Below are 57,165 nucleotides of genomic sequence, written 5' to 3'. Positions count from 1 at the left end.
GCCAATAACAACGAGAAAAATAAAGATATTATGGAAATTACACTCAACACAAAATTCTAACATTGCTATTGCTCTAGATCTTTTGCCTCTAATCAGATGGTTGTAGAGCGATGATATAAATGGCTGATTCATGAGAAATATATTATTTTGGGGCTTGGCATTATCGTCTGCCCTCTATTACAGTAGCACTTCCTTTGCAAAAGAGTTGGCGGTTTCACCACAAATTGTAAACGGTAACGATGCCTCAATTGCTAACTATCCATCTTATGCACGACTTGTAGCTTGGATAGATAAAAATGACAATAGCTATACTTACAGGAAGTATTGTGGGGCATCTATTATAGATGCACAGTACATTCTAACTGCTGCTCATTGTGTGTATATTAAAAATACCGTGGGTGAGATTGATATCTTGTTTACATATGTGTATCCGCAATTATTGAATGAGTCTGAAAGTAACCTGCAAAGCACTTCTACCTCAAAAATTCGAGTATCTGAAGTTTTCATTCATAGTGGGTATGACAGTTCTACCTTTCTGAACGACGTTGCAGTATTGAAGTTAGACTCTCCCTTAACATACTTCCCTTTAGTTGGTAACTATATTGCTAATTTTCCAGCAATTAATGATGATGCGGCATCCAGTGGTGGGTACCGTGAAACGGGACATAAGAATAACTTTACTGCTGTAGGTCACGGAAATTCTTCTACAGGCATCGATGACACCGACACGCTTCAATTTGCAAATCTCACTTATGTACCCAATTACCTTTGTAATTATAAAGACAGAACGGATAAGAACCTTTGTATGGAGGGAGATATCTCATTCAGTGCCTCTGCGATGGAGAGTTTAGAAGCAGGCACTTGCCAAGGAGATTCTGGAGGGCCATTATATTGGGATGATTCAGGGACGCAGAAGCTTGTAGGTGTCACTAGTTTTGGCCCTGCAACTAAATGTGGTGAGCCTAGCATAAGTCATGGTGCTACATCAGTCTTCTCTGAAGTTCTTGATTTTACATCATGGATAAACGATGCGGTGAATGGCTCAGTTCCAGCAACGTATGTATTTACAGAAGCAGAAAGACAAAGTTACAGAGATGGAAATTATACCTATAAGTACACGTCACCAAATCATATTCAAAGCAGCAGCACTAGTGGCGGCGGAACGACGCCATTATGGGCATTAATTTCGCTTGCTGGTTTAGTATTTGTACGCAAAAAAAATTAGGCGTTACTCGGTCCACTTTTAGGCTTAAGTTAAACCTCCCGTTTGTTTATTCGCTCATGAAATATTAAGTTTTTTTAAACCGAAAAGTCTAAAATTGGCGTTTTTAAGCTATGTTTCTCGCCTTTCATCTATGAGAGGTGTGCATAGTCAGTAGACAGCATAAGGGTTAGTAAGTTCGTAACTTACTAACCTGATATGGAGTGCCAAGTCATCAGTTTTTCTTGACGTTAAGCCATGAAATAGGCTTTAATCTGTACCAGACAGACCAACAAATTGATTTTCTAGAAACCTAGATAACTAATTGTAAAAAAAGCGAATTTAATTTTTAGGCGTAGCGTTCAAATCCCTATCTCTCCGCCACATTAAAAAGCCCGCTGAGTAATCAGCGGGCTTTTTTACATCTTGAGAAACGCTGATCTTTCGTTTCATCATTAACTCTGTCAAAGTAAGAGTCCGTTTTATGGCAGCCAACCTAGGAAGTCTACTTTGATATTATCTGACTTTACGGTCACTCCAACCCTTCGAGAAGTTATTGGTAATGAGGCTCAGGTTTTCTCCTGTGAGCTTATTCAGACTCTATGGAGTGGCTATGGGCATTTAATTAGACTTGAGCTCGCACAATCCCATTTATCTAGTGTTATTGTCAAAGCGATTCAATTACCTGATGAAGTACCAGCTAGCCACCCTAAAGGGTGGAATACTCAACTTTCACATCAAAGAAAGCTCCAGTCCTATCAAGTAGAGTTTTCTTGGTATCAGGAGTTCGTATCGACAATGCCCTCAGGCTGGGCTCCACAGTGTTTCTCTGCTCATAAGTATCAATCTCACCTTGAGCTCATTCTTGAGGATCTGAAGTTATTAGAGCGCGCTAGAGTTGTGAAAACCGCAACAGAGATGGAGATAAAAAGCGTTCTAAAGTGGCTTGCTCAGTTTCATGCTTTTTGGCTTGGAGCGAATACGAATGGGCTTTGGAAACAAGGTACTTACTGGCACTTAGCGACTCGTCCTGACGAATGGCAAGCAATGCAAGATGAACGCTTTAAACAAGCTGCGCACATCATTGATGAAAAGTTAAACGAGTGTCCATACCAAACGCTGGTACATGGGGATGCAAAGTTGGCTAACTTCTGCTTCAATAAACAAGGTAGTGCTGTATCTGCGGTAGATTTTCAATACGTAGGGGGTGGTGTAGGAGTTAAAGATGTCGCTTTGTTCTTTACCACGACATTAGACTTTTCAACGGCTGACTTAAACGTAGCGGGTTACCTTGACTATTACTTCATACAGCTGCACTCAGCGATAGAACATTTTAAACCGGAAATTAATGCTAACCGTGTTTGCAAGGAGTGGCGCGCACTATTTGGATTGGCCTGGGCTGACTATCAACGTTTCTTGCTAGGCTGGAGTCCAGACCACAATAGAATTAATGCATTTACCAGCAAGTTTACTCAACAAGCATTAGATGATTTTCAGTTATAAAAAAAGCTCCGTCAGGAGCTTTTTTAACAGTAATAGTGCCTACTTACTCTCAATAAGTGTCAACGCTTTTCTCGACACTTCACTTGCTGCTTTAGATAAATTCTGTTTTTCTAGAGTATCAGCTAGATAGGCATAGTCAGAAACATCAGGACGAAGCGATAGGGCACGCTCGAAATGACGTTGCGCCTCTGGCCACTTTTCTTCTCGGAAGTAGAATTGCGCTAGTGCACTTTGTGCTTCAGGTGTATCCGGTTGCTTTTTAACAACATCTTCAAGTAGCACAACAACAGGGTGTGTATCTGCAAGGTTTAGTTCTGGTAATACCTTATACAAGTCATCATGACCCTGTTTTTTCAACGTTTCTTTAATTACAGTAAACGCTTCTGCATCAGCCTTTCGAGCGATAAGCTGTTTACTAAAACAGCCCACTAAGTGGGTGCTTTGGCGTGTTTTACGTGGCAACTTATTCCAATGATTGATTAAACCTTCACTGCCTTGCTGACTAGCAATATCTTCTAGCAATCCACATTGAGCGCGTTCGTTCAGTTCATTTTGCTCTAGTTCATCGATGAGCTTTGCCTTATGGAGTTTAGGCAGTAAATCAATTAAGGCTTGCCACTCGCCAAGTTCTCGATAGGTTGTTTTTTGCAAGCTCAAAACAATGGAGTTGTTTGGGTGTTCTGCTTTGAGAGTTTCTAAAGTACTCGCGGCAACTTCCCATTCCTCTTCTCGAACCGCTTGTTTCGCTCTAGTTAGCTGAACGGCAAGATCGGAGTTTTCCTGTTTAGCGGCCAGCGCTAGATAATGGTCACGCTTCGCTTTGTCACCTTGCCCTAAGGCAGCTTCAGAAGCGACGAGATAACATAAAAGCGGCATATCGTGATAGTTAGCCCAACGTGTTACCTTTTTCTCTGCAAGCTTCCAATCACCTTCTAGCAGCTTAACGATACCCTCATTGGTATAGCGGCGTGAACGACGCATTTTACGAACGCTGAAGTAATTAAATGTCGTGACGCTGGTGTAAAGCACTTTCTTGATGATGTATTCGAGCAGAAACAGCCCCGCCAAAGCTGCAATAACAAACACGACTAGGGTCGTAACGCTCATCTCGATGGTTTTATTGGCAATTGAGATCAGTACATAACCTTGCTGGCCCGAAAACTGGGTACCAACAAATAGACCCGCACCAAGTACGACGAAGAGAAAGATTAATCGAATCATTATTTCTCCTCCGTGATGATGGTGGTGACTTCACGGCGCAGACGTTCGTTGATGACATCGGATAATTGAGCTTGAGTTTCCAATTTGACTGGATAGTTAACTTGAATATTTTGTTGGCTCAGTTTGCCTAGCGCAGCGTTAAACTCTTTAACGCTATTGTTGTCCATATCAAAAAACGATTCTGACCATTTCTCTGCGGTTTCTAACGACATCTTATAGATCTCGCCTTGTTCTTTGTATACCGCACGAATCGCAGTTTCTATCTTAGATTTGATGTTTTCTTTGAGATAGAAGTGCTGCTCAGGTGAAAGCAGTGGGATTACATTGCCATCGCGAGTACGGAAAGTAATAAAGTTTTCTGAGAAGTCTTTTAACGACGTTATCAGGTTATCTTGCCAATCGTAGATGTCTTGTGAAACTTGGCGTTTCTCGACAGCAGGTGCATCAGGAAGGATGGCGTTGGCAAGAGGTAGCTTATCAACCTCTTGCTGTAGCGAAGTTAGTCGCAGTACGAGTCCGTCACGGTCAATAAGTGGAACAGTACGTAGCTTGGTGATGTCATTTGCCATTGACTGGCGCAGAGATACTAAGCTTGGATCGTTGAGTGCAGCGATACGCTGGTCAGCACTCTCCATCAAACGTGTCGCACTTACCACATCGTGCTCCAAGAACAGTTTGCGACCCGCGAGTTTAACCAAATAGTCGGCCTCAGCCAGAAGCCAATCATTAGGGCGACGACCTTTAACGTCGGCAACCGCAAGTTGAAGGCTTTCAATACTTTTTTGTTGCTGGCCTAACACGACTTCGGCTTTATGTGTCACTGTTTTTGCTTGTTTAAGTGTGTCCGACTGCACTTGCTGCATTTCGTTGCTTAAATTGCTTGTTGTCGCTTGTAGTTGTGACTCAAGCTTGGCGATGCGCGCTTCATAATCGTTGGCCTGCTTTTGCATTTGGTAGCTGAGACCACCACCAAAAATAACTGCTAAAACAATAGCTACCGCACCAAGCTTAACACCACGTTTGCCCTGCTTTTCTTCGAATTCCGGTGCAGTCGTTGGTGGTTTAGCTTGTTCGTGTTGAGAAGTTTCTTGTTCAGCTTTCGATGTATCAGCTTCTGGGGCTAAAGCCTTAACGTCTTGTTGTTCTTCAGACTGGATTTGCTCGTCTTTATTTTTGTTGGTCATTGTTAAGTCCTATTTCTAGACGCTGGAGAGCAGCAAATATTGTAGAGTTCGATGCACCTTGGGTATTGGTAACGTTATTAAATCCCTTTGTCATCGCTAAAGTAGCAATTCGTTCACTCGGAACCAATAGCTGTTGTTGTGTTAACCAGTTCAATTCTGGCTCTGATACTTGAGACAATAAAAACTCAAGTTGTTCACCACTGGTAACGACCAGAGTGTCGATACCCATTGAGCGCCATTGTTTTATTGCGTCTATTTTTAGTGGCAGATATCTGCGTTGGTAGGTTTCTAGGTATTGAACATCGGCACCAAGTGCACAGAGCTGATCATAAATGAGTTCTCGGCCGCCGTTGCCTCGAAGAATGATGACATGTTTTCCTGACACATTCGCCAACTCTGGTAATGCCAGTAGGTGTTCACTATCACTTACCGTCGGATAGTTTACGTTTTGTTGGCTGAGTTTGCTTAATTCATGTGCGGTTTTTTGACCAACCCCTAGATAAATACAGGAGTCAGGTAACGAGAGTTGCTGATGAGCAAGAATATGATGGAAGGCATAGACGGCGTATTGGCTGACGGCAATGATGATATCCGAACGTTGCAGTTGGTCGTCATCTAAACAAAGCTGCAGATTGTCCTGAATATCAATAAGTGGTTGATGGAGGGCAATGCCCCCCATTTTTTCTATGAGATTGCAAAGTTCTGCGCCTTGATTTTCAGGGCGTGTAACCAATACTCTCATCAGTCATTACTCGTGCTCTTGATAGAGCTTTTCTAGGATTTCTTTTGCGCCATCATCGAGCAGTTGATTCGCTAATTGTACGCCTAAGGCTTCCGCATCCGCTCGTTTACCACGAATTTCACCACGAACGATTTTTGAACCATCTGGTTCACCGACAAGAGCTCGTAACCAAATCTCGTCGCCATCGATCAGTGAGTAGCTACCAATCGGCACTTGGCAGCCGCCTTCTAACGTTAAGTTCATGGCTCGCTCACACAGAACACGATCAGCCGTGTTAGCGTGATTAAGAGGTTCGAGTAATTTAATCAATCGTTCATCATCAAGGCGACACTCAATGCCAACCGCACCTTGACCAACTGCAGGCAAGGATTCTTCAGGTTCGATAAAGCTGCGAATACGTGATTCAAGTTCTAGACGTTTCAGGCCTGCGGCAGCAAGGATAATTGCGTCATACTCACCGTTATCAAGTTTTCCTAAACGAGTCCCTACATTACCTCGAAGCTCTTTAATGACTAAGTCAGGGCGTTGTTCTTTTAACTGACATTGTCTGCGAAGACTACAAGTACCTACCACAGCGCCTTGAGGCAGTTCGCTAATGTTAGTGTAAGTATTGGAAACGAAAGCGTCACGAGAGTCTTCACGTTCGCAAATGGTGACAAGGCCTAGGCCTTCTGGAAAGTCTACAGGAACGTCTTTCATTGAGTGCACCGCAAGATCGGCGCGCCCTTCAAGCATGGCGACTTCCAGCTCCTTAACAAATAAGCCTTTACCGCCCACTTTCGCCAACGGGGTATCTAAAATGATATCGCCTTTGGTGACCATAGTGACTAACTCAACTTCCAGTCCTGGGTGCGCCGCAATAAGGGCATCTTTGACATAATGAGCCTGCCACAGGGCAAGAGGACTTTTTCGGGTAGCGATTCGGATTGGCTGAGTTTGCGTCATATCGTTCTCGTAAGCATTTCTTTGTTTTTGGTCATGCCACAATCCTAACACTGTCTCTATGAAATGCTTAGTGATTTCCCTAAGGCTCTCCTAAACGACAACTTTGCTTGTCACAAATATTGTTAATAGTGTGAGGTTAATCGCATTTGTTATTGCGACTACTGTTAGAATTGTCCGCTATGCCTTTGGAAGGCAAAACCAAATCCTCGATGTTGTGCTGTGAGGGGCTGTAGTGCCGAGTATTGCTTTACCGCCTATAATAAAAATGATACATTGATCACGTTTTGAACGCTTGTTTGTTTAAAACCTACGCAATATAGCAGTTAGATTAGACCTAGGAATCACCCTTGCAGGCATACACTCATACCCTTATCCAGAGACTTGATAATCTCAACCAGCAGCGAATCGAACGCGCGCTGGCGCTTATGGATATGCAAGGACAACGTGTTTTCCAACTGATTCCAGCGCTTTTCCACTTCAACCATCCTATTATTCCCGGCTTCTTTGAAACTGACAGCCCAAGTGGTCTTTACGGTTTTGAAGCAAATGACGTTCAACGTCAGTTCCTTGATGATATTGCATTAGCTTTGGGGCAACCGCTGCCAGAGCCGCGTCAACGCGATATTCTAGGCCTTTACACCATGGGCAGCACTTCGTCGATCGGCCAAAGTACATCAAGTGATTTGGATATTTGGGTTTGTATCTCTCCAGAGATGCCGACCGAAGCTCGTGAAAAGCTGAGCAATAAGTGCTTGTTGATCACCGATTGGGCCAAAGGCTTGGGTGTTGAAGCAAATTTCTTCCTAATGGATGAAGAGCGCTTTCGCAGCAATATTTCCGAAGAAATGACCGGTGATAACTGTGGTTCATCGCAGCACTTATTGTTGTTGGACGAGTTCTACCGTTCAGCCGTGCGTTTAGGTGGTCAAAGATTGTTGTGGCAAATCGTGCCACCGGAAATGGAAGAGTGCTACGAAGATTATGTCGAGCAGCTTTGCCAAAATGGATACATCAATTGTGATGAGTGGATTGATTTCGGTCGACTCAATCGAATTCCTGCAGAAGAGTACTTTGGCTCAAGCTTATGGCAGCTTTACAAAAGTATCGATTCGCCTTACAAATCGGTATTAAAAGCGATTCTGTTAGAGGCGTACTCGTGGGAATATCCACATACTCAGTTACTCAGTATCGATACTAAGCGACGTTTCTTTGCCGATGCGCCCGACCTCTATGGTATGGATGCGTATTACCTGATGCTTGAAAAGGTGACGCGTTATCTAGAACGTATTGGTGACACGACACGCCTAGATTTAGTGCGTCGTTGTTTCTACCTTAAAACCCATGAGAAGCTATCTCGTGAGCCTGGTATAGGCTCTGTGCCTTGGCGTCGTGAAGCGTTAAGTGAAATGACTGCTCAATGGCAGTGGTCACAAGAAGTACTGCAAGAACTAGACAGTCGTCGTAACTGGAAGGTAGAGCAAGTGATGGTAGTGCACAATGCATTGCTAGATGCTTTAATGCTCAGTTACCGTAATTTGATTCAGTTTGCTCGTCGTAACGACATTACCTCTGCCATCAGTCCTCAAGACATCAGTATTCTAGCGCGTAAGCTGTACGCCGCTTTTGAGGTTCTGCCTGGTAAGGTGACACTGCTCAATCCCCAGATTTCTCCTGATTTGCACGAACCAGATTTGACCTTTATCGAGGTTAAAGAGGGCAAGAGCTACAAGTCCGGCTGGTACCTTTATAAGCAACCACTCATTCCGCATCGAATCTTAGGGCAACCTGCTCTTGAGCATAATGAATACCTGAGTAAGTTGGTGGCGTGGGCGTTTTTCAACGGCTTGATTACCGAATCGACTCACCTCAACTCTGTGGTGCGTGAAGCGCATATCGACATCGATAAGTTCTATCAGATGGTGAGTGATCTGCGTAATACTTTCTCATTACGTAAACGTCGTCCAAGTATGCAAGCGCTTGGTAGTCCTTGTGAAATCAGCCAGTTGGCGATGTTTATCAACTTTGAAAATGACCCAACCTCTGAACTGTCCGCCAAAACGTCCAAAGTCGACCTGAAAAATGTTGATATATTGAGTTTTGGACAGGAAGGAAAAAGCCTTATCGGTTCGGTAGATCTGGTTTACCGTAATTCGTGGCATGAAGTTCGTACTCTTCATTTTGAAGGGGAAACGGCGATGCTTGACGCATTAAAAACAGTGTTAGGTAAGATGCACCAAGATGCGTTACCACCTGAGTCTGTGGATGTGTTCTGTTACAGCAAAAACTTACGTGGTGTCCTACGTAATACCGTCTATCAACTACTTGCAGAGTGTATTGAGCTACGCTTAAAACCTGTTGACCAAGAGAAACGTCGTCGTTTTAAAGCGATTAAAGTGGCGAACCAAATGTATGGCTTGTTCTTTGAACGTCGCGGCGTGTCAGTACAAAAACTGGAAAACTCAGTAGATTTCTATCGTAGTATCTCAACCAATAAATTGCAGGGCTCACCACTTCTTATGCTGGATCGTGAAGAAGAGTTCCAACTACCCGATGTAGTGGATGGCTTTGCGAGTGAGGGCTTGATTCAGTTCTTCTTTGAAGATACCGATAATGGTTTCAACATCTACGTGCTTGACGAATCTAACCAAGTAGAAGTGTATCATCAGATGCGTGGTAGCAAAGATGAGATGATTGCGAGTGTAAACAGCTTCTACACGTCTAACGTTGATAGTGAAATGTCATCGAAGTTAATTAACTTCAACTTACCGCAGTATTACCAACTGATTCATCCTGAAGAGGGAGAACCTTATATCATTCCTTATCGTAATGATGGCTCTCCAAACTCTAAAACGTCTAAAGCGGTGAACGCTTAAACCCAATCAATGTCTTCGCCGGCGTGTTTCACACACTCGGCTTTGACCATGTCCATAAGTTCAACATTGGTTTTTGAACAGGTCCAAGCGCCATCAATCAGTTTGAAATGAAATCCACCGGATTTAGACGCGAGCCAAATCTCGTGCATCGGCTCTTGGCGGTTAATGATGATCTGGCTACGGTCTTCAAATTCCAAAGTCATGACATTGCCAGACACTTCATAGTCGATATCTGCACCTGAATCATCAATTGCTTCTTCGATGTTTTGCATCTGCTCATCGACTAATTGGTGAAATTCCGTGTCGTTCATTTTGTAATCCTATTGCTTTTCTAATTCGTGGTGCGATTATAGGGGGCATTGATTCAATAATCACGATATGCAAAATGAAAAAGACGATTACCGCATTTTTTATGCTCGTCGTAGTGACATTAGCGGGATGTGGCCAAACGGGACCACTTTATCTTCCTGCTGATGACGCACCAGCAAACGAGCAAGCTCAATAATCACCGCCATCGATACAGTGTAAAGGGATACAGGATTTGGATTATTTCAACTATCAGGACGATGGCCAACTTTGGGCCGAGGAAACGTCACTTACGCAACTTGCCGAGCAATACGGCACTCCGCTATACGTCTATTCACGAGCGACGCTGGAACGTCACTGGAATGCGTTTGATAAATCGGTGGGCGACCACCCACATCTCGTGTGCTACGCGGTAAAAGCGAACTCCAATATAGGTGTGTTAAATACGCTAGCACGTCTTGGTTCTGGCTTTGATATCGTTTCTGGCGGTGAGCTAGAACGCGTTGTGGCAGCAGGTGGTGAGCCAAGCAAAGTAGTATTCTCTGGTGTGGGCAAAACGGCACAAGAGATGCGTCGCGCACTAGAGCTAGGCATTAAGTGTTTTAACGTTGAATCTGAACCTGAATTAGAACGACTTAATCAAGTCGCCGGTGAAATGGGTGTAGTTGCGCCGATTTCATTGCGAATAAACCCGGATGTAGATGCCAACACGCACCCTTATATCTCGACGGGTCTGCGTGACAATAAGTTTGGTATCGCATTTGATCGCGCTCCAACGGTGTACAAGTTTGCTCAAAGCCTGCCAAACCTTGCTGTCCATGGTATCGATTGTCATATCGGTTCACAGCTTACTGATATTGAACCGTTTATTGATGCGACAGATCGTCTGCTTGCTCTCATTGACCAGTTACGTGCTGATGGTGTCAATATTAAGCACCTTGATGTTGGTGGTGGTCTAGGCGTGGTTTATCGTGATGAATTACCGCCACAGCCTTCAGATTATGCGAAAGCGCTATTAGCTCGATTAGAGAATCACCCAGAGCTTGAGCTTATCTTCGAACCAGGTCGAGCTATTGCGGCGAATGCTGGTGTGCTGTTGACCAAAGTTGAGTTCCTAAAACATACCGAACATAAGAACTTTGCGATTGTTGATGCGGCGATGAATGACTTGATGCGACCTGCATTGTATCAAGCGTGGCAAGACATAATTCCGGTTTCACCACGAGAGGGTGAAGCGATAACGTACGACCTCGTTGGCCCTATTTGCGAAACGGGTGACTTTATCGGTAAAGACCGTTCTTTGGTCCTAGAGCAAAACGACTTACTCGCCGTTCGCTCAGCAGGTGCTTATGGCTTCGTTATGTCTTCGAACTACAACACGCGTCCACGTGTTGCAGAAATCATTGTCGATGGAGACAAGGCGCATGTCGTGCGTCAGCGCGAATCTCTGCAAAGTCTTTGGGAATTAGAAAGCATCTTACCGGAGTAATAGAACCACTATGCATTTCCACTTTTCTAAAATGCACGGTTTGGGTAACGACTTTATGGTTGTTGATTGTATTACCCAGAACGTATTTTTCTCACCCGATCTCATTCGTCGCTTGGCGGATAGGCATACTGGTGTGGGTTTCGATCAGCTTTTGATTGTTGAAGCGCCGTATGATCCAGAAACTGACTTCCACTATCGCATTTTTAATGCCGATGGCAGTGAAGTTGAGCAGTGTGGAAATGGTGCGCGTTGCTTTGCGCGTTTCGTGCAGATGAAGGGTTTGACCAATAAGTACAGCGTGAGTGTTAGCACCAAGAAAGGCAAAATGGTCTTGAAGTTGGAAGAGAACGACTTAGTGACTGTGAACATGGGACAACCTGAGTTTGAGCCAAACAAGATTCCTTTCAAAGCGAAGCAAAAAGAGAAAACCTATATCTTACGTGCTGGGGAGCATACGCTGTTCTGTGGTGCGGTGAGTATGGGTAATCCACATGTTGTAACGGTGGTCGATAGCACTGAAGAAGCTGATGTTGATAGACTCGGTCCATTACTTGAGGCGCATGAACGTTTCCCTGAACGCGTTAACGCAGGCTTCATGCAGGTGCTGAGCCGCCATGAAGTGAACCTTCGTGTGTACGAGCGTGGGGCGGGAGAAACTCAGGCTTGCGGTAGTGGCGCTTGTGGTGCTGTCGCAGTTGGTATTGTCCAAGGGTTACTGGATGAGAATGTCACAGTGCACCTGCCGGGTGGCGACTTAAAGATTAGCTGGAAAGGTGAAGGTCACCCGTTAACTATGACGGGACCTGCAACTCACGTGTTTGATGGGCAGATTTCTTGCTAGTCAATGCACCTTGAGGTCACTTGGGTATATACTAATGGCGGGTCCTAGAAATAGGCCCGCCATTTTTATCTACTGACAGGGAATAAAGGGAAACATTTTGTCTGAGTTTGAAGCGAACCACCTTACAGCAGAAGTGGTAGCACAATATCTTTCTGATCATCCAGATTTTTTTAAGGGTAGAGAGTCGCTAGTTGAATCCCTTTCCCTACCGCACCAACAGCAAGGTGCTGTTTCTCTCGTAGGTATCCAATTACAACGACAGCGCGAACGTATTGAAGCGCTGGAAGAAGAAATTACTGCCTTGATGTCTCTGGCCGCTCGCAATGACAAAACCTTTTATGAGTTTATGTCACTGCAAGAGAATCTACTCAAGTGCCGAGATCTGCAAAGTGTTGTAAATGCGATTAAGCAAACGGCTCAAGGGCTTAACCTTAATGGGTACTTGAAGCTAATTGATGAACAAAGTGCCGACCCGCTTTCTATGGAAAGTTGGCAGCGTTTTACTACCAATCATCTCAATGGAAAAGACGCTTATCTAGGTCGTCTTCGTCAAGCCGATAGAACCATGCTGTTTACTGAGCAGCAGATTGCCAACGGAAAAGTTCCTGAACTCGGTTCGTATGTAGTATTGCCATTAAAGCGTCAATTCGCCCAAGGTTTATTGATTTTTTCCAGCGAGGATGGCGGTCATTTTCAGCCGGAGATGGATACCTTATTTTTAAGACACTTAGCGCTGGTGGTCTCCTATCTTTGTGAAAGTTTAGAGTGGCAGGCGCAAGAGGAAGACGATGTCAGACCAAGTACTGCCTAGCGGGTTGCAAAAGCCGCTAGAGCGTTTCTACGAGTACCTTCGTAGTGAGAAAGGGCTAAGTCTCCACACGCAACGTAACTACCGTCAACAGTTAGAAACCATGGGCATGCACTTGCATGAAATGGGTATTGGTGCTTGGACGCAAGTCGATGCAGGCTGGGTAAGGCAGCTTGCGGGTAAAGGCATGCGTGAGGGCATGAAAGCTAGCAGCATCGCCACGAGGCTTTCATCGCTGCGAAGCTTCTTTGATTTTCTGATTTTACGTGGCGAGCTCACAGCAAACCCAGCGAAGGGTGTAAGTGCACCGCGTAAGCAACGTCCATTGCCGAAAAACCTCGATGTTGATGAAGTGAACCAACTGCTTGAGGTTGATGAAGATGATCCACTGGCGGTACGTGATCGCGCCATGATGGAAATGATGTACGGTGCTGGACTGCGTTTGGCAGAAATGGTCAGCATTGACGTTAAACATCTGAACTTATCCAGCGGCGAGCTTCGCGTTATTGGTAAGGGTAACAAAGAACGTAAGGTGCCATTTTCAGGCTACGCCACTGAGTGGGCGAAGAAATGGCTCAAAGTTCGTGGAGAACTAGCCAAGCCAGGTGAGGTAGCGTTATTTGTGTCTAAGCTTGGTACTCGGATCTCTCATCGCAGTGTGCAAAAGCGTATGGCGGAATGGGGGCAGAAGCAGTCTCTTGCTAGCCATGTTAGTCCACATAAACTGCGTCATTCATTTGCTACGCACATGCTCGAGTCGAGTAATAACCTGAGAGCAGTGCAAGAACTGCTTGGCCACGAAAATATCTCGACCACTCAGATTTATACTCATCTCGACTTTCAACATTTGGCTCAAGCTTATGATCAGGCACACCCTCGTGCCCATAAGAATGGTACGCCCAAAAAGAAAGAGGACGAGTAAATGCGTTTTTATCGTAGCTTTGCCCCTATCGAGGCCATGACCTTCGATCTTGATGATACGCTTTACGATAATTTCCCGGTGATAATCCGCGTAGAACAGCAAGCGGCACAATGGTTATATCAACAGCACCCAATTAGTCAGCGTTGGGATAAAAAGCAGTGGCATGAGTTTAAGATGGCATTGGTTAAAGCGGATCCTGCGTTAAAACACGACGTGACCCAATGGCGATATCAGCAGATTAAACAGGGTTTGGAGCATTTGGGTTACGATGATCTAAAAGCAACCAAGGCTGCACAAACGCTGATAGAAAAGGTATTGATTTGGCGTAGCGATTTCGATGTTCCACATGAAACACATGACGTGCTGTCCGCGTTGAGTAAACAGATCCCATTAGTAGCTATCACCAATGGTAATGTAGACGTGGAGAAGATAGGGCTCAGTCAGTATTTCGATCTGATCCTTAAAGCGGGTCCCGATGGACGAGCTAAGCCTTACCCCGATATGTTTGATAAAGCGGCACAACACCTAGCCATGCCACGTCGTCATATCCTGCATGTTGGAGATCATGTGATCACTGATGTTGCTGGAGCGATACGTAATGGCTTCAGTGCTTGCTGGTTTAACGACAAAGCAAAATCGCCAAGGCAGACGGTGCGTCTCAAGCAACTGCCTGATATTGAAATTAATCATATCCAACAGTTACTTGAGCTTAAGTTATAACGTGCTTTATTGAGAACAACTAGACAGAGCGTGCCCACTACGCTCTGCTTGAAACCACTGCAAATACTGTTCAAAGAACGTCAGCATTGCGTTGGCGTCATCACTGCTTTCTAGCTCTCTGACCATTTGTGTGCACACTTCAAACGTGCATAGATTACCCACTTCCTGATTACGTCTTAGTTGATATTGAGAGCTTTGCGTCGCTTCAAGATGAACTTTAGGTAAGTTTTGTAGCCACTGGCTGCGATTCAACATTTTCTTCGCTTCTTGCCACGTTCCGTCCAGTACGATGAATTTACTTGCTGAGGGATGCTGTGTTTGCCACTGTGTTAGTGGCATGCTGTCTTGACCAGGAAACACCAAGACTGGTGTTAGCACACTGCTTCCAGGCAGGCAGTATGGGTCAGGTTGCTTACGCTGCCATTCGCGGATATTGACCTGTTTGATTACCCGCGCAACAAGCTTGCCGGTATTAGTTTCTCGCTGAAATTCATTAGGATGAGTTAGTAGGGTGAAACAAAGATCTGAAGCGATCGTCGGGATCGCTTCACAGTAGCAATTGTGGATAAAACCACAAGTTGTGCACACTTGCGTCATGGTTAATTACTCTTGAACAATACCAAGCCGCCATTAGCGATCGGATAGAGTACATCACCAACTTTTTCTTGAGTTGCTGTTAACTGGTTATCTGACAGCGTGAAAATTCGCTGTGACACAAGGTACTGCTGTTGGTGGCGAGTCATGATGACTTGAACCTGTTGGTTGTTGAGTTGCTGCCAAAATCCGCGTTCTTCCGTTGCGGGTGAGTTGTCTGGGTATTCATAGCGGGTAATGGCTGTATGATCAGGAAGTAGCGTCATAGAGACTGTAAAACCGGCGGTCTCTGTGGATTGCGCAAGATACTCGCCTGTCCATTTAAGGGTGTTGTCACTGTTCGATAAGGTGCCACAGCCTTGTCTTGTCTGTTCACCCATGGTGAGCGCCGCACTCCATCCATAGATGGTGTCACTCATGGTATCGCTGCACGGCTTACTGCTCATTTGCAGATTAGCATTATCAAATTCATAGCGACGTGTGGTTTGAGTAATGGCGGTGTCTTTCAGCTTTAGGGTTTGCTTATCTTCACCTAATAAGGTGAAGCTGGCTTGTTGCGCATTATCAAACTTTAGTGACCAAAATGGTTCGTTCCCTAACACTTGCGTGGAACGAAGTGGCTGCTCGCAGCGTTTTGGGTTTTCTGCAGTGATCATATTGACCTGTTTCACGACAAAACGACCCGTGTAATCAGAATCAAACCCACGATGACTTGGTGGTTCTAAATAACCAATGACTTCAGCATAAACTGGTTGGTAGGGCCTTTGTGTGAGTTTTTCTGCTTGTTCTCGCACTTCTTTCGGTAATTGAAGCCAATATTGATGTTGGCTACCACACGGCTGAATAGTGCGAGTTTCGTGCCCGATAACCGCTTGGCCACGCATCACATAGGTTTGCGGTGTGATAGTTTCTGGGCGAGACAGTTCAGCTTGAGGAACCTGACTGTCCTTGCTTGAATCAGTAGTGTTGAAAGAAGAACACGCTTGAAGCAATATGAGTGGAGCAAATGCGAGCGGTAAACGCGACATTTTCATTAATCTCTTCCTTAGTCAGTCAAAGTTACAAGAAACACAGATACAAGGACCATTATGGCATATTGGTTATTTAAAACAGAGCCGGACGAATTTTCGATTGATACATTACGTGTCAAAGGTACAGCCTGTTGGGAGGGCGTTCGCAACTATCAAGCTCGAAACATGATTCGTGATGAGATGAAGGTGGGTGATTTGGTATTGATCTACCACTCTTCATGTAAGCAAATTGGTGTAGCTGGTTTAGCGACGATCACCAAAGAGGCTTATGTCGATCATTTTCAGTTTGATATTGAAAGCGATTATTACGATGCGAAGTCTGATCCCGAAAATCCTCGCTGGTTAATGGTAGACATTGAGTTTGGCGAAAAGTTTAAGCGCGTGTTGCCGTTGAGCGTACTTAAAACTATGCCGGAGTTAATGGAGATGCCTTTGGTGAAAAGAGGCAATCGACTTTCAGTGATGCCCGTTACTGAATCTGAATGGCAAGCTATCTTAAGCCGAGTCGCCAGATAACAAAACTCCCATTCTCGATAGCTAGGATATGCGCTACATAGGGACGAGAATGGGAGTATTTGACGGTTGAAATCGTCGCGTTAGATAAGGTTTTGTTTTAAAAACTCAGCGACGGCATCATCGGCGTTACTACCAATGACTTCATTGTTAGGTAGAGCACGTTTCACTTTGTCGTGCGCATTTTCCATAATGTAACCATGGCCTGCCATGGTTAGCATTTCCACATCGTTCATCCCATCACCAAAAGCGATGCAGTTTTCTAAGCCAAACCCAAGTTTTTCTGCCACGGCTTGCAGAGCGTCACCTTTCGACACCTCTTTTGCCATGACTTCTAAACACCAAGGTGTGGAGAACGCGATGTTTAGGGAATCACCAAACTTGGCGCGTAAAGCATCTTCAAATTCCACTAAATGTTCATGGTCTTGCTTTGGATGAGTAATGAAGATTTTTGCAATACCAGAAGTCGGTGCTTGGGTCGCATCGAATAGGTGGTAAGTAAATCCAGTTTCAGTATGGAATTTACGTAAGTATTCATCTTCCTGATTGAGTAGCCACTTTTCATCCTGATACATATGAACAAATAGTTCGCTGTCTGTACTTAGCACGTCAACAATCGGTTGTACCAGTTCCTCAGGCACGTTTTGGCTGTACAGCAATTGATCGTTTTGGTCGTGAACACGTGCACCATTTGATGTGATCATGTAAGCAGGAATACCCACTGATTCACGAATCCCAGCCACATCAACATGGTGACGACCAGTGGCAAAAATAAACGTATATCCCTTCGCGTGAAGTTCCTTAAGTGTTTGTTTGGAGTTATCACTAAGCTGGTGGTTCGTTGCCAGTAGTGTACCGTCTAAATCAGAAGCAACAATTTTAATGGAATCGCGGTTAAGGGTCATAGTTCTCTCTTTGTCATTGGAGGATAGGGTGAATTCGCAGCATTGTGGAATGGCTCTATTGTAGGGGATATTAAACCAGAAAAAGAGGGTAAATGGGTTACAGAAATATTTCCTCATTTACCCAAACTGTTACCAGTTGCGTTAGCACTTCTCGGCGCTAAAGAAATGGCAAATTGCATCCATTGCTTGATTGCGATACTCATCTTTTTCAAACAGTACTTCGTGTTTAGCCCCTTCAACCGTGATCATTTGAGCTTGGTGATTAGTACGTGAAAGCTTATTGATGAACTTGCTTTGGTCTTGATTGCTAACAATTTGGTCCGCGCCTGCTTGCACGAGGAGAAGCGGTATTTTCACTTGTCGAGTTTGTTGAATGCACTGTTTTGCAGCCATTAACCCCTGCCAAACCCAGCGAGTGCTTGGTCCACCAATTTTCAGCTCTGGCATTTTCTCGTACAGGTCTCGGAACCAGTGATAGCGTACTTCACTTTGTGAAAGAGGGTTGATATCGAAGGGTTTAGCGACATAACCTTGATACCCTGGTGCAAACGTTGGTTTCGGGTAGATAGCGGTCATAATCTGCGCAACTAGGGTCGCAATGGGCTTGAGGTACCATGGCACACTCACGCCATACATAGGAGCGCTAAGCGCTATTTTATCGAATGAATGATGAGGGCGAGTTTGAATAAAACGTGTGGCAATGTTTCCGCCCATTGAATGGGCAAGTAGGTGGCGTTGCTGATAGCGCTCAAGTTCGAACGTATCCAATATCATCTGCATATCGTCAAGATAGTCATCAAACTCATGGACGTGGCCCATTTCAGGGTTAGGCGCTAGGTGAGTTGAGAGTCCTTGTCCACGATGGTCAAAGGAATAGATGTCATAGCCTTGCTGAAAGAAGTCGTAGAACAGCTCCTGGTATTTCCAAGCGGATTCAATGCGGCCATTCACAACAACAAGTGCTTTTTGATGTTCCGGGCGAGTTAACTTACACCAAAAGAGCTTGGTGCCGTCTTTTGCTTTTAGCGTACCTTCTTGTCGATTCTCCCATAATTGAGCAATTTGTGAGTTTATAACTTGCTCAAATTGTGGCTCTTGAGTATAAGTGACATCGGTAGCGTTTAATTTGCTCATAAATTAGCCTATCTGGTGCATTATGTGTAATATGCTGTTTTTTTTCGATATTTTTGAATCGAATAGAATGCTTTTTGCCCACTATCCTCATTACTAGGATACGAGTAAATCAGTGGTAAGGAAATACAATGGATTATCATGTTTGGTTAGCGTACGTCGTAACTGCGATTGTTTTTAGTTTAGCGCCGGGTTCTGGCACGGTGAACTCGATTAGCAATGGTATCAGTTATGGGACGCGTAAATCGTTAGCCGCGATTGCTGGACTGCAGATAGGCTTAGCGATACATATCGTGCTCGTTGGTGCAGGTATTGGGGCTTTAGTGGCTCAATCGGCGATTGCTTTTAGCGTGATTAAATGGATTGGCGTGGTCTACTTGATTTGGTTGGGTATTCAAAAATGGCGTGATACATCGTCGGTTACCGCAATGGCGGAACAGGATAATCGCAGTGCATGGAACTTGATGCGCAGTGCGGTTTTTATCAACCTGACTAATCCCAAATCTATCGTGTTTCTGGTGGCGTTATTTCCTCAGTTTATTGATCCGAATGGCGATCAAGTAACACAGCTGGCCATTCTGGGTGTGACCACGGTGGCGATTGATGCAATGGTCATGCTTGGCTATACCACTCTAGCGTCGCAAATGGGACGCTTTATTCGTTCTGACCGTATCATGGCGAAGATAAACAAGGTGTTTGGTTCGATGTTTGTCGGTTGTGGTGCGCTGCTGGCCGCCGCAAAATCATAGCCTGATTGGCTTAGATATGTACGCTACTTACGTTGCTCGCCAACCCATTTTTAATGCTCGTCGTCATACACTAGGCTACGAGCTTCTTTTTCGAGACGGCGAAAAAAACGCGTTTCCTGCACACGTTGAAGCGAATAGGGCTACCTATCGATTGATAGCAGAGAACTATCTGTCATTAGGGACCAACCCTAGCATCACTGCGTCGCGATGTTTTATTAACTTTCCACACCAAAGCCTTATACGTCGCTTGCCGTTAATTTTGCCCAAGCAGAACGTGGTGATTGAGATCCTAGAGACTTGCCAGCCTAACGACGAGCTCTATCAGGTTGTCAAAGAACTTCATCAACTGGGCTATATGATAGCGCTTGATGATTTTGTCTACAGAGAGGCTTGGGAGCGATTCTTGCCGTTTGTGCAGATTGTAAAGCTAGACATTATGGCGATGGGTGTAGAGAAAGCGTGTGCTTTTGTTATACAACAAAAGGCGAAAGGAAGCCCTCGTCACTACCTTGCTGAACGTGTTGAGACTGAAGAAGAGTTTCTACTGACTAAACAAGCGGGCTTTAAGTTTTTCCAAGGTTTCTTTTTTAGTAAGCCTATTATGGAGAAGCAAGTTTACATCAGCTCTGAGCAGCTGGTGGCCATGGAGCTTTTCCAGCAAGTGTGTGTACCTGAAGTCGACTTTGATAAGGTTGAGCAAATTGTTTCCAAAGACGTGACGCTCTCTTATAAGCTGCTGCAATTTGTGAATACGCTCAGTCCTCGCTTAGATTCTGAAATTTCCTCTTTTCGCCAGGCACTTATTTATCTCGGTCAAGAGAAGCTTAAATTGTTTGTCTCTCTTACGGTTGCATCCTTTATTTCTAGTAATAAGCCGAAGGCACTGTATGAACTTTCATTGCAACGAGCTCAATTTTGCCGTTTGATGACCAAACATCCTCAATTCAAACAGCACCGGGATCAAGCCTTTATGATTGGTTTGTTTTCTATCTTAGATGCTTTGATGGACCTCTCCTTAGATAAGTTGCTGCATCAGCTTCCTCTCTCTAATGAGATTAAAGGCGCACTTCTGGAGCGTGAAGGTCCGTATGGCTGTTTATTGTCTCTAGGAGAGTGCTTTGAAATGGCAGATTGGCAAGGTGTGGAGCGTCATCGAGCGCATTTAGGTTTGTCGCAAAATGAGGTGTTCTCAGCGCTGGCAGATGCGCAGCGCTGGAGTCAAAAAATGCAATCGCTTAGCTAGCGAGTCTTGGGAAGTACGTCCAACATATTTTGGTAGGCCATTTTGTCTGCGATGTTCTTAGGCAGCGCTGACAAAATGGGATGCCAAGTGCTTAATGCGGTTTGCTGATAACCAAATGCTCCAACTACGTCGCTGCCAACCATAAATCGATCTGGGTAAGCCTCAATAAGTGCTAGCCAGCGTCGATCCAATTTGCCCTCAGGCATCATGACGTCGATCAGAGTCCACGACGCCAAAATATAGAGATTATCATGCTCGCTGAGTAAATCTGAGACGGTTTCATAGAGAAACTTCATTTTAATAGTGCGAGTAAGAGTGGACGTGGTACCTGCGTGAGCCCATAGAAAGCGGGTGTCTGGATTGGTGCTCAATGCTTGCTCGAGTTCTTGTAAATAAAGTGGATTATCTTCTCTTTGCGACGTGATATTGGTGTGCAACAGCACGGGCAAGTCGTATTGTGCGGCGAGCTGATACACTTTTTGCAACGCAGGGTGATTAGCGCGCGGTTTCTCGTCGGCAGTCAAAGCTGTTAAATGATCATGTCTAGTAATCACTTCGCCAATACCTTGCCAGAAACCAGATCGATACTTGAGTTCCTTTTCAATAAGCTCTGCGGCATTGAGATCGGTAGTATTAAAGCCGCTCAGGAAAGGATGTAATCTGGCTTGGCTTACCGCGGGTAACGCTTCAACTTCGCGGGCAATCAATTCGTCTGTGTGCGAATAATAGTAGACCGGGGTATCATCGCCATAGACAAAACGCGGTGCTTTAGGAGCAGAAGCATCCCACTTCTTAATAACAGGTAGCCCCATAACATAGGCGTGTTCGATATTTAGCTTATCCATGTTATCTATCAGAGCTTGAGCGCCTTCTGAACGCTGAAAGTAGTCGACAAGATGGACTTCAGCGTCGTTGACTCTTCCTTGATAGGCTGCGCTGCAACCAGCCGACAAAATGGTGATAAGCGCAACAGATAAATGCTGACCTAGCTTTACTCGCAGATCCATGAGTCACTTCCATGTTTAGTTAGATAATTAAAGCTAGCATGAGTCTTACTAGCAAAGCTAAATAAATTAGCGAGTTAGTGAGAAGTGTAGGAATTTGTCCCCTTGATAGGTTAACTCTCCTTTATCACCTGGGTTGAGGTGGTGATAGTAATGAACACCAATTTGAAATTCGCGTTTAGGACCAAATGTTCCTTTCTGGATGTAAATCCAATATTCATCTTCTTGGGTAGGATCTTCGGTAACGACGACTTGTTTATCTAAGATAGTGACTGCCGCTTTTCTCTCTGGAGCATTAACACCCACAGTGTGCTTTTTTTGTACATAAACAAAAAGATAGCCAGCAAGGATGATCAAAACGATGAGAATAATAACCAGTGATATAGGCATGTAAACCTCGTATGTCTAAGTGGCCTGGAACTAAGATCGCACATATTCAGAAGAAAATAATCTGCAACTCCCGACCATCGAGTCAATTTTAGGGTCATATCACACAAAAAATCGCATTTTTAGGCTTAAATCTTTACTTGAATTTACCTAACAATTGTCGAATTCTTAATACAGATAGTTAACAATGGAGTGAATGAAATCTTTGGATAGTAGCCAGCGCACCTATTTTCACATTTTTGCTGGTTGTGGGAGGGATGCTTATGTCTGACATTGAAAGTGTAGTGTTGCGAACGAGACGCTTAGAGAAGTTATTGAGGCAGCAATATCGTGCTGATGGAAAAGGTTTGCATCAACTTGTCTCAAGCTGCGAAGAACGGCTGCCGCATGATGTCATTAGCAAACTGAGATATATTGCCACTATCCGCAATAAAATAGTCCATGAAGATGATTATGAGCTAGACGATAAATCTGGTTTCATGAGAGCTTGTGATGAGTGTGAACAGGAGTTAACCCCGAGGAGCAGCCGATTCATTTGGCGCACAGCCATGTGGCTGATGGCACTGATCACATTGCTTGCGATGGGCTTTTACTATGTGCACTGGGAAAAAGTGCTTCATATCTTATCTAAGTAAATAGTTAAAATGAAAAAGGGACGCGAAAGCGTCCCTTTTTTTGTCTTTCTAGCGTTGGCTAGTAAAGAATCGGCAGTGTCATTAATCCAACCACGACGGCTATCATCACTAGACCCTGCTTCTGAGAAGATGAAATCATAACACTGCTCCTTTCTTGAATTCCTATCTTGTTAAACAGAATAGCACTGTTTTTTAATGTTTAGCAAGTTAGAAAGTGAATATCTTCTATTTTTTGCAGTTTTCTTTCCATTAACTAGCGATTAATGGTCAATAAAACAGTGTATTTTCGTAGCTTTAAATCTGTTCAATGTTGTGTTTTTGATGGTTTGTTGTTTTTAACTTAATGATATTAAAGAAAAAATATAGATCACAAAATTGATTATTATTAAAGCTTTGGATTATATTGTCTTCGATCGCTTTGTTTGGTCTAAGTGAGCTTTGTGTTGGTAAGTGGTCAGGATGTTGAAGAAAATCTTGTTCAGTGAGAGTGAGGGGCAAAAAATTCTTAGTATAAGAGAAGAAAAGTTGCAATTTGAACTATAGTCTAAGTACAGTGGACTCTTGGTTGTCATCTTTTAAGTATTGAAATATAAAGATATTAGTGACTTTTTGTTTCGTAGTTCTCTTCGCTGATTTTAGTTCATTAGTGGAAACTGACTTCCGATCTCTATGTTAAAGGGAAAACGTTTGCTTTTGTTTTTTAGCTAATGATTAACAAGAGTCAGTTCATTTTCGATGATCTGGCCCACTGTCAACGGCAATCTTATTTAATTTAAAGCAAGTCCAACTTTTCAACCTTACTACTGGACAGCAAAAGTGAGCTCCATACACTGGCGTGGATAACAAGAATTAGGTGTGTGTATGTGGAGTTGGCTGGCGATAGCTTTATCGTGTTTGCTGTTTATTTTTGCTGTCGAAAAAGGCGATAAGTCTCGAAGTGTGCTTTTTAGCGCTTTGACTCATAGTTTACTAATTGTGCTGTTGGCGACTTCAGGTTTAGAAACCAAGTATGAGCTTTTGGTGCTACTGGGGTTAGTTGTCTTCTTATTTAGTGATGCTTCTGGTCAATACACTCGGTTTGCCAAGCTTAGTTTTGTTGGGTATCTAATTGCTCAATCTCTCTATGGCTGGGCTATGTGGGGACAGGTGAATAGCCAATTTGTGCTGTGGTTGCCCGCTTTGATGCTATGTATCGCTATAGTCACCTTTTTTCTACTGTTACCTCGCCTTGACTCATTTCTGGTTCCAGTGACCGTGATGGGCATTTCTTTAGTGCATTTAGTGTGTGCAGCAGGTGAAGCCTGGTTAGCACAAAGTGGCATGTCATCTTTATTAGGCTTCTTGGGAGCGCTCACTATGGCCCTATCTGCCATGTTATTGGCGTTAGATAAATATCGTTTTCACTCGCGCCGTGCGCGCTATGCCATCTCTGGCAGCTATTATTTAGCTCATGCGTTAATCGTGGCTTCTGCGATTAGCTAGCACAAAAAAGTGTGCGATTGAGGTAGATCATCACGGAAGGGACCACTTTAACGTTAATATTCAATCGTTGATTTAATGAGGATTACCAAATGACCGCTGCTATCCATGCTCATAAAGTGCTTAATCTGTTACGTGAACAACCAATGACACGCGAACAGTTAGAACAAACCGTTATCGAGCAATTTGGAACTGAAGCTCGTTTCCGCACTTGCAGCCGTGAAGGCTTTGACCTTGATTCGCTGTTGGCCTTTTTTGTTGAAAAGCAGAAAGTGATTGAGAATCAGGGAGTATGGGAGCTAAACATAGAGAGAGTTTGTTCTCATTAGACGAGATTGTTTCGACTAAAAGACGACAACTAAGCCTGCTATACTTCACGAAAATCTATCGTTAGCAGGCTGTATTCATGGATATACTCTCCGCGGCGACCATGTTGTTCCTCATCATGGACCCGCTCGGCAATCTCCCTATTATTCTTTCCATCTTAAAACATCTAGATCCGAAACGAAGGCGGAAAGTTCTAGTACGCGAGTTATGCTTCGCTCTACTCATTCTGATGTTGTTCCTTTTTGCGGGGCAGAGCATACTGACTTTCCTTCATGTTAAACCAGAAACATTGAGTATCTCTGGTGGCATCATTCTATTTATCATTGCGATAAGAATGATCTTCCCACAGGCGGGCAGTGTGGCTGGCTTGGCGGCGGGTGACGAACCGTTTATTGTTCCTATGGCTATCCCGATGATTGCTGGGCCTTCAGTGATCGCCTCCATTCTGTTGTTATCAACACAAAACCCCGACAGTTTAACGGACCTGTCGTTTGCAGTTCTCATCGCTTGGGGCGCTACTTTCTTTATTTTGATGTTCTATAGCTTCTTCCATAAGTTGTTAGGAGAAAGAGGTCTGAAAGCGGTCGAGCGATTGATGGGCTTACTGCTCGTTATGATTTCGACACAGATGTTCTTAGATGGGATAAAGAGCTACTTGGGAAGTTAAAAAAGAAAAGCCGCATTCGCGGCTTTTCTCTTATTTATTTTCAGTATCTTCTGCTTTATCGGGAGCAGGCCCCATCATGTGTTTTTGTCTAATATCGAGCAGAGCGAAAATACCGAACGCTAGAATAGAGTATTTTTCCCATGTGCCTAGCTTGAGCTTGTCACCAAAGGCGCCAAGGAAAATGGCCATCTGCACACCATGCATTAAGAACAGAAAGGCTGTCATGATATACAGCGCTATCGCACCTTTTCCTGGGAATGGATGGAAAATATTTAGTATCAATACAAACCAAACAAATCCAAAGGCGATCTTCGCCAGCATTAACAGTGCTTTCATTTTGTTTCCCTCTCAAATAATCGATAACAAACCTGACCTGCCGTTTTTTCTTTTAATGGATCCCAGTGCTCAGGGATGACGTCGATTTGTAATTCTTTTTCCGTTTCAATATAGATTAACGCATTGTCGGCAAGCCAACCATTATCTTCAAGTTTTTGAATCACTTCTGGTAGCAAGCCTTGACGAAATGGAGGATCAATAAACACTACATCGTGTGGTTGTCCTGGTTGGTCTAAAAAGCTTAGTGCATTGCCGTGATGGGTGACGATATTGTCTGCCTTAACAAGTGCTACATTACTGATAATCTGTTGGTAAGCTTTGTCGTTGAGCTCAATCATAGTGACTTGCGCAGCTTGCCGAGAAGCCGCTTCAAATCCTAAGCTGCCTGAGCCAGCGAATAGATCTAATACCTTAGCGTGTGGAATATCTTGCGCTAACCAGTTAAACACCGTTTCTTTGACTCGATCGGTGGTTGGACGGAGTCCTTCTGCATCGTGAACCGGCAGTTTTCGTCCGCGCCACAGTCCGCTAATAATGCGCACACTCCCCATTGGTGCCTTACCCCCGCGAGTGGCGCCTGAACGAGATGTCGTCTTCTGGGACGGTTTTTGTGATGGAGTTTGCTTGCGACGTCTAACCATAGATTTTTTGACCGACAATTAAGTGTTACTATAACGGGCTCATTAAAGAGCTTAATTGGATAAGTGACGAAGTGTACCAATCTCTGACAAAAGTTTTCACTGCTTTGTCGCAATTATTTTTTGCATCGCTTGTCGTAAATAGATAGCGTTTTAAGCAAATCCGAATTTAAGACCATTTGAAAAGACAGTATTCAGGATAGTTTCAGATGACAGAAAAGAAAAAACGCGGGTTACTCTCGTGGCTTGGCTTTGGTGATGAAGAGCAAGCACCGCAAAAACAACAAGAGACATCTGCTGACGTTGAAGCCGAACAACCGCAGCAAGAAAGTAGTGATGTTGAGGTCACCGCAGAAACAGCACCTGAAACGGTAGAGCAGGAACCAACAACTGCGGAAGAGGTTGCAATACCTGAAGCGGAAATCAACACTGAAAGAGCAGAAGCAGAAGCAGAAGCAGAAGCAGAAGCAGAAGCAGAAGCAGAAGCAGAAGCAGAAGCAGAAGCAGAAGCAGAAGTGATTGCCCGAGTTCAAGAGCAAGAGAAGCCAACTGAGAGTTTCTTTGCGCGCCTAAAGCGTAGCCTAAGTCGTACAAAAGCCAATATTGGTGCAGGTTTCTTTGGCTTATTCAAAGGCAAAGAGATCGACGATGAGCTGTTTGAAGAGCTTGAAGAGCAGCTGTTAATTGCTGACGTTGGTATGAACACCACGGTTAAGATTATTGATAGCTTAACTGAAAAAGCCTCTCGCGCTGATCTTAAAGACGGTGAAGCTCTGTATGGTCTGCTTAAAGAGGAAATGGCAGAGATTCTAAGCCATGTTGAGAAGCCTTTGGAAGTTGATAGTACTAAGATGCCTTTCGTTATACTGATGGTAGGGGTTAATGGTGTTGGCAAAACAACCACCATTGGTAAGCTTGCTAAGCAGTATCAAGCCCAAGGTAAGAAAGTCATGCTGGCTGCGGGTGATACCTTCCGTGCTGCAGCTGTTGAGCAGCTTCAAGTATGGGGCGAACGCAATGACGTACCGGTTATTGCTCAGCATACTGGCGCAGATAGTGCGTCAGTTATTTATGATGCCATTGAAGCAGCAAAGGCGCGCGGCGTTGACGTTGTGATTGCTGACACCGCAGGTCGCTTACAAAACAAAGCCAACCTAATGGAAGAATTGCGCAAGATCGTCCGTGTTATGAAGAAGATTGACGAGTCGGCACCGCATGAAATCATGCTAACGCTAGATGCTGGCACCGGTCAAAATGCGATTAGCCAGGCGAAACTGTTTAGCGACGTAGCACCGCTGACGGGCATTACGCTGACGAAGCTAGACGGAACCGCGAAAGGTGGGGTTATCTTTGCCTTAGCTGACCAGTTCCAAATCCCAATCCGCTATATTGGTGTGGGCGAAGGTATTGACGATTTGAGACCATTTGAAACACAAGACTTTATCGACGCACTGTTTAGCCGAGAAGACTAAGTAAAACTCAAGGGATGCGCAGCATCCCTTGTCAAAAATAGGCATCCAATCAGGGGAATGATTCGGTGATCAAATTTGAGCAAGTGAGCAAGGCTTACCGCGGTGGTAGACAAGCGTTGCAAAAAGTGGATTTTCACCTTCGACGCGGCGAAATGGCGTTTTTAGGCGGCCACTCTGGCGCAGGTAAAAGTACGCTGTTAAAACTGATCTGTGCAATTGAACGACCAACCGATGGTCGTATCCTTTTTAACGATCACGACATCAGCCGTTTGCCATCAAAGGATATCCCTTTCCTTCGTCGTAACATTGGTATCGTATTTCAAGACCATCGATTACTAATGGATCGCAGTGTATTTGATAACGTGGCGCTGCCAATGCGTATCGAATCTATCTCTGAAAATGAAATCAAGCGTCGAGTTTCCGCAGCACTAGATAAAACGGGTTTACTGGATAAGGCCAAATGTCTACCGAGTCAGTTGTCTGGTGGTGAGCAGCAGCGCGTGGGTATTGCTCGAGCAGTTGTGAACCGACCTACTATGCTATTAGCAGATGAGCCTACCGGTAACTTAGACCCTGAATTGTCCAACAAAGTGTTAAAGCTGTTTGAAGAGTTTAACCGCGCAGGCGTATCCATTTTGTTGGCGACACACGATATCCATTTGGTTCGCTCTAGACCTCAATATCGTTACCTTGAACTGAACCAAGGATTCTTAAGTGAGGTCAGTGATGGTGTTTAAACGTAAAAATAGCAAGCCAAAAAAGCATCGTTTAAAGTCGGATAATTTCTTTACTGTGCATTGGAAGCAGGCAAAAGCGTCTTTAGTAGAGATGTGGCAGCGTCCATTGGGTAACATTCTAACTCTGGCGGTTATTTCTATGGCGCTAACCATGCCAGCTTGTCTTTACCTCCTAGGTAAGAACGTCGTGGCAGTGACCTCTAACGTGGCGAGCCAATCGCAAGTCACCGCGTTTATTTCCGTCGGTGTGCCGGATGCAAGGGTGTTGGTACTTAAAGACGCAATTGAAGGTTGGGAAGAGGTCAGTTCGGTTAAGTACATTACGCCGCAAGAAGGTTTAGCTGATCTCAGTGAACACTCTGGCCTGGATCAGGCTCTGAGTTTGCTTGACGGTTATGCGCTTCCTGGGGTGCTTACCATTATTCCAGTGAATGCCGACGTACAGACTGACCGAGACTTAGTGGCTAAGCTGCGTACTCAAGAAGAGATTACCGATATTCGCCGCGATGAAGACTGGTTGAGTCGATTTGATGCAATCAAAACCTTAGCCTCAACATTAGTCGTGACGTTATCGGTGCTGATGTTGGTTTCTGTATTCTTGATTGTGGGCAATACATTGCGTTTTAACGTATTAGCCAATAAAGAAGCCATTCAAACCATGAAATTGATTGGTGCGACCGATGCTTATATTTTGAGGCCTTATCTCTATTCAGGTATGTGGTTTGGGTTGCTGGGTGCGGTTGTTGCTTGGTTGTTGACGGCGTTGATTACTGTCCTACTCAATAGCGCTGTGACCGACCTTGCTACTCTGTATGATAGCGATTTCCGACTCCTTGGTCTTGGTTGGGACGAGACCTTGCTAATCCTGATGCTCGGACTATTCTTGGGGACAGGCGCGGCAAGAATTTCAGCTAAGCGTCACTTAAAAGAAATTGAACCGGTTTAGAAAACTCAGGTCAGAATACTGATTGAGCGGCAAAGCTGCTCAATCCTGATGCAGAGTGTAACAATTGTTCGCTTGTATGTGACTATTAATAATTATGTAGTTATTCAGTGAGATAGTGGGAGCTCAGTCCCATCTGGGCAGAAAATACCTATTAATGAATGAAATTTAATCGGCATTTACCCTTGTTTAGACCAATTGATTATGCATAATTACTAACCCCTTCTTGAATCTCAGCCTATTAAGGTTCAGTATTGATGGATTAAGAAGGCGTTAATCCCACTCGACACGAACGAGGAATTGAATGGCAAACCAAGCGTATCCAATGGCATTAGTGACACAAGATAGCCTTGATGGCTACATCCGCTCAGTCAACAGCTACCCAATGCTGACGGCTGATGAGGAGCGTGAACTAGCAGAGCGATTACACTATGACGGTGAAATAGAGGCAGCGAAAGGGCTGATTTTGTCTCATTTGCGATTTGTTGTTCACGTTGCTCGTGGCTATTCTGGCTATGGACTTCCTATGGCTGATTTAGTTCAAGAAGGCAATATTGGTCTGATGAAAGCTGTGAAGCGCTTCAACCCTGAAGTAGGGGTAAGACTGGTATCTTTCGCGGTGCATTGGATTAAAGCGGAAATCCATGAATACGTATTACGTAACTGGCGTATCGTGAAGATTGCGACGACTAAAGCTCAGCGCAAACTGTTTTTTAACCTACGTAAGTCGAAAAAACGCTTAGGTTGGTTCAACAATGGTGAAGTAGAAACGGTAGCAAAAGAGCTGGGAGTCGAGCCATCAGAAGTCAGAGAGATGGAATCACGTCTCGCGGCTCAAGATTCAACGTTTGAAATGCAAAACGATGATGACGATACCGGTTCATACACTGCACCTGCGCTTTATCTTGAAGATAAGAGCTCAGATCTCGCAGAAGACTTTGAAGCTCAGAACTGGGAAACTCACACCAATAACCGTTTAGGCCACGCGCTTGCGACGCTTGATGAGCGTAGCCAGCATATCGTGCGTTCTCGTTGGTTGGATGACAACAAATCTACGTTGCAAGATTTAGCCGATACCTACGGTGTGTCTGCGGAGCGTATTCGCCAGTTAGAAAAGAACGCAATGAAGAAACTTAAGGCAGCCGTCGGCGAGTTTTAAGCTTAATTTAAAGCAGAATAAATGATTAAGGCCGAGATCGAGAGATCTCGGCCTTTTTACTTTTGATCTGAGAATCAAAACGATCGAATTATGTGATCACATTTTTCACTTGTGGTCTGTGGATAAGTCTGTGACAAAATTATTTACCAACTGTCAGAAAGCAGCGACAAACGGTCGATTGAAGCGCTTTTGGTACTGGGGATACCTTTTGCTTTACACACAGATAGATCAAGATCATACCTAGATGTTGTGGATCGTTGGATCTAAAAGCACCTTATCAACGCAATCCACAGAGTTACACACAGATGGTGGTTTTTTAAGCTTAAGTGGATAACCTTATTGATTATCGGTACTTTGACAACACTGAATAGTGATACTATCAGACGTGAAATAACAACGTATAAAAAGCATCGAATCCAAACTAAATTTGATATTGATTGGTGCACAAAGAAAGTGAAGGTTTAGACTCTATGGAGCAGTTTCAACACATCGATGTGGTCAACGCACATCAACTACTGAGCAGTGACTCAGCAGCACGATTGGTGGACATTCGTGATATTCAGGCATTTACCGTGGCACATGCCTCGGGTGCATTTCATCTTACCAACGACAGCATTGTTGATTTCATGCAGCAAGTGGAGTTTGAGTCGCCAGTGTTGGTTATGTGCTATCACGGCATCAGTAGCCAAGGTGCGGCGCAATATTTGCTAAACCAAGGTTTTGAGCAGGTATATAGTGTTGATGGTGGCTTTGAGGCTTGGCAGCGCGCCGAATTACCAATAGAGAAATAACTATGATTAGATTGATCACGATTCAAAACCCGAGAATGGGTCAGGCATTTATCGATTATATGGCATCGAGAAAGATTGATGTACAAATGATGCCTGAAGGAAGTGGTCAATTTGCCTTGTGGCTGATACATAGTGAAGACCAAGTCGAGGCGGAGGCTGAACTCAAGCAATTTCTGACCGAACCTAATCATCCGAAGTACCAAGCCTCTTCTTGGGACATGGCTGAGACGCGACAGAATAAATTCCATTATCAAACACCCAGCTTTATGTCATTGCTTAAGGCAAAAGCCGGCGTGGCGACTTTGAGTATCATGCTCATCTGTTCAGTGATTTTTATTTTGCAACAGCTTGGTTGGGGGGAAGCTATCTTTGCATCTTTGCATTTCCCTGCTCTCGACGGACAGCAATGGCAAATCTGGCGTTGGTTTACTCACGCACTGCTGCATTTCTCGGCATTACATATCATCTTTAACTTATTATGGTGGTGGCAACTCGGAGGCGATATTGAGAAACGTCTAGGCTCTGTGAAGCTTATTGAGATATTTTTGATATCGGCTGCGGTATCTGGAACCGGACAATACTGGGTCGAGGGTGCAAACTTTGGTGGCCTGTCAGGCGTAGTTTATGCGTTGGTGGGATATCTTTGGATGCTCACTTGGAAACGACCTGAGCTTGGTCTTATCATTCAAAAGCCGATCGTAGGCTTTATGTTAGTTTGGCTTATTCTCGGTTTCTTCCAACCTTTCTTGGCGATTGCCAATATGGCGCACCTAACTGGTCTAGCAAGCGGTATCGTATTAGGGTTGGTGGACAGCCAGCGTTTGAAAGCGCGTTAGGTTGCGCTTTCTATTGGTATAAGTATTTGGTAAATAAAAGGTCGGCGATGACGGCCTTACCGGTTTCTGCTAACAGTAGGTTGTTGAGATTTTCAACTAAGGCGTGACGAATTTCTTCTCGACCAGCCAAAGATTTGATGACATCTGCATTTTGACGACCGAGTAGCTCTACAACCGCATCACGAATAAGTGGTTGATGATGTTCAATAATAACAAGGTCGCTGGCATCCGCGACCATAACGTCGATTCGTACTTGAACATAACCGAGTCGCTTGCCCTCAGTATAAAAGTTCGTCGTCAACTCTGGTTCTAAAGTAAAATAAGCGAGGCTAGGAGCAGTAGAATCTGCCGAAAGAGCAGGGAATGTGACAGTCAAGCCCATGATAAGGAAAAACTGGCTTAGGTAACGTTTACGCATATTTCTCTCTTTCTAACTCCATTTAGCCGATATTCCATAAGCCTAATTTTGTTACAATAGCACGATACAACTAGAGTTTATGGCCTCTTCGAGTGGTACAATACGCCATTCAGAAGAATAATGATTGTACGCCTTAAGCGCGTGTTATTGAATAGCAAAATGAATGATTCAGTTTTCGATTATCTGAAAGTATTAAGCCACGCTCAATGGCAATCTCCAGAACAGTTTCGATTTACCAATGATAATGTCTTGCAATGGTTAACAGAGCAGGGCTCTTTGTCACATAAATTAAGTGCTCATTGTGATCACTTCGCAGTAGAAGTTGTGCGCAACGAAGCCAGTACTCCACAATGCATGTCACATGAAGAAGTGGAGTTACTTGATCACGAAGCCTGCTGGCTACGAGAGGTGGTGCTATCAGGCGATGATGTGCCTTGGGTCATCGGTCGCACATTGATGTCGCTCGATGCCATGGATAGAAGCCAATACGACATTTCACAACAAGGAACTGTACCTATTGGGGTCACCGTGTTTTCAAGCTCAGATACTAAGCGTGATGCATTGCAAGTGGCTATGATCTCGACTCCGCAAGGGGACTTGTTTGCTCGTCGCTCTCGTTTGTGGGTCTCGGGACATCCAATATTGGTCGCGGAGCTTTTTCTTCCCGACTCGCCGGTCTATAACATGGAGAGTGAATAATGACCTCGGCAAAGGCAAAAGCCTATTGGCAGTTAATGCGAATGGACAAACCCATCGGCTCGTTACTGCTGCTCTGGCCAACACTTTGGGCGCTGATTCTTGCGGCCGAAGGGATACCAGATTTGCATGTATTAGTGGTCTTCTTATTGGGGGTGATCATGATGCGAAGTGCAGGTTGTGTGATTAACGACTTTGCAGATCGCAAGGTGGATGGTCATGTAGAACGCACCAAACTTAGACCGCTTCCAGCAGGTTTGGTGTCATCAAGAGAAGCCATAGCGCTGTTCCTTTTCCTCGCTATTGCGTCGTTTATCCTTGTATTGACGATGAATACTCTGACGATACAGCTGTCGTTTGTTGGACTATTTTTAGCGTTTATTTATCCATTTATGAAGCGCTATACCCATCTACCGCAATTGTTTTTAGGACTGGCTTTCAGTTGGTCGATTCCGATGGCGTGGGCTGCACAAGCAAATGAGCTGCCACCTATGGTTTGGTTTGTCTTTGTGATTAATGCCCTTTGGACCATTGGCTATGATACTCAATACGCCATGGTTGATCGTGACGATGACTTAAAAGTAGGGATCAAATCGACGGCAATCTTGTTTGGTCGCCGTGACAAACTCATCATTGGTTTATTGCAGTTTGCCACGTTACTTATGCTGTACACATTGGGTGGATGGTATGAACTCGGTGCGAGTTATTATTGGAGCTTGCTGGTGGCTGGGGCATTGTTTGTTTATCAACAATGGCTCATTAGACAGCGTGAGCGAATGCCGTGCTTCCAAGCTTTCCTCAATAACAACTATGTAGGCATGGTGGTGACGATCGGTTTGCTAGTAGCATTTTGGCCGTAGCAAGATAGAGAATAAAACAAAGGCGCTATTGAATAGCGCCTTTGTTATTTATGGGATTTACTCAGAAGTAGGTGCTTCTTCTATAGCATTTTCTACATCGCTTTGATGCACACTCTCCTGAATAGTTAATCTCACCTCAGGGTAGAGCAAGCTGTATAGTAGGCTAGCTAACGTTTCGGTAGCGGCGCTATCACAGTTACCTTCTACATCAAGGTAGCCTTGTTCTTTCAGGGTGCTGAACAGAGCTGCAAAGGCTCCTTTATCAAAGAACTCCGGAGCATTAATGCCATGAAGACGACCAAGACGCTGGGCAATTTCTTGGCTCTTCTGTTCCAAGTCACTCTTGCCTAGTTCAGGGTAGCTGGCCAGTAGATTAAGTGAAATCGCATAACGTTGAAGCGTCTCGGAAATCGTTCTACCTAGTAACATCAAGGTTTGAGTGTTGGATTGGTTCATTGAGACAAAACCTTGTTCCACCACGACCAGTTGCTGGCGCTCAAGTTCTGCAACGATGCCGTCGACGGCCTGTTCCAACTCTGCCTGGTCTAGATTCAAGAACAGCTCTTTCTTGAGGAAAGGATAAAGCTTTTCCACATTGTACTTGATAGCTTCAAGTGACAATTTATGTTGGCGGATTAACATTTGTGCGATCAAAGATGGCAATGCAAACAAGTGGATGATGTTGTTGCGATAGTAGGTCATCAGAATCGACTGGTGACGATCTAGGGAAATAATGTCACCTAAGGTATCAGATTCAATGACAAACTTGTCCAATGACTCGGCGTGAGCTACCAATTCTTCTGCTGAATCGTTAGGCAGCGTGCTAGTTTGTGAATAAGGAACATGCTTAAGCAGCGACAGATAACAATCAATCTGTGACACCAAGCTGTCACGAGATAACGCCCGTTGACGTGAGGCAAGCAAGGCTGTGGCACACAGCGTTAATGCATTAGTTGCCGCAGCATCGTTAATGTTAGTCATCATCTTGGTCGCAAGATCGTTGACTGCAGGTACCAACCACTGTGGTTTACTGGTGCCCATTGGATCAATGTCTTGCGTCCAGTTTGGCGCGGCTTCATTGAGATATTGATTGAGTGGAATTGGCTCACCAAAGTTCACATAGCCTTGACCAAAGTTGCGCAGTTTACGAATGGTCTTGATTACTTGGCCTGCATTCTCTTTTTCTTTGCGCTTACCACGTAGCTCTTTGGCGTAGGTGCTCACTTCCATCACATGTTCATAACCAATGTACACGGGAACTAGAGTGACAGGGCGGTTGAGGCCGCGCAACATCGCTTGAATCGTCATTGCCAGCATGCCGGTTTTTGCTTGCAGTAAACGGCCAGTACGTGAACGACCGCCTTCGCTGAAATATTCAACGGAATAGCCTTTGGCAAATAACTCTGCCAAATATTCGCGGAAAATCGTCGAATAAAGCTTATTTCCCTTGAAACTGCGGCGAATAAAGAACGCGCCACCACGACGGAAAATAGGCCCTGCTGGGAAGAAATTGAGGTTAATACCCGCAGCAATGTGCGGTGGTACCATGCCTTCACGGTAAAGAACATAGGACAATAATAGATAGTCCATATGACTACGGTGACAAGGTACATAAACAATTTCATGACCGTCTTGCGCTAAACGGCGCACGGTAGAAGCGTTATTGACGTTGATGCCTTGATAGAGTTTGTTCCACAGCCAATGAAGGATATGGTCGCCACTTTTTATCAGCTTATATGAGAAGTCAGCAGCAATTTCATCCATGATTTGATGAGCTTCTTTGCGTGCTTTTTGTTCACTAATATCGTTAGCTTGCGCGTAGTCTGTGATCGCTTGCTCAATCACTTGGGAGTTGAGTAAACGATGGAATAGTACTTGGCGGTTTGGCAGGTTAGGGCCAGAGGCAGCGAACTTCTGTCTTGAGAAGTGGATACGGGCTACACGCGCCAGTTTGTGAGCGATAGATTCATCCGTGCCATGTGAATCTGCCATATAGCGTAGCGACACTACTGGGCTAAAGCGCACCATGCAGTCCCTACCTGAAGCAATAACCGCGAAGGCTTTTTGCAGACCGTTCATCGGTTGCAGGTAAGGCTTTGGTGTTTCTTCTTTACCAGGTTTACGGCCCCAAAGAACGGTGGTCGGAATAACCTGAACATCAAGTTCACGGTCTTTCTCGTGCTCTTTAAGTAAGTCAGAAAACAGTGCGATGGATTCGTTCGGAACGTTCTGGTCGCTACTAATGAGAGTTGGTCTTGAGGCGATGAAGACAAAGCGACTACGCTCTTCTCCATTGAGCACGATAGGCTCTAATGGATCCGGTAACCCAACGGCCAAGGCTTGCTCTTGTAATGCGAGCAGATCGACATTGGAGCTAAACGGAAGGGCGTACACCACAGGTTTCGTTGCATCGATATTGTGGTCTTCGATAGGGTTAGATGGAATCGCCGTCCCTTTTACCAATACCGACATTGGCAGTTTAAGAAAGGAACGGAACAGTGATTGTCCTGAAGACATAAAGGTTCACAGCCTCAATTTGTTCGAAAGAAACAATGCCTGAGAAGCACACATACTATGAATTGTAGTGTGTTAATCCTAGGCACTATATTTAGAGCGGTGCAAGCATACCAGAAACTGGTCTTACCTTTTAATGAAAAAACTCGTTACATCCTAATTCGGTGTTTTTTGCTCTGTCTGAGTTAGATATGGTGTTAAGCCGCTAAAAAAACAACCAATTGTCTTTGCAATTAAACCATTACTGGATATACTCACAGTTAACTGTATAAACAGACAGGTGAATTATGAAGCCGCTAACGCCACGACAACAGCAAGTTTTTGATTTAATCAAAAGCAAAATAGACGATGTAGGTATGCCACCTACTCGTGCCGAGATCGCGAAAGAGTTGGGTTTCCGCTCTGCGAATGCGGCAGAAGAACACCTAAAAGCTCTAGCACGTAAAAAAGCCATTGAAATTATCCCTGGTGCATCTCGAGGCATTCGTATTCTGCTTGAAGATGCAGCGAACGAAGACGCTGGCCTGCCATTGATTGGTCAAGTTGCTGCGGGTGAGCCTATTTTGGCGCAAGAGCATGTTGAAGCACACTACCAAGTTGATCCGAGCATGTTTAAACCACAAGCTGATTTTCTGCTGCGTGTTAATGGCGAAAGTATGAAGGACATCGGTATTATGGACGGCGACCTACTTGCAGTACATAAAACGCAGGATGTTCGTGATGGACAAGTGGTGGTTGCACGTGTCGATGACGATGTGACGGTAAAACGACTCGAGCGCAAAGGCGCGACCGTATTGCTGCATGCAGAAAACGAAGAATTTTCTCCGATTGAAGTCGATCTAACTGCTCAGCACCTTGCTATTGAAGGGGTTGCGGTTGGTATTATTCGCAACACTGATTGGATGTAATAGCACTAAGGCAGATAAGCAAACGACTTCTCTGCCTTAAATTCTACGCGTTTTTGATGAAATTGTAGAAAAAATACCCGTCTCCACTCCCCACCGTGCTCACTTTCTGGTATGTTTCGCACCCTTGTATCGTTCAGGAGATAAATTGTGGAAGCTTGCCCACTGTGTGCGGGACTTTCTGTACACCATTATCACAGCGATAAGAAGCGAGATTACTTGCAATGTGGTTCCTGTCAGTTGGTGTTTGTACCAACGCAGCAACGACTTGATGCGAGCGCGGAAAAAGCGATTTATGACCTTCATATCAATGATCCTAGTGATGCTGGCTATCGACGTTTTTTATCTCGACTAGTCTCACCACTACAAGAACGATTATCACAAGGCTCAAAAGGTCTCGATTTTGGCTGTGGCCCGGGCCCAACCTTGTCTTTGATGTTCGAAGAGCAAGGCTATGACATGTCGCTGTATGATTTGTACTATTATCCAGAGAGTTCGGTATTAGATAATAGCTATGACTTCGTCACAGCAACGGAAGTTATTGAGCACTTGTATGAGCCAGACTTAGTTTGGCAACAATGGTTATCGCTCATTAAGCCTGCGGGATGGTTAGGCTTAATGACTAAAATGGTGGTTGATGTGGATGCCTTTGCCAAATGGCACTACAAGAACGACCAAACCCACGTTGTATTCTTTAGTCGAGCCACCTTTGTGTATTTGGCACAAAGAGATGGGCTGGAGTTAGAATTCATTGGTAATGATGTCATTTTACTGAGGAAGCTTACGTAATGAGTCGTAAGAAAAAATCGAGAAAGCCAGGCGCGAATCCAGAGCCTGTAATTGTTACACGCAACCGCACTGAATCGGATGTGGAAGGTCGCTTACGCAAGCGTTTGAAAAAGCGCAAAGGCCAGAAGTCTGGCAGTCGTCATTCAGAAGGTTCAAAAACCAAACAGGCAGGCAGCGCAGCAAAGCTAGACCCGCGTTTAGGTAGCAAGAAAAAAATCCCACTTATCGTTGATGATAAGAAAAAGCCAAGTAAACAAGAGCGTCGTTTATCTGCTGAGCAAGAACTTGAAATGCTCGAAAATGATGCACAGCTTAACGTATTGCTTGATCGTATTGAAAGCGGTGAAAACTTGGGTGCAGGTCTGCAAAAATACGTTGACGAGAAACTTGACCGAATTGAAGTACTGATGAACCGTCTTGGCCTAATGGAGCCAGAGATCGAAGATGAGGTTGAATCATCTATAGCTGAAGAGTCTCGTCAGACAAAGGGCAAAGCAAGCAGCGATGCTGATTTGTTGTCTCAATTTGAAGAGCTAGACATCGACCAATTCAAGGATTAATAAGGGTAGAGTAGATGAATACCTTCACACTGTTAGCTATTGCTGGTGCCATCATTATTGTCGGCTTGGCTAGTTATGCGGGCTATTTGCTACTGCAACTTAAAAAGCAAAAGGAGTTGCAACAGCAGCATCGCGACTTGGCTATCCAAAAGCGAAATGCCAACATTTTTGAAAGCGTCGATACGATTTGTTTAGCGACGATTCAAGGGCAATGTGATGTATCAGAAGCGGCGATTAGACTCTACAACATCATGGACTACGTTCAAGGTAATGACCGTGTCGATTTTGATGAGAGCTACCCTGCGACTTCTGAGCTATATCATATCGTTAAAGATATGCCACGCGGTGATGCGCGACAAGAGATGAAAAAGCAAGACCGAATGCGGGATAACCTTACACGTCAGAAGGCAGAAGCGCGTTTGAATGACGCAATTATCGAAGAGCTCAAAGACCTTCAGCAGAAGGTTAAGCCACTGAACAATGCCATTGATATTAAGCTTGTAGGATAGCCTTTTCGTTTCGTTGGTCATGACTAGTGATCAAGCTAGCATTTTTGTTGACGATTTGAGCAAAAATGCAGTTAACGGCGCTCGCTGTCATATTCCTGTGGCAAAATAGCGCCTAGTTGACGTACCGCCAATCTGCGTTTGTTAGGTTGTGATTGGGGCGTCAAGAAACACATGTTTATTGGAAGTATTACCATGTCTCAAAGTCAATCAGAAACTAAGCAACAGATAGTCTGGGATCAAGCGATTCTCGATAAGTATAACTACTCGGGTCCTCGTTATACCTCATATCCGACCGCTGTCGAGTTCCACGAAGCTTATACCATCTCTGATTACGACATGGCGTGTACTCAATATCCAGAACGTCCACTATCGCTGTACGTTCATATTCCGTTCTGCCATAAGCTTTGCTATTACTGTGGCTGTAATAAAGTGATTACCCGTCATGCATACAAAGCTGATGAGTATCTCGATGTTATCGAACACGAAATTCGTCAGCGTGCATCATTGCTTCAGGGTCGTAAAGTGACTCAGTTGCATTTTGGTGGCGGTACGCCAACCTTCCTAACCAAAAGCCAGATCAGTCGATTGATGGCAATTCTTCGTGGTGAGTTCTTCTTCCAAGAAGGTGCTGAGATCAGTATCGAAGTTGACCCGCGTGAAATTGAGTTGGATATGTTGGACCATCTGCGCTCAGAAGGCTTTAACCGCCTGAGTATTGGCGTTCAAGACTTCAATAAAGAAGTGCAAAAGCTGGTGAATCGTGAGCAAGATGAAGAGTTTATCTTTGCCATGGCTGAGCGCGCCAAACAACTAGGTTTCCGTTCAACCAACCTCGACCTTATCTATGGTTTACCGAAGCAAACGAAACAGCGTTTTGCCGAGACACTTGAGCAGGTTCTGACCATGCGTCCAGGACGTTTATCTGTGTTTAACTATGCTCACATGCCAAACTTATTTGCCGCGCAGCGTAAAATTAAAGACGAGGATCTTCCTCAAGCTGAAGAAAAAATGGCGATCTTGCAAGATACTATTGCAACGTTGACAGGCGCAGGCTATCAGTTTATCGGTATGGACCACTTCGCTCTTCCTGAAGATGAACTAGCGGTTGCACAGCGTGCGGGTGAGCTGCATCGAAACTTCCAAGGTTACACGACGCAAGGTGATTGCGACCTAGTTGGCTTTGGTGTTTCTGCGATTTCTATGATTGGCGACAGCTACGCACAAAACCAGAAAGAGCTGAAAAAGTACTACGCTCAAGTGAATGATTTGAGACATGCACTTTGGAAAGGTGTGGTCCTTGATAAAGATGACTTGATTCGCCGTGAAGTGATCAAGCAGCTTATCTGTAACTTCAAGCTCGACAAAACATTTATAGAAAAGACCTTTGGCATTGGCTTCTCAAGCTATTTCGCTGAAGATATGAAATTGCTGCAAACGTTTATTGATGATGAATTAGTTGCAGTGTCAGACGATTCGATTGAAGTGACACTGCGTGGTCGTTTATTGATTCGTAATATCTGTATGTGTTTTGACAAATATCTACGTCAAAAAGCGCGTCAGCAACAGTTCTCCCGCGTTATTTAATACCTACCGGATTTTTCATTTTGGTCGTAGCAGCCTGCTGCGGCCATTGTTCTAACGGTGTCGGTCGACCATACAAATACCCCTGTGCATGATGACAGCCAAGGTCATGAACGAGCTTAGCTTGCAGTGGTGTTTCAATCCCTTCCGCCACGAGCGTAAACCCAAAGCTGCTTGATAGCTTAGTGATTGCTGCAACAACACTCTGCTCAGCATTGTCTGGAGTCAGTCTATCTACAAAGGCTTTATCGACCTTCAGGCTATTAAATGGCAGCTTGTGGAGATAGGCGAGGGAAGAATAGCCAGTACCAAAATCGTCGATAGCAATATTAACGCCAAGCGCTCTAATTTTGCTGAGGTTGCCAAGGGTGATTGGATCATTGTCAGCCAGTCGCGATTCCGTCACTTCGACAGTAAGCTGACTTGCCGGAAAACCTGCTCGTTTGAGCAGTCCTGACAATTCATCCACATAGCTTGCGCTCGCTAGTTCAATGACTGAGACATTAATGTGCAATTGAAAGTGCGCAGGTAACTGTTGTTGTTTGATAGCTTTGACAACGGTTTCGAGGCTTTTCTCTGCCATAATCCGACCAATACTGCTAATCAGTCCCGAACCTTCAGCAATAGGAATGAAATCCAAAGGAGAAATGAATAGTCCTTCATCATCACGAAGTCGCAGTAGAGCTTCAGCACCTAAAGTTTGGCCATTGTCGAGTTCAATTATGGGTTGGAAATGCACCTCAAACTTATTGTTATCAATGGCATGACGTAATGTCGCTAACAAGCGCGTTTTCTTTTTCGAACTCTCTGCCATGTCGGGGGTATAAATGCAGCAGCGCTGACAATCAAACTTTGCGTGGCTATGGGCAATGCCTGCATTTCGCAGCGTTGTGTCTGTTGTGTCCTCTCCGGTAATAGGTGCGATACCAATAGAGACCTGTAACATTAATGGCTCACCTTGCATCACGAAAGGGGCGCTGAATATCTGTCTAATTCGATGTTGATAACACATCTGTTGCTGTGGCTTCACATCAGGTAGGTAGATGGCAAACTCGTCACCGGCAACTCGCCCTAGCACACCATTTTCAAGCAACACCCACGCTTTGAGTCTCTCTGCAATGACGGAGAGTAAAATATCACCTTGATGGTGACCTAAGCTGTCATTGATATCTCTAAATTGATTAATACCGAGCAGCATCATACAGCCGCTGTTGCTTTTCATTGTATTGCAGGTCTCAATAAAGCCTTGTCGGCTATACAGCTTGGTCAAGCTGTCACGGGTGAGCTGTTCTCGCAAAGTATGAAACGATGCTTGCAAGTGTGAGCGCATGGCGGAGAAGCTTTCTACGAGCAGCGAGATCTCTTTGATACGATTGTTTTTTGGTAATGGGTAGTCCCAAGAGCCATTAGAAATCTGTTTTGCCGCCTCAGCGGTTTCAGACATAGGCAGAATCAGTCGGTTGATGATGACGATACCGACAAGTAACCCCAGCACGCCTAAAATCAAGCCCGCGATTAGCGTTTGGTTGCTAATCATGGGTATATCGCCAAGCAGAGCGTGATTGGAGATAGATACCACAACGTACCAACTTAAATTGGTATTAGTTTGATAATGACTAACCATCACATAATGGGTGTCTCCCCGGTAAGGAAAGGCGAATAAGTGAGGTTCAGTCAGTTCGGTATTATCTAAAGTTTGATCAAGAAAGGTCAAAGCAGGATGCAAGCTGTCAGCCATTGATAGCCTTTGTCCGTTAGCATCGAGAATCGATTCATCATCGGCTTGTGCGATGAGCTGACGCTGGTTATCAATAATAAAGACTTGCGCGTTATGGGCGTGTTTTAATTCATTGAGAAAGAGACTAAAAGTATCGATCTGTACATCAACAGCAGCCACTCCAACGAAGGTTCGAATGTCTCCGTCTGAGCTAAATACCGGAGCGAGAGCAGAAATTGTCACTTCTTGTTCCGCGTCGGCGTTGGCATACAGCTTTGACCACATAGCCACGGGGTTTTCTTTGACCGGCTGGTACCAAGGGCGCAATCTTGGGTCATAAGGTTTTATGGTATCGATGACTTGAGACTGTCGGTTTTCACCTTGGTAGATATTAAGCTGCTCACCAGTATTCGCGTCCTTTACCATCAAAGAGTAACCGTTTGGGGTATGAATGGACTTTGCATTTCGTATGGCAAGGAATTCACCTAACTCGCCACCAAAACCCAATAAGTCAATTTGTGAAAACTCAGTATGAAGGGATTTAAAACTGGACAGCAAATAATCTTCGATAGCTAGGGCATCATTGGCGGAATACAGCTGATGGTATTCAATCGCATGAGCTAATGCGTCGGCCACTGCCATCGGCCTTTCAAGATAGATATCTAAGCTCTGAATCACGTTGTAGCTTAAGCTAGTAAGCTGCTTTTCACTTATCTCCAGCGCAAGGTCGTCGTAGTGCTCTTTCTGTAGCCATAAAATGGTGCCGATCGAGCACAGAAACACCAAAATAAATGGCGTGATTAGGGCTTTCTTGAAGGAGATTTTCAGTAAACCTGGCATATGCTCTGATGTTGTGTGGCAACGAGCTCGCAGATAGGCCTGAGGCTTTGCCGTAACGTATTAATAATCAATAGTTATAAATCGGCCGATTGATAGAATTATTTAGGTCATTTGAGACTAAATGACCTAAATAATGGCGGTGCGTTAGGCAAGTCGATGATCTAATAAGAACTTTGTTAGTAGAGTTCTTTTAGCTTTCTGGTAAGAGTATTCCGTCCCCAGCCGAGCACTTTCGCTGCATCTTGCTTATGGCCATTGGTGTGGCTAAGCGCTGCTTCAAGCAATATACGCTCGAATTGCGGTTGTGCATGGTTAAGTATTTCTGTCTCACCAGACTCAAGGGCCTGCTGAGCCCATGAAGAGAGTAGTGACTGCCAATCCCCAGCACCGATATCAGTAACGCGTCTTGGCTCTTCTAATAACTCGGTAGGCAAATCACTTGGTAGAATTTCACTGCCGCTGGCCATTACTGTGAGCCATCGGCAGGTATTCTCAAGCTGGCGCACATTTCCCGGCCAGTCGAGCTTATTTAAGATATCCACTGTGTCCGGATTAAGAGACTTGGTCTCCACACCGAGTTCTTCTGCTGCTAAAGACAAGAAATGCAATGTCAGCTTTTCAATATCCTGTTTGCGTTCTCGAAGAGATGGGATATGGATACGAATGACGTTAAGGCGATGGAATAAATCCTCACGGAATTCGCCTTCGGTCACCAGCTTTTCGAGGTTTTGGTGAGTCGCGGCGACGATACGTACATCCACTTTGACTGCAGAGTGCCCACCGACACGATAGAACTGTCCATCGGCTAAAACGCGCAGCAATCGAGTCTGAATATCCAATGGCATGTCACCAATCTCATCTAAGAATAAGGTCCCACCGTTGGCTTGTTCAAAACGTCCTTGGCGCACACTATTTGCACCAGTAAATGCACCTTTCTCATGGCCAAATAGCTCTGACTCGATAAGGTCTTTGGGAATTGCCGCCATATTGAGTGCGATAAAAGGTTTGCTAGAGCGAGGACTATGGCGATGTAAGGCGTGCGCGACAAGCTCTTTACCCGTACCTGATTCACCATTAATGAGCACAGAAATGGAGGAACGAGATAAACGGCCAATCGCTCGAAACACCTCTTGCATAGCGGGCGCTTCACCAATAATTTCCGGTGCATCAGCTGCGATCACCTCTTCCTGCGAAAGGGCACTTTTTTGCTCTAGGCTGTGAGTAATAGCGCGCTCGACCAGAGTGAGGGTCTCATCGATATCAAAAGGCTTAGGTAGGTACTCAAAAGCGCCTTTTTGGTAGGCGTTTACCGCCGCATCGAGATCAGAGTGTGCGGTCATTATGATGACTGGTAAATCTGGGGCGCTTTCTTGAACTCGATTTAGCAGCTCAATGCCGTCAATACCGGGCATACGGATATCGGACACCAATACATCCGGTGTTTCCCGCTCCAATGCCATTAGCACGCTTTCTGCATCGGCAAATGTCTCGCATTTGATATTTGCTGATGAAAGGGTTTTATCCATTACCCATCGTATTGAGCTGTCGTCGTCGACGACCCATACATATCCTTTACTCATAGCCAAACTTCCTTACAGCAAGCCATATTAAGTCCTCTTTCTCCTTGAGGCTAAATAGGCAGATAAATAGTAAAAATGGTGCGACCGGGCCAACTTTCTACATCTATTTTTCCATTATGTTGGTCGATCAAATTTTGCGAAATGGACAGCCCAAGACCCGTTCCGCCTTCTCTGCCACTTACCATGGGGTAGAACAGCGTATCTTGGAGTTCGGCCGGAATGCCGGGGCCATTGTCAATAATCTCTATCCGAGCAGCGAGTTTATGGCGCTGTCCATGAATATTGGCTTGATGCACAGTGCGCGTGCGCAAGGTGATTTGCCCATTATCTTGTTGTTTTAATATTTGCGCGGCATTACTGGTAATGTTCAATAACGCTTGTTCGATTTGGTCGGTATCCATCAAGATCGCCGGTAGACTAGGGTCATAGTCTCGTTCTATGGTCAGGCTGGTTCCTGCATCAAGCTCTACCAACTGACGTACCTTTTCTAAAATGAGGTGCAGATTTTCTTCTTTTTTCGTTCCTGGACGTTGTGGCCCAAGAAGCCTATCGACCAGCGCTCTTAATCGGTCTGCTTGTTCAATGATGATATTGGTGTACTCATTAAGTGAGGGATCAGGCAGCATCTTTGATAAAAGTTGTGCCGCACCTCGCAGGCCACCAAGCGGGTTCTTTATCTCATGAGCGAGGCCTCTTACCAGCAACTTTGCAGCTTGTTGTTGGGCATGCTGGTTGAGCTCCTGAGTCAGCCTTTTTTGCTGGCCAATCTTACGCATTTCCACCAAAAGCATCAGTTCCTTATTCCAAGATAAGGGGCTAACAGTCACCTCTAATAACAGCGGTTTGCCATCAACAACTAAAGTGACATCGCTATCGGTAATACTTTGGCCACTTTGTAGAGGCTGAGTAAGTAAAGCCAAGTCTAGAGAAGCGTGTTGAATAAACTGAGAAAGGTGGCAATTAAGCAGTCTCTTGGAACTTTGCGAGAACAATTGCTCTGCGGCAGGGTTAGCGTATTGAACTGTTAATCCCTCATTGAGCATCAAGGTCGCCGTTACCACATTATTGAGTATTGCACTGGTGAGTTCACAGTTTGCCACACGCTATCCTTAATCGATTTTGCATTGCGTTGCTCTATGATGGTGCGCTGCACGCAATGTCTTTTGTTTATGCACTAAAATGGTGCATTGATAATTCCAAGTATGGCGCAATTTTTTATAGAGTAAAAGCGTAAACGCTGATGGCTATGGCGATTGCACCGATGCACGATGTAAATGCACTGTTATCGTATTGGACGATGCAATAACCTTGCCGTTTTGTTGCGCTTGAATGGTTAGGGTGTGAGTTCCTCGGTCAATGGCGGTTAATGACCAATGAGGAGTAGTTTTCGGTGCACCATATACCTTGCCATCGAGAAGAAGCTGCAGCTTGGCTGCGACGTGAAGCTTGCCATCTATGTGACCAATAACATCGAAATTACCAGCGTTGTTGCGAATGGTGGCATCGTGAGTGGGATTGCGGATGCTGACTTTTAGCCTGATAGGCTTGGGGGTTGGCGTTTCTGAGAAAGAATTTGTTGCTGGGGATACGTCATTGCTGGAGTAAGGGGCGGGAGGGTCAGGCAACACAACTAACGACGATTGAGGGTTAGCAGGATTATCACTGAAGTGCTGCACACCTTTTTCATCGACCCAGGTGTAGATCTCTATACTCCAAGATAGAGGACTCAGGATACACAGTATCAATATCAGGGCAGATTTCATATTAGCGGAACCTTGCTTTACTTAAGAGTCCTGATGGTAATGCTGCAAGAAATAACACGGACATAAAAAAGGCCCGCCTGCGAGGCGAGCCTAATAATTGGTTGTAAACCTTTGAATTATACTGAGTAGTATAGTTCGAACTCAAGTGGGTGAGTTGTCATGTTTACTTTCTCTACGTCTTGAGACTTAAGATCGATGTAAGAATCGATAAAGTCATCAGAGAATACACCGCCAGAAGTTAGGAACTCACGGTCAGCGTCTAGACACTCTAGCGCTTCTTTTAGTGAGTAAGCCACTGTTGGGATCTCTGCAGCTTCTTCAGCTGGTAGATCGTAAAGGTCTTTGTCCATTGCTTCACCTGGGTGGATCTTGTTCTTGATACCGTCAAGACCAGCCATAAGCATTGCAGCAAAGCATAGGTATGGGTTTGCTGATGGGTCACCGAAACGTAGCTCGATACGACGCGCTTTCGGGCTTGGTACCACTGGGATACGGATAGAAGCAGAACGGTTACGTGCAGAGTAAGCAAGCATAACTGGTGCTTCGAAGCCTGGTACAAGACGCTTGTACGAGTTAGTTGATGCGTTGGCAAATGCGTTGATTGCTTTAGCGTGCTTGATAACACCACCGATGTAGTAAAGCGCCATTTCAGATAGGCCGCCGTACTTGTCGCCAGCGAATAGGTTAACACCGTCTTTCGCTAGAGATTGGTGAACGTGCATACCAGAACCGTTATCACCTACTAGAGGCTTAGGCATGAATGTCGCTGTCTTACCAAATGCGTGAGCAACGTTGTGTACAACGTACTTGTAAACTTGGATTTCGTCCGCTTTAGCCGTTAGCGTGTTGAAACGAGTAGCGATTTCGTTCTGACCCGCTGTTGCTACTTCGTGGTGGTGAGCTTCAACAACTTGACCCATTTCTTCTAGAACTAGACACATTGCAGAACGGATATCTTGAGAAGAGTCAACTGGAGCTACTGGGAAGTAACCACCTTTAACGCCTGGACGGTGACCTTTGTTACCACCTTCGAAGTCAGTGCCTGTGTTCCAAGCCGCTTCTACGTCGTCAATCTTGAAGAATGAACCAGACATGTCTGTTGCGAATTTAACATCGTCAAATAGGAAGAACTCTGGCTCTGGACCAACAAGTACAGTATCTGCAATGCCAGTAGAACGTAGGTAGTCTTCTGCGCGCTTAGCGATTGAACGTGGGTCACGGTCGTAGCCTTGCATTGTTGCAGGCTCAAGGATGTCACAACGAATGTTCAGAGTTGCATCTTCAGTGAATGGGTCTAGAACTGCGCTTGCCGCGTCAGGCATCATTACCATGTCTGATTCGTTGATGCCTTTCCAACCAGCAACTGATGAACCGTCGAACATTTTGCCTTCTTCAAAGAAGTCTGCATCTACTTGGTGTGCAGGGATAGAAACGTGCTGCTCTTTACCCTTAGTGTCTGTAAAGCGTAGATCTACGAATTTAACTTCGTTCTCTTGGATCAGCGATAGAACATTTTCTACTGACATCTTGGAAAACCTCCAGTGTTATTAAAGCGGTTAAGTACTCGATTAGTGTTAATCGGCATTGATTAACGTCTGCTTATTGAAGTGCGTTAATCGATGCTGATTTTACTAAAGCTAAAACCGTGCCAAAAAATAAATCCGTTATTTTTCATTGTGTTACAAAATTACTCATCATAATGGAGCAAGATGATGCACCAAAATGATCATTGAATGCACTTTTATGGTGCAATGTTAAATTTCTGCACCAAGTTGAATCAATGATGCCATACATTCAGCATGGTTTTTGAATCGGTGTCAACTGCAATCCTACGATGCGCAGATCGGCTGCGCTAAAATAGTGAATTTGGCGCTAGCGCCCGATATTTACGGCAAAACTAGCTTAAACCGACTATGTTTAAGCAAGATTTCAACGAAGAAGATCACAACTCTCGTAATTTCTGGTATATTGCGGGCGTTTTTTTAATCGAGTCAGCGGCTATCGTGCGGCGACTCTTGACTGAGTGAAAGAAATCTATGTCAACTCCACAGATTGATAAGTTAAGAAACATTGCGATTATCGCGCACGTTGACCACGGTAAAACTACCCTTGTTGACAAGCTACTTCAGCAATCCGGTACTCTAGAGTCTCGCGGTGAAACTGAAGAGCGAGTTATGGACTCGAATGATATCGAAAAGGAACGTGGTATCACGATCCTTGCTAAAAACACAGCGATCAACTGGAATGATCACCGCATCAACATCGTAGATACTCCGGGACACGCGGACTTCGGTGGTGAAGTTGAGCGTATTATGTCGATGGTAGACTCTGTACTGCTGATCGTTGACGCTGTAGATGGTCCGATGCCGCAAACTCGCTTTGTAACGCAAAAAGCATTTGCACATGGCCTTAAGCCTATTGTTGTTATCAACAAAATCGACCGCCCAGGTGCTCGCCCTGATTGGGTTATGGACCAAGTATTCGACCTATTCGACAACCTAGGTGCATCTGACGAACAATTAGACTTCCAAGTAGTTTACGCATCAGCGCTAAACGGCTGGGCTACGCTTGAAGAAGGCGAAGAAGGCGAGAACATGGAACCATTGTTCCAAGCTATCGTTGATAACGTTGAAGCACCTGCTGTTGACCCTGAGGGTGCACTGCAAATGCAGATCTCTCAGCTAGACTATAGCTCTTACGTTGGTGTTATCGGTGTAGGCCGTGTGACTCGTGGTACGGTTAAGCCGAACCAACAAGTAACGGTTATCGGTGCTGATGGTAAGACTCGTAACGGTAAAGTAGGTACAGTTTTAGGTTACCTAGGCCTTGAGCGTCACGAAGTTCAGCAAGCAACTGCAGGCGATATCATCGCAATCACTGGTCTTGGCGAGCTAAAAATCTCTGACACTATCTGTGCGCAGGGTGAAGTGGAAGCGCTACCAGCACTGTCTGTTGACGAACCAACAGTAACCATGACATTCCAAGTAAACACGTCTCCATTCGCAGGTAAAGAAGGTAAGTTCGTGACTTCACGTAACATCCTTGAGCGTCTAGAGAAGGAACTGGTACACAACGTAGCATTACGCGTTGAGCAACTGGATGATCCAGATAAGTTCCGTGTATCTGGTCGTGGTGAACTACACCTATCTATCCTGATCGAAAACATGCGTCGTGAAGGCTTTGAGCTAGCGGTTTCTCGTCCTGAAGTTATCATCAAAGAAGAAGATGGTCAGAAGCAAGAACCTTACGAAACTGTAACTATCGACGTAATGGAAGAGCACCAAGGTAGCATCATGGAAGCTATCGGCTTACGTAAAGGTGAGCTAACGGACATGGCTCCAGATGGTAAAGGTCGTATTCGTATGGACTTCATGATGCCATCTCGTGGTCTAATCGGTTTCCAAACTGAATTCATGACACTAACGTCTGGTTCTGGTCTTCTATACCACACGTTCGATCACTACGGTCCATTCAAGGGCGGTGAGATTGGTCAGCGTGTAAACGGTGTACTTATCTCGAACGGTGCTGGTAAAGCGCTAACAAACGCACTGTTTAACCTACAAGAGCGCGGCCGTATGTTTATCGGTCACGGTGTTGAGGTTTACGAAGGCATGGTTATCGGTATCCATAGCCGTGACAACGACCTAACGGTAAACCCGCTTAAAGGTAAGCAGCTAACTAACGTTCGTGCTTCTGGTACTGATGACGCACAGGTTCTTACTCCGCCAATCATTATGACTCTAGAGCAAGCACTTGAGTTCATCGATGATGACGAGCTAGTAGAAGTAACACCTGAAAGCATCCGCATCCGTAAGAAGTTCCTTTCGGAAAGCGATCGTAAGCGTGCAAGTCGCGAAGCTAAGTCTTAATTGATTTAGGTGAGATGTAAAAAAACCAGCCGCGAGGCTGGTTTTTTTGTGTTTGCTTTTTCGAAGACGCTAAAGGTTGAATAACTTAAAGTAACTGTTTCAATACTCTATCAGCTTGAACTCGAGTAATTTTCTTCAGCAATTTTTGTACAGGCGCTGGATAGTTTTCCACTTTTTCCAACTGCTTATAGGTACAGATCAACTGGGTGTGTTCAAGGATGTTTTCCACCTCAGCCTCAAACTTGTCGACAAGATGCGAGTAATGATCCTGAATCAAAATGGCATTCTCTAAATCCAAGCTCCAAGCTCGTGGATTTAGGTTGTTGCCTGTAATCAGCATATAACGCTTATCGACCCAAATACCTTTTAGGTGGAAGCTGTTGTCATCATGTTTCCATAGGCGAATGCACAAGTTGCGACTCGCGATATGTGCTTCGTTAGCTTTAGCAAAGCGACGCAGATTCATTTCATAGAGGTAAGGCAAACCACCAATGGTTTTGAAGTCTTCCTCTGGAGAAATGTAGAAATCGTTCGCCGTCTTATCACCCACCACGATTTTCACTTTAACACCGCGTTTCAGGGCACGCTTGATTTCTTTTGCTACCGACTTAGGGAAGTTGAAATAAGGGGTACAAATAAAAATCTCGTCTTTAGCACTAGCTAATAGCTGATTGATGCTTTGGTTAAGCTTGTTACGACGCTTACCAATACCAACAATAGGTGTCACTGCTGCTTGGTGCTCATTACTCGGCTGAGCGTTAAATTGATAACGTGCCTGAGACAGTGAACCACGTAGCTGCCGGATTTCTGCCTTAATATCTTTTGTCGTTGGCTTTTCTGGCAATGACAGGTCGTTGACGGCAGGATTGGCAATCAGTTCGTTTGCAACAAACTGAGCCATACTATTTGCTAGTTCAGGGTTGTTCAGAACATGGTAGCGGTCGAATCGGTAACGCTCATCGTAATTTAAGTAGATGTTGTTAAGACTAGCGCCGCTGTATATCACTTTATCATCGATAATAAAGCCTTTAAGGTGCAAGACCCCAAATACTTCTCTGCCGCGTACTGGAATACCGTAAACAGGAACGGCATGCTCGTGATTTTGTCTAAACTCGCGATACATCACTGCGTTGCCATCAGACTGGTCTGCGCCAATCAGACCACGTTGTGCACGGTGCCAGTCAACACAAACGGCAATATCGAGAGCCGGATTCTTTTGCTTTGCTTGATAAAGTTCAGTCAGGATTTGGCGTCCAGCGTCATCATCTTCTAAATACAAAGCGACTAGGTAGATTCTTGATTGTGCTTCGCGTATCGCTTGAATTAAATACTCGCGATAATCTTTGGCGGAATACAATACATCCAGTGCATTGGGATCCTGCGCGATTGAGGGAAGCTGTTCAAAAGAGTTCCTAAGAGCCATCATATGAGGGACTGTACCTTTGGTCATTGCAAAATTGCGAACCTAGAATTTTACCAAACTCTTGCCCTAAATGGGTAGTAAAGCGTTGATAAGTTTAACGGGGATCAATGTATCGCATAGCTGCCAGTGCTTTTCCGCCGTGAATATAACGAGAAAACAGTTGCTTAAGAGGACCTGGTAGCTCTTCTTGGGTAATCACTTTAAAGCCATGTTGTCCATAAAATCCCTGTAAATGTTCTAGTGCAAAACAAAAATCGTTATTGGTCAGCTCATTTTGTCGCAGTTGTGCCATGAAATGATGACCAATACCTTGTTGGCGGAAGTCTGGAAGAACCAGCATGCCGGTCATCAATCGATACTGCTCGATGGTACGAAATCGTACGAGGGCACAGAGGCTGTGGCCTTGGCTAAGAGTGAGAATACGTTCATCACTTTTTGGTTTGCCAGCTGGGTAGTGTGCTTTATACAGTTTTTTGGCAATCGGCAGTTTAATGGGGTCTAGCATACCGAATTTTAACGTATCCATAGCCAATGCTCGTTTCAAAAGGATAGAATAGCGGCAGTGTAAGCCATCAATGAATGCCCATGCAAACTGAAAACAATGCCCAACTTCGCCCATTTCACACCTTTGGTATCTCACAGCAGTGTCAGGTGCTAGTAGAAGCTGAATCGGTCGACGACCTAATTGCGATTTACCAAAACCCAGACTGGCAAGCGCTACCTAAACTGATGTTAGGTAAGGGCAGTAACATGTTATTTACGGAGCCTTATCAGGGCGTTGTTATCATTAATCGATTGCAAGGTATTTCGTACTCCAGCTCAGAGACTGAACATCTTTTGCATGTATCAGGGGGTGAAGACTGGCCGAGTTTGGTGGAATGGTGTGTAGAGCAGGGTTACGCTGGTGTTGAAAATTTGGCTTTAATCCCTGGCTGTGCTGGTAGCGCACCTATTCAGAATATTGGTGCTTATGGTATAGAGCTCCAGCAAGTATGTGATTATGTGGAGTACCTTTGTTTAGACAGCTATACCATAAAGCGGCTGTCTAATAATCAATGTCGTTTTGGTTATCGTGACTCCATTTTTAAGCACGAGCTGAAAGATAAGGCGCTCGTGACCGCCATTGGCCTTAAGCTAAACAAAACATGGCAGCCTATATTAAGTTATGGTCCGTTACAGTCTCTTGACCCAGAAACGACCACGCCAAAAGAAGTGTTTGATGTGGTCGTGAATGTGAGAAAAGAGAAGCTGCCAGATCCAGCTGTGACTGGCAATGCTGGAAGTTTCTTTAAAAACCCGATTGTCAGTATCGAACAGCATGAAACGCTCAAAGCGCAATACCCAGCGCTAGTGGCGTATCCATCGGGTGACAAGATGAAGTTGGCTGCTGGTTGGCTTATCGATCAGTGTGGTCTGAAAGGGCATACTCAGGGTGGCGCCATGGTGCATCCTAAACAGGCTCTTGTATTGGTGAATGCCAATAATGCCAAGGCGGAGGATATTGTTAACCTTGCCGCTTATGTCCGCGACTGTGTGCTGAAGAAATTTAATGTAGAGCTTGAGCATGAGGTACGCTTTATGGGTGCTCAACAAGAAGTGTATTTAAAGGAGCTGCTATGAGAGAGCATCATGTGAAATTAGCGATTTTAGAGCAGCTTTCTCAAGGCGGATTTCACTCGGGTGAGATGTTGGGTGAGCAGCTGGGTATTTCTCGTGCCGCTGTAAGTAAGCACATTAAAGGCATTCGTGATTGGGGGGTTGATATCTTTCGCGTTCAGGGGAAAGGCTATCAACTAGCGGCCCCTATGGAACTGTTGTCCAAAGAGAAACTATCGCGAACTGTTACCTCACCATTTGAGTTGATTCCTATTATCGACTCTACCAATCAATACTTACTCGACAAACAAAACAGCTTAGAGTCGGGTGCGGTGTGCATTTCTGAGTACCAGTCTAAAGGCCGTGGCCGCCGTGGCCGCCAATGGGTATCACCATTCGGTAGTAACCTTTATCTCTCCATGTATTGGAAGTTAGAAGCAGGAATGGCAGCGGCGATGGGGTTGAGTCTGGTGATTGGCGTGGCGATAGTTGAAGCCTTGGAACAACTTGGGATTGATGGTGTAAAACTTAAATGGCCGAATGACCTGTATTTTAATGACAAGAAGTTAGCCGGCATTTTGGTTGAAATGTCAGGCCAAGCTGGTGGCGCGGCAAACCTAGTCATGGGTATGGGTATGAATCTAAATATGAGTGAACAAGTAGAAGGCATCGATCAGCCTTGGACCTCACTCAATGAAGTGGCAGACAAACCATTTAGCCGTAACGATTTGGTGGTGGCCTTTATCAAGGCTTGGCAGAACGCTCTAGAAGATTACGAAATGTGTGGCTTACACGGTTTTGTTGAACGTTGGAATCGTCATGATAACTTTTTGGATCGAGAAGTTCGTCTGGTGATGGGCAATCGAGACATTCAAGGTATTGTGCGCGGCATCGATGCCACTGGCGCCGTTTTACTGGAAACAGAAGCGGGCATTCAACCATTTATTGGTGGTGAGATCTCTCTGCGTAAACTGAACTGATGTGGCTTAACTTATCACTAATTTAGCAACTTCACTCACTACATCAAATATTGTTACCACACTAGATATTGTCATCCCTGCGTAGGCAGGGATCTACCTTTGGCGCAAACAACCCCTCGTCAAAAACAGCCTACTTCCTCAAATAAACCGTCTCAACATTATGATCTTTACCTTTCTGTAAAATCAATTGAGCCCGCTCTTTGGTTGGCAAGATATTCTGCACTAAGTTGATCCCATTAATCGATGCCCAAATATTCTTCGCTTTGGTTTTCGCTTCTTGTTCATTCAACTGGGTATAGTGGCTGAAGTAAGAGCCAGGCTTAGTAAAGGCGCCTTGGCGGAATTTCATAAAGCGCTGCACATACCAGTTTTCAATGCGTTCACTATCTGCATCGACGTACAAAGAAAAATCGAGAAAATCAGAGATAAACACGCGATGTGGATCGTGAGGGTAGTCCATGCCACTTTGCAGGACATTGAGACCTTCGATGATTAGCACGTCAGGTAGGTCGACGACTTTCTGCTCATCAGTAATATCGTAAGTTAAGTGTGAATAGACGGGAGCGACAACGTTACGCTTACAAGCTTTGACATCGGAAACAAACTGCACCAATCGACGCATATCATAGGACTCGGGAAAGCCCTTTTTCGCCATTAACCCTTTTTCTAACAGTACCTTATTAGGATGAAGGAAACCGTCAGTCGTAATAAGTTCTACCTTAGGGTGGTTTTCCCAGCGACTGAGTAACGCTTTTAGCAAGCGAGCCGTGGTACTTTTCCCGACCGCAACACTACCGGCAATACCAATAATGAATGGTGGCGTATGGTCACTTTGTCCCAAGAACTCTTGAAGAACGGAGTTGCGACTCTGTCTCGCGGCAACGTACAGGTTAAGCAGACGAGAAAGAGGCAAGTAAACATCAGTGGCTTCCTGTATCGTCAGGTTTTCATTAATACCCTGAAGCTCTTTCAGATCATCTTCTGTTAATGTCATAGGGACAGCGTTGCGAAGTGCAGACCACTGCTCGCGACTAAATGACATAAAAGGGCTCATAACTCACCTAACTTAAGGTTTCCATACACGTAGAGTGCTGAACATACCTGAACAAAGGGATAAATCAAATATTTCATGCGACACTGCGTGCGTAATTCCCCGAAATGTGTACAAAAAGTCGTCAAAAAGGAAGAATGTGTGAAAAAACGAAATTTTTTTTGATTTAACGGTTGCATCAGCAAGATTCATTCAATAGAATGCGCTCCACTTATGCCGACTTAGCTCAGTAGGTAGAGCAACTGACTTGTAATCAGTAGGTCACCAGTTCGATTCCGGTAGTCGGCACCATTTTCACTTTGCCTAGGGCAATGATGACGAAAATGGTAAGTAAAATTTGGGGGGGTTCCCGAGTGGCCAAAGGGAGCAGACTGTAAATCTGCCGGCACTGCCTTCGATGGTTCGAATCCGTCCCCCCCCACCATATTCTTTAGGGAATAGCTCTCAGAGTTACGTGTTGCGGGCATCGTATAATGGCTATTACCTCAGCCTTCCAAGCTGATGATGCGGGTTCGATTCCCGCTGCCCGCTCCAACTCATTTAGAGTGCTGATATAGCTCAGGTGGTAGAGCGCATCCTTGGTAAGGATGAGGTCGGCAGTTCGAGTCTGCCTATCAGCACCAGCTCTCAAAGCAATATTTCCTTTTGATACTTTCTTTTGCCTCAACTATGTTTAGAGGCTAAGAGAAGCTTTATTACCAAGATTTTTTGGTTGCGTGGTCTTCAAAGCCACCTAAATCCGTACCTAGAGGGACAACTCATGTCTAAAGAAAAATTTGAACGTACGAAACCGCACGTAAACGTTGGTACTATCGGCCACGTTGACCACGGTAAAACAACTCTAACAGCTGCAATCTGTACTACTCTTGCAAAAGTGTACGGCGGTGAAGCGAAAGACTTCGCATCTATCGATAACGCTCCAGAAGAGCGTGAGCGCGGTATCACAATCGCAACTTCTCACGTTGAGTACGATACTCCAACTCGTCACTACGCACACGTAGACTGCCCAGGACACGCGGATTATGTTAAAAACATGATCACTGGTGCTGCGCAAATGGACGGCGGTATCCTTGTAGTTGCTGCTACTGATGGTCCAATGCCTCAAACTCGTGAGCACATCCTACTAGGCCGTCAGGTTGGTATCCCTTACATCATCGTATTCATGAACAAGTGTGACATGGT

The 57,165-nt window shown here is 44.8% G+C and carries 55 protein-coding genes, 4 tRNA genes and 1 pseudogene; 37 read left to right on the top strand and 23 right to left on the bottom strand.

The annotated features are described in order from the left end of the window. Window positions 1–130 precede the first annotated feature (130 nt). The gene (locus tag MMA19_RS25365) at window positions 131–1,225 is read left to right on the top strand and encodes a serine protease (RefSeq protein ID WP_240207599.1); all 1,095 of its coding nucleotides are present in this window, start codon (window positions 131–133) and stop codon (window positions 1,223–1,225) included. A 486-nt stretch (window positions 1,226–1,711) separates the two neighbouring features. Next, complete coding sequence (locus tag MMA19_RS25360; protein ID WP_240207597.1) at window positions 1,712–2,704, top strand: aminoglycoside phosphotransferase family protein; 993 nt, start codon at window positions 1,712–1,714, stop codon at window positions 2,702–2,704. A gap of 39 nt (window positions 2,705–2,743) precedes the next feature. On the opposite strand, the gene MMA19_RS25355 is transcribed toward MMA19_RS25360, so the two are convergent. The 4 genes from MMA19_RS25355 to hemC are packed head-to-tail and all read right to left on the bottom strand — an operon-like array spanning window position 2,744 to window position 6,796. After that, entirely contained in the window at window positions 2,744–3,925 is a 1,182-nt protein-coding gene (locus MMA19_RS25355; protein WP_088876428.1) for a heme biosynthesis HemY N-terminal domain-containing protein, read from the bottom strand. After that, window positions 3,925–5,109: a uroporphyrinogen-III C-methyltransferase gene (locus MMA19_RS25350; RefSeq protein ID WP_240207595.1), complete on the bottom strand. Its 1,185-nt coding sequence runs from the start codon at window positions 5,107–5,109 to the stop codon at window positions 3,925–3,927. The genes MMA19_RS25355 and MMA19_RS25350 overlap by 1 nt, the downstream gene beginning before the upstream one ends. Then, the gene (locus MMA19_RS25345) at window positions 5,093–5,851 is read right to left on the bottom strand and encodes a uroporphyrinogen-III synthase (protein ID WP_240207593.1); all 759 of its coding nucleotides are present in this window, start codon (window positions 5,849–5,851) and stop codon (window positions 5,093–5,095) included. The genes MMA19_RS25350 and MMA19_RS25345 overlap by 17 nt, the downstream gene beginning before the upstream one ends. A 6-nt stretch (window positions 5,852–5,857) precedes the next feature. Beyond that, window positions 5,858–6,796 (bottom strand): hydroxymethylbilane synthase, encoded by a 939-nt coding sequence (hemC, locus tag MMA19_RS25340; protein WP_240207591.1) that lies wholly within the window; start codon window positions 6,794–6,796, stop codon window positions 5,858–5,860. 347 nt (window positions 6,797–7,143) lie between these two features. On the opposite strand from hemC, the gene MMA19_RS25335 reads away from it, so the two are divergent. Further along, window positions 7,144–9,669 (top strand): class I adenylate cyclase, encoded by a 2,526-nt coding sequence (locus MMA19_RS25335; protein WP_124940433.1) that lies wholly within the window; start codon window positions 7,144–7,146, stop codon window positions 9,667–9,669. Here the strand turns inward: MMA19_RS25335 and cyaY are convergent. Continuing rightward, window positions 9,666–9,980 (bottom strand): iron donor protein CyaY, encoded by a 315-nt coding sequence (cyaY, locus tag MMA19_RS25330; RefSeq protein ID WP_006074697.1) that lies wholly within the window; start codon window positions 9,978–9,980, stop codon window positions 9,666–9,668. The two genes, MMA19_RS25335 and cyaY, sit on opposite strands and share 4 nt — an antisense overlap. Between cyaY and MMA19_RS25325 the strand changes: the two are divergent. The 6 genes and pseudogenes from MMA19_RS25325 (at window position 9,960) to yigB (ending at window position 14,755) form a co-directional block, all read left to right on the top strand. Next, window positions 9,960–10,174: pseudogene (locus tag MMA19_RS25325) on the top strand (lipoprotein). The gene cyaY and the pseudogene MMA19_RS25325 overlap by 21 nt on opposite strands. Before the next feature lie 36 nt (window positions 10,175–10,210). Then, window positions 10,211–11,464 (top strand): diaminopimelate decarboxylase, encoded by a 1,254-nt coding sequence (gene lysA / locus MMA19_RS25320; protein WP_240207589.1) that lies wholly within the window; start codon window positions 10,211–10,213, stop codon window positions 11,462–11,464. A gap of 10 nt (window positions 11,465–11,474) precedes the next feature. Next, window positions 11,475–12,305, top strand: coding sequence for a diaminopimelate epimerase (gene dapF, locus MMA19_RS25315; protein WP_240207587.1), 831 nt, complete (start codon window positions 11,475–11,477; stop codon window positions 12,303–12,305). Window positions 12,306–12,402: 97 nt separating this feature from the next. Continuing rightward, on the top strand, window positions 12,403–13,116 hold the full coding sequence (locus MMA19_RS25310) for a DUF484 family protein (protein WP_006074701.1): 714 nt from the start codon (window positions 12,403–12,405) through the stop codon (window positions 13,114–13,116). Next, entirely contained in the window at window positions 13,094–14,035 is a 942-nt protein-coding gene (xerC, locus tag MMA19_RS25305) for a tyrosine recombinase XerC (RefSeq protein ID WP_006074702.1), read from the top strand. The genes MMA19_RS25310 and xerC overlap by 23 nt, the downstream gene beginning before the upstream one ends. Beyond that, window positions 14,036–14,755, top strand: a complete 720-nt coding sequence (gene yigB, locus MMA19_RS25300; protein ID WP_198558450.1) for a 5-amino-6-(5-phospho-D-ribitylamino)uracil phosphatase YigB — start codon at window positions 14,036–14,038, stop codon at window positions 14,753–14,755. Window positions 14,756–14,761: 6 nt separating this feature from the next. Here yigB and MMA19_RS25295 read toward each other — a convergent pair whose 3' ends face one another. Together MMA19_RS25295 and MMA19_RS25290 are read right to left on the bottom strand one after the other, a co-directional pair. After that, window positions 14,762–15,352, bottom strand: a complete 591-nt coding sequence (locus MMA19_RS25295) for a tRNA-uridine aminocarboxypropyltransferase (protein ID WP_240207585.1) — start codon at window positions 15,350–15,352, stop codon at window positions 14,762–14,764. A 2-nt stretch (window positions 15,353–15,354) separates the two neighbouring features. Beyond that, window positions 15,355–16,383 (bottom strand): hypothetical protein, encoded by a 1,029-nt coding sequence (locus MMA19_RS25290; RefSeq protein ID WP_031494387.1) that lies wholly within the window; start codon window positions 16,381–16,383, stop codon window positions 15,355–15,357. A 54-nt stretch (window positions 16,384–16,437) separates the two neighbouring features. Between MMA19_RS25290 and MMA19_RS25285 the strand changes: the two genes are divergently transcribed. Further along, entirely contained in the window at window positions 16,438–16,896 is a 459-nt protein-coding gene (locus MMA19_RS25285; protein ID WP_031494386.1) for an EVE domain-containing protein, read from the top strand. Between the two features lie 80 nt (window positions 16,897–16,976). Here MMA19_RS25285 and MMA19_RS25280 read toward each other — a convergent pair whose 3' ends face one another. Then, window positions 16,977–17,798 carry a Cof-type HAD-IIB family hydrolase gene (locus MMA19_RS25280; RefSeq protein WP_006074707.1) on the bottom strand — a complete coding sequence of 274 codons (822 nt, stop codon included), beginning with the start codon at window positions 17,796–17,798 and terminating at the stop codon, window positions 16,977–16,979. Between the two features lie 141 nt (window positions 17,799–17,939). Continuing rightward, window positions 17,940–18,932 carry an alpha/beta fold hydrolase gene (locus tag MMA19_RS25275; protein WP_006074708.1) on the bottom strand — a complete coding sequence of 331 codons (993 nt, stop codon included), beginning with the start codon at window positions 18,930–18,932 and terminating at the stop codon, window positions 17,940–17,942. A 128-nt stretch (window positions 18,933–19,060) separates the two neighbouring features. Between MMA19_RS25275 and rhtB the strand changes: the two genes are divergently transcribed. Continuing rightward, window positions 19,061–19,678, top strand: a complete 618-nt coding sequence (rhtB, locus tag MMA19_RS25270) for a homoserine/homoserine lactone efflux protein (protein WP_124940429.1) — start codon at window positions 19,061–19,063, stop codon at window positions 19,676–19,678. 16 nt (window positions 19,679–19,694) lie between these two features. Further along, window positions 19,695–20,921 carry an HDOD domain-containing protein gene (locus tag MMA19_RS25265; RefSeq protein ID WP_062463207.1) on the top strand — a complete coding sequence of 409 codons (1,227 nt, stop codon included), beginning with the start codon at window positions 19,695–19,697 and terminating at the stop codon, window positions 20,919–20,921. Here the strand turns inward: MMA19_RS25265 and MMA19_RS25260 are convergent. Together MMA19_RS25260 and MMA19_RS25255 are read right to left on the bottom strand one after the other, a co-directional pair. Beyond that, entirely contained in the window at window positions 20,918–21,928 is a 1,011-nt protein-coding gene (locus MMA19_RS25260; protein WP_006074711.1) for a hypothetical protein, read from the bottom strand. The two genes, MMA19_RS25265 and MMA19_RS25260, sit on opposite strands and share 4 nt — an antisense overlap. Window positions 21,929–21,994: 66 nt before the next feature. Continuing rightward, window positions 21,995–22,315, bottom strand: a complete 321-nt coding sequence (locus tag MMA19_RS25255; RefSeq protein WP_006074712.1) for a DUF2500 domain-containing protein — start codon at window positions 22,313–22,315, stop codon at window positions 21,995–21,997. A gap of 260 nt (window positions 22,316–22,575) precedes the next feature. On the opposite strand from MMA19_RS25255, the gene MMA19_RS25250 reads away from it, so the two are divergent. The 4 genes from MMA19_RS25250 (at window position 22,576) to MMA19_RS25235 (ending at window position 25,420) form a co-directional block, all read left to right on the top strand. Next, entirely contained in the window at window positions 22,576–22,947 is a 372-nt protein-coding gene (locus MMA19_RS25250) for a hypothetical protein (protein ID WP_006074713.1), read from the top strand. Window positions 22,948–23,808: 861 nt separating this feature from the next. Then, complete coding sequence (locus MMA19_RS25245) at window positions 23,809–24,429, top strand: lysoplasmalogenase (RefSeq protein ID WP_006074715.1); 621 nt, start codon at window positions 23,809–23,811, stop codon at window positions 24,427–24,429. An 89-nt stretch (window positions 24,430–24,518) separates the two neighbouring features. Then, window positions 24,519–24,755, top strand: coding sequence for a YecH family metal-binding protein (locus tag MMA19_RS25240; RefSeq protein WP_038231115.1), 237 nt, complete (start codon window positions 24,519–24,521; stop codon window positions 24,753–24,755). Window positions 24,756–24,832: 77 nt separating this feature from the next. Further along, entirely contained in the window at window positions 24,833–25,420 is a 588-nt protein-coding gene (locus MMA19_RS25235) for a YhgN family NAAT transporter (RefSeq protein ID WP_006074717.1), read from the top strand. A gap of 30 nt (window positions 25,421–25,450) precedes the next feature. On the opposite strand, the gene MMA19_RS25230 is transcribed toward MMA19_RS25235, so the two are convergent. Beyond that, window positions 25,451–25,756, bottom strand: a complete 306-nt coding sequence (locus MMA19_RS25230) for a DUF1145 domain-containing protein (RefSeq protein ID WP_006074718.1) — start codon at window positions 25,754–25,756, stop codon at window positions 25,451–25,453. Next, window positions 25,753–26,397 carry a 16S rRNA (guanine(966)-N(2))-methyltransferase RsmD gene (gene rsmD / locus MMA19_RS25225; RefSeq protein WP_006074719.1) on the bottom strand — a complete coding sequence of 215 codons (645 nt, stop codon included), beginning with the start codon at window positions 26,395–26,397 and terminating at the stop codon, window positions 25,753–25,755. The genes MMA19_RS25230 and rsmD overlap by 4 nt, the downstream gene beginning before the upstream one ends. Before the next feature lie 206 nt (window positions 26,398–26,603). Between rsmD and ftsY the strand changes: the two genes are divergently transcribed. From ftsY to glpG, 6 genes are all read left to right on the top strand, one after another. After that, complete coding sequence (gene ftsY / locus MMA19_RS25220) at window positions 26,604–27,866, top strand: signal recognition particle-docking protein FtsY (protein ID WP_239914409.1); 1,263 nt, start codon at window positions 26,604–26,606, stop codon at window positions 27,864–27,866. Window positions 27,867–27,931: 65 nt separating this feature from the next. Then, window positions 27,932–28,603, top strand: coding sequence for a cell division ATP-binding protein FtsE (gene ftsE, locus MMA19_RS25215; RefSeq protein WP_038231118.1), 672 nt, complete (start codon window positions 27,932–27,934; stop codon window positions 28,601–28,603). Beyond that, a complete protein-coding gene (ftsX, locus tag MMA19_RS25210) occupies window positions 28,593–29,549 on the top strand; it encodes a permease-like cell division protein FtsX (protein WP_006074723.1) in 957 nt (318 codons plus the stop codon). Before ftsE ends, ftsX begins: the two co-directional genes overlap by 11 nt. Window positions 29,550–29,850: 301 nt before the next feature. Continuing rightward, window positions 29,851–30,705, top strand: a complete 855-nt coding sequence (gene rpoH, locus MMA19_RS25205; protein ID WP_038231119.1) for an RNA polymerase sigma factor RpoH — start codon at window positions 29,851–29,853, stop codon at window positions 30,703–30,705. A gap of 470 nt (window positions 30,706–31,175) precedes the next feature. Beyond that, a complete protein-coding gene (glpE, locus tag MMA19_RS25200; RefSeq protein WP_240207583.1) occupies window positions 31,176–31,496 on the top strand; it encodes a thiosulfate sulfurtransferase GlpE in 321 nt (106 codons plus the stop codon). A 2-nt stretch (window positions 31,497–31,498) separates the two neighbouring features. After that, window positions 31,499–32,332, top strand: coding sequence for a rhomboid family intramembrane serine protease GlpG (gene glpG, locus MMA19_RS25195; protein ID WP_088876412.1), 834 nt, complete (start codon window positions 31,499–31,501; stop codon window positions 32,330–32,332). A gap of 10 nt (window positions 32,333–32,342) precedes the next feature. Here glpG and MMA19_RS25190 read toward each other — a convergent pair whose 3' ends face one another. After that, window positions 32,343–32,750: a flagellar basal body-associated protein FliL gene (locus MMA19_RS25190; RefSeq protein WP_006074966.1), complete on the bottom strand. Its 408-nt coding sequence runs from the start codon at window positions 32,748–32,750 to the stop codon at window positions 32,343–32,345. A 159-nt stretch (window positions 32,751–32,909) separates the two neighbouring features. Between MMA19_RS25190 and MMA19_RS25185 the strand changes: the two genes are divergently transcribed. Then, on the top strand, window positions 32,910–33,449 hold the full coding sequence (locus MMA19_RS25185) for a chorismate lyase (RefSeq protein ID WP_031494467.1): 540 nt from the start codon (window positions 32,910–32,912) through the stop codon (window positions 33,447–33,449). Continuing rightward, on the top strand, window positions 33,449–34,306 hold the full coding sequence (ubiA, locus tag MMA19_RS25180; RefSeq protein WP_240207581.1) for a 4-hydroxybenzoate octaprenyltransferase: 858 nt from the start codon (window positions 33,449–33,451) through the stop codon (window positions 34,304–34,306). The genes MMA19_RS25185 and ubiA overlap by 1 nt, the downstream gene beginning before the upstream one ends. Before the next feature lie 57 nt (window positions 34,307–34,363). Here the strand turns inward: ubiA and plsB are convergent, their stop codons facing one another. Beyond that, on the bottom strand, window positions 34,364–36,823 hold the full coding sequence (gene plsB / locus MMA19_RS25175; protein ID WP_240207579.1) for a glycerol-3-phosphate 1-O-acyltransferase PlsB: 2,460 nt from the start codon (window positions 36,821–36,823) through the stop codon (window positions 34,364–34,366). 284 nt (window positions 36,824–37,107) lie between these two features. Between plsB and lexA the strand changes: the two genes are divergently transcribed. The 5 genes from lexA to hemN all read left to right on the top strand — a co-directional run bounded on the left by lexA (window position 37,108) and on the right by hemN (window position 41,167). After that, on the top strand, window positions 37,108–37,728 hold the full coding sequence (gene lexA / locus MMA19_RS25170; RefSeq protein ID WP_006074971.1) for a transcriptional repressor LexA: 621 nt from the start codon (window positions 37,108–37,110) through the stop codon (window positions 37,726–37,728). A gap of 147 nt (window positions 37,729–37,875) precedes the next feature. Continuing rightward, entirely contained in the window at window positions 37,876–38,514 is a 639-nt protein-coding gene (locus tag MMA19_RS25165) for a class I SAM-dependent methyltransferase (RefSeq protein ID WP_006074972.1), read from the top strand. Next, window positions 38,514–39,074, top strand: coding sequence for a Der GTPase-activating protein YihI (gene yihI / locus MMA19_RS25160; RefSeq protein WP_240207577.1), 561 nt, complete (start codon window positions 38,514–38,516; stop codon window positions 39,072–39,074). The genes MMA19_RS25165 and yihI overlap by 1 nt, the downstream gene beginning before the upstream one ends. Before the next feature lie 14 nt (window positions 39,075–39,088). Continuing rightward, window positions 39,089–39,583: a DUF2489 domain-containing protein gene (locus MMA19_RS25155; RefSeq protein ID WP_006074975.1), complete on the top strand. Its 495-nt coding sequence runs from the start codon at window positions 39,089–39,091 to the stop codon at window positions 39,581–39,583. A gap of 192 nt (window positions 39,584–39,775) precedes the next feature. After that, on the top strand, window positions 39,776–41,167 hold the full coding sequence (gene hemN, locus MMA19_RS25150; RefSeq protein WP_240207575.1) for an oxygen-independent coproporphyrinogen III oxidase: 1,392 nt from the start codon (window positions 39,776–39,778) through the stop codon (window positions 41,165–41,167). Here hemN and MMA19_RS25145 read toward each other — a convergent pair. From MMA19_RS25145 to glnA, 5 genes are all read right to left on the bottom strand, one after another. Next, a complete protein-coding gene (locus tag MMA19_RS25145; RefSeq protein ID WP_240207574.1) occupies window positions 41,160–43,721 on the bottom strand; it encodes an EAL domain-containing protein in 2,562 nt (853 codons plus the stop codon). The two genes, hemN and MMA19_RS25145, sit on opposite strands and share 8 nt — an antisense overlap. 176 nt (window positions 43,722–43,897) lie before the next feature. Further along, complete coding sequence (gene glnG / locus MMA19_RS25140; protein ID WP_006074978.1) at window positions 43,898–45,301, bottom strand: nitrogen regulation protein NR(I); 1,404 nt, start codon at window positions 45,299–45,301, stop codon at window positions 43,898–43,900. Between the two features lie 50 nt (window positions 45,302–45,351). Beyond that, window positions 45,352–46,401 (bottom strand): nitrogen regulation protein NR(II), encoded by a 1,050-nt coding sequence (glnL, locus tag MMA19_RS25135; protein ID WP_031494559.1) that lies wholly within the window; start codon window positions 46,399–46,401, stop codon window positions 45,352–45,354. Between the two features lie 144 nt (window positions 46,402–46,545). After that, window positions 46,546–47,064, bottom strand: coding sequence for a DUF4124 domain-containing protein (locus tag MMA19_RS25130; protein ID WP_236111969.1), 519 nt, complete (start codon window positions 47,062–47,064; stop codon window positions 46,546–46,548). 116 nt (window positions 47,065–47,180) lie between these two features. Next, window positions 47,181–48,590 carry a glutamate--ammonia ligase gene (gene glnA, locus MMA19_RS25125; RefSeq protein WP_006074981.1) on the bottom strand — a complete coding sequence of 470 codons (1,410 nt, stop codon included), beginning with the start codon at window positions 48,588–48,590 and terminating at the stop codon, window positions 47,181–47,183. Between the two features lie 510 nt (window positions 48,591–49,100). On the opposite strand from glnA, the gene typA reads away from it, so the two are divergent. Further along, window positions 49,101–50,933, top strand: a complete 1,833-nt coding sequence (gene typA / locus MMA19_RS25120; RefSeq protein WP_006074982.1) for a translational GTPase TypA — start codon at window positions 49,101–49,103, stop codon at window positions 50,931–50,933. An 85-nt stretch (window positions 50,934–51,018) separates the two neighbouring features. On the opposite strand, the gene pssA is transcribed toward typA, so the two are convergent. Together pssA and MMA19_RS25110 are read right to left on the bottom strand one after the other, a co-directional pair. Continuing rightward, a complete protein-coding gene (gene pssA / locus MMA19_RS25115; protein WP_240207603.1) occupies window positions 51,019–52,359 on the bottom strand; it encodes a CDP-diacylglycerol--serine O-phosphatidyltransferase in 1,341 nt (446 codons plus the stop codon). Window positions 52,360–52,450: 91 nt separating this feature from the next. Next, window positions 52,451–52,882: a GNAT family N-acetyltransferase gene (locus MMA19_RS25110; RefSeq protein WP_006074984.1), complete on the bottom strand. Its 432-nt coding sequence runs from the start codon at window positions 52,880–52,882 to the stop codon at window positions 52,451–52,453. 59 nt (window positions 52,883–52,941) lie between these two features. Here MMA19_RS25110 and murB point away from each other — a divergent pair, with 59 nt between their 5' ends. Further along, a complete protein-coding gene (gene murB / locus MMA19_RS25105) occupies window positions 52,942–53,976 on the top strand; it encodes a UDP-N-acetylmuramate dehydrogenase (RefSeq protein WP_006074985.1) in 1,035 nt (344 codons plus the stop codon). Next, entirely contained in the window at window positions 53,973–54,932 is a 960-nt protein-coding gene (gene birA, locus MMA19_RS25100) for a bifunctional biotin--[acetyl-CoA-carboxylase] ligase/biotin operon repressor BirA (protein WP_006074987.1), read from the top strand. The genes murB and birA overlap by 4 nt, the downstream gene beginning before the upstream one ends. Window positions 54,933–55,062: 130 nt before the next feature. Here birA and coaA read toward each other — a convergent pair whose 3' ends face one another. Next, window positions 55,063–55,986, bottom strand: a complete 924-nt coding sequence (gene coaA, locus MMA19_RS25095) for a type I pantothenate kinase (RefSeq protein WP_006074988.1) — start codon at window positions 55,984–55,986, stop codon at window positions 55,063–55,065. 212 nt (window positions 55,987–56,198) lie between these two features. Between coaA and MMA19_RS25090 the strand changes: the two genes are divergently transcribed. From MMA19_RS25090 to MMA19_RS25070, 5 genes are all read left to right on the top strand, one after another. Then, window positions 56,199–56,274: transfer RNA gene (locus MMA19_RS25090), tRNA-Thr, on the top strand. A 48-nt stretch (window positions 56,275–56,322) separates the two neighbouring features. Continuing rightward, a tRNA-Tyr gene (locus MMA19_RS25085) sits at window positions 56,323–56,407 on the top strand. 35 nt (window positions 56,408–56,442) lie between these two features. After that, window positions 56,443–56,517: transfer RNA gene (locus MMA19_RS25080), tRNA-Gly, on the top strand. A gap of 13 nt (window positions 56,518–56,530) precedes the next feature. Continuing rightward, window positions 56,531–56,606, top strand: a tRNA-Thr gene (locus MMA19_RS25075). 137 nt (window positions 56,607–56,743) lie between these two features. Continuing rightward, window positions 56,744–57,165: GTP-binding protein (locus MMA19_RS25070; RefSeq protein WP_240207572.1), on the top strand; the 422-nt coding region annotated here is incomplete at its 3' end.

This window comes from Vibrio sp. CyArs1 (assembly GCF_022432925.1).
Lineage (GTDB): Bacteria > Pseudomonadota > Gammaproteobacteria > Enterobacterales > Vibrionaceae > Vibrio > Vibrio mediterranei.
The sequence above is the reverse complement of the archived record's forward strand: the minus strand, read 5'-3'. Positions and strand labels throughout refer to the sequence as shown.

What these genes read in the sequence shown, in the direction of transcription:
- glpG (WP_088876412.1), top strand. Translation starts at nt 31,499, where the DNA reads ATGATTAGATTGATCACGATTCAAAACCCGAGAATGGGTCAGGCATTT.
- MMA19_RS25145 (WP_240207574.1), bottom strand. Translation starts at nt 43,721, where the DNA reads ATGCCAGGTTTACTGAAAATCTCCTTCAAGAAAGCCCTAATCACGCCA.
- MMA19_RS25110 (WP_006074984.1), bottom strand. Translation starts at nt 52,882, where the DNA reads ATGGATACGTTAAAATTCGGTATGCTAGACCCCATTAAACTGCCGATT.
- ubiA (WP_240207581.1), top strand. Translation starts at nt 33,449, where the DNA reads ATGACCTCGGCAAAGGCAAAAGCCTATTGGCAGTTAATGCGAATGGAC.
- MMA19_RS25260 (WP_006074711.1), bottom strand. Translation starts at nt 21,928, where the DNA reads ATGGATCTGCGAGTAAAGCTAGGTCAGCATTTATCTGTTGCGCTTATC.
- MMA19_RS25185 (WP_031494467.1), top strand. Translation starts at nt 32,910, where the DNA reads ATGAATGATTCAGTTTTCGATTATCTGAAAGTATTAAGCCACGCTCAA.
- coaA (WP_006074988.1), bottom strand. Translation starts at nt 55,986, where the DNA reads ATGAGCCCTTTTATGTCATTTAGTCGCGAGCAGTGGTCTGCACTTCGC.
- MMA19_RS25190 (WP_006074966.1), bottom strand. Translation starts at nt 32,750, where the DNA reads ATGCGTAAACGTTACCTAAGCCAGTTTTTCCTTATCATGGGCTTGACT.
- glpE (WP_240207583.1), top strand. Translation starts at nt 31,176, where the DNA reads ATGGAGCAGTTTCAACACATCGATGTGGTCAACGCACATCAACTACTG.
- MMA19_RS25275 (WP_006074708.1), bottom strand. Translation starts at nt 18,932, where the DNA reads ATGAGCAAATTAAACGCTACCGATGTCACTTATACTCAAGAGCCACAA.
- MMA19_RS25290 (WP_031494387.1), bottom strand. Translation starts at nt 16,383, where the DNA reads ATGAAAATGTCGCGTTTACCGCTCGCATTTGCTCCACTCATATTGCTT.
- MMA19_RS25265 (WP_062463207.1), top strand. Translation starts at nt 19,695, where the DNA reads ATGTACGCTACTTACGTTGCTCGCCAACCCATTTTTAATGCTCGTCGT.
- ftsY (WP_239914409.1), top strand. Translation starts at nt 26,604, where the DNA reads ATGACAGAAAAGAAAAAACGCGGGTTACTCTCGTGGCTTGGCTTTGGT.
- MMA19_RS25235 (WP_006074717.1), top strand. Translation starts at nt 24,833, where the DNA reads ATGGATATACTCTCCGCGGCGACCATGTTGTTCCTCATCATGGACCCG.
- MMA19_RS25285 (WP_031494386.1), top strand. Translation starts at nt 16,438, where the DNA reads ATGGCATATTGGTTATTTAAAACAGAGCCGGACGAATTTTCGATTGAT.
- MMA19_RS25230 (WP_006074718.1), bottom strand. Translation starts at nt 25,756, where the DNA reads ATGAAAGCACTGTTAATGCTGGCGAAGATCGCCTTTGGATTTGTTTGG.
- MMA19_RS25155 (WP_006074975.1), top strand. Translation starts at nt 39,089, where the DNA reads ATGAATACCTTCACACTGTTAGCTATTGCTGGTGCCATCATTATTGTC.
- MMA19_RS25255 (WP_006074712.1), bottom strand. Translation starts at nt 22,315, where the DNA reads ATGCCTATATCACTGGTTATTATTCTCATCGTTTTGATCATCCTTGCT.
- rsmD (WP_006074719.1), bottom strand. Translation starts at nt 26,397, where the DNA reads ATGGTTAGACGTCGCAAGCAAACTCCATCACAAAAACCGTCCCAGAAG.
- MMA19_RS25130 (WP_236111969.1), bottom strand. Translation starts at nt 47,064, where the DNA reads ATGAAATCTGCCCTGATATTGATACTGTGTATCCTGAGTCCTCTATCT.
- MMA19_RS25365 (WP_240207599.1), top strand. Translation starts at nt 131, where the DNA reads ATGAGAAATATATTATTTTGGGGCTTGGCATTATCGTCTGCCCTCTAT.
- yigB (WP_198558450.1), top strand. Translation starts at nt 14,036, where the DNA reads ATGCGTTTTTATCGTAGCTTTGCCCCTATCGAGGCCATGACCTTCGAT.
- MMA19_RS25280 (WP_006074707.1), bottom strand. Translation starts at nt 17,798, where the DNA reads ATGACCCTTAACCGCGATTCCATTAAAATTGTTGCTTCTGATTTAGAC.
- MMA19_RS25245 (WP_006074715.1), top strand. Translation starts at nt 23,809, where the DNA reads ATGTGGAGTTGGCTGGCGATAGCTTTATCGTGTTTGCTGTTTATTTTT.
- glnG (WP_006074978.1), bottom strand. Translation starts at nt 45,301, where the DNA reads ATGAGTAAAGGATATGTATGGGTCGTCGACGACGACAGCTCAATACGA.
- birA (WP_006074987.1), top strand. Translation starts at nt 53,973, where the DNA reads ATGAGAGAGCATCATGTGAAATTAGCGATTTTAGAGCAGCTTTCTCAA.
- dapF (WP_240207587.1), top strand. Translation starts at nt 11,475, where the DNA reads ATGCATTTCCACTTTTCTAAAATGCACGGTTTGGGTAACGACTTTATG.
- MMA19_RS25355 (WP_088876428.1), bottom strand. Translation starts at nt 3,925, where the DNA reads ATGATTCGATTAATCTTTCTCTTCGTCGTACTTGGTGCGGGTCTATTT.
- pssA (WP_240207603.1), bottom strand. Translation starts at nt 52,359, where the DNA reads ATGATGGCTCTTAGGAACTCTTTTGAACAGCTTCCCTCAATCGCGCAG.
- MMA19_RS25240 (WP_038231115.1), top strand. Translation starts at nt 24,519, where the DNA reads ATGACCGCTGCTATCCATGCTCATAAAGTGCTTAATCTGTTACGTGAA.
- hemC (WP_240207591.1), bottom strand. Translation starts at nt 6,796, where the DNA reads ATGACGCAAACTCAGCCAATCCGAATCGCTACCCGAAAAAGTCCTCTT.
- rpoH (WP_038231119.1), top strand. Translation starts at nt 29,851, where the DNA reads ATGGCAAACCAAGCGTATCCAATGGCATTAGTGACACAAGATAGCCTT.
- plsB (WP_240207579.1), bottom strand. Translation starts at nt 36,823, where the DNA reads ATGTCTTCAGGACAATCACTGTTCCGTTCCTTTCTTAAACTGCCAATG.
- MMA19_RS25350 (WP_240207595.1), bottom strand. Translation starts at nt 5,109, where the DNA reads ATGACCAACAAAAATAAAGACGAGCAAATCCAGTCTGAAGAACAACAA.
- MMA19_RS25250 (WP_006074713.1), top strand. Translation starts at nt 22,576, where the DNA reads ATGTCTGACATTGAAAGTGTAGTGTTGCGAACGAGACGCTTAGAGAAG.
- cyaY (WP_006074697.1), bottom strand. Translation starts at nt 9,980, where the DNA reads ATGAACGACACGGAATTTCACCAATTAGTCGATGAGCAGATGCAAAAC.
- murB (WP_006074985.1), top strand. Translation starts at nt 52,942, where the DNA reads ATGCAAACTGAAAACAATGCCCAACTTCGCCCATTTCACACCTTTGGT.
- xerC (WP_006074702.1), top strand. Translation starts at nt 13,094, where the DNA reads ATGTCAGACCAAGTACTGCCTAGCGGGTTGCAAAAGCCGCTAGAGCGT.
- MMA19_RS25295 (WP_240207585.1), bottom strand. Translation starts at nt 15,352, where the DNA reads ATGACGCAAGTGTGCACAACTTGTGGTTTTATCCACAATTGCTACTGT.
- ftsX (WP_006074723.1), top strand. Translation starts at nt 28,593, where the DNA reads ATGGTGTTTAAACGTAAAAATAGCAAGCCAAAAAAGCATCGTTTAAAG.
- typA (WP_006074982.1), top strand. Translation starts at nt 49,101, where the DNA reads ATGTCAACTCCACAGATTGATAAGTTAAGAAACATTGCGATTATCGCG.
- lexA (WP_006074971.1), top strand. Translation starts at nt 37,108, where the DNA reads ATGAAGCCGCTAACGCCACGACAACAGCAAGTTTTTGATTTAATCAAA.
- yihI (WP_240207577.1), top strand. Translation starts at nt 38,514, where the DNA reads ATGAGTCGTAAGAAAAAATCGAGAAAGCCAGGCGCGAATCCAGAGCCT.
- rhtB (WP_124940429.1), top strand. Translation starts at nt 19,061, where the DNA reads ATGGATTATCATGTTTGGTTAGCGTACGTCGTAACTGCGATTGTTTTT.
- glnA (WP_006074981.1), bottom strand. Translation starts at nt 48,590, where the DNA reads ATGTCAGTAGAAAATGTTCTATCGCTGATCCAAGAGAACGAAGTTAAA.
- hemN (WP_240207575.1), top strand. Translation starts at nt 39,776, where the DNA reads ATGTCTCAAAGTCAATCAGAAACTAAGCAACAGATAGTCTGGGATCAA.
- MMA19_RS25345 (WP_240207593.1), bottom strand. Translation starts at nt 5,851, where the DNA reads ATGAGAGTATTGGTTACACGCCCTGAAAATCAAGGCGCAGAACTTTGC.